A 56513-nucleotide genomic window follows, 5' to 3' on the forward strand; every position below is an offset into this window, starting at 1 on the left:
CACCGGCCCCGCACCGCCACCGGCCCGCTCCCCCCGCGCCACCTGCTCGGCAACCACCCGCGCGGTCAACGCCGGCGCCCCACACACGTCCAGCACCGCCAGCGCCAACTCCGCAGGCAGGTCAGCCGGCAGCACCGCCGCGATCGACCGCGCGAACAGCACCGCGTACCCGTCGCACGGCACCTGCTCGCTGCGCCCGTCCCAGCGCGTCAATCCGTCGAGGATCCGCAGCGGCGTCAACGTCAGCGACACCAGCGTCGCCACCCGGTCGCCGACGGCCAGCCCCAGCGGAGACCGCCGGCCGACCTCATCCACCGTGCCGATCAACATCCCGCCGGAGCCCGTCACCGGGTTCTGCATCTTGCCCCGAGTCGAGATGATCTTCAGCACCTCGGCGCGGACCTTCTCCCCGTCGCCGCCGTGTTTCTCCGACAACTGCCGGAAGCTCGCCGCGTCCAGGTTCAGCCGCTCCACCCGGATGCGCACCTCGTTCGGGGCGATCCGCAGGTCGGTGTCCAACCGCCACGCCGCCTGCGGCAGTACCCCCGCCGGTTCCACAACGCGGTGCAGACCCACCGGTGACGTCACGCCGACCTCCCCTGTCAGCCGCTCGAAGCCCCGGCCAGGGCTCGCATCGCGGGAAAACTTACGGCAGACTAATTTCTTCGCCGGATATTTTCCAGTAGCCTACGGGCCGCTGATCATCCGCACCCACGCACCGAGGAGGGGCCGTGACCCAGACCCAACCGGTTGAGACCATCCCTCAACCCCGTCACGCCCCGGTCGCCGCACCGACCGCCGGGCAGCCGTACGAATACCGCCGCAGCCCCCTGGTCGAACCCGACTGGACCCGCTTCCCCGGCTGGCGCCACATCACCCGCGAGCAGTGGGAGAACGCCCAGTGGCAGCGCGTCAACTGCGTCAAGAACATCAAGCAGCTGCGCGGCATCCTCGGTGACCTCGTCGACGAGACTTTCTACGCCGACCTGCAAGCCGACCAGAAGGCCCTGGCCACCATGTCCATGCTGGTCCCGCCGCAGATGCTCAACACCATGGTCCCGGTCGACCCCGTGACCACCGAGGCGTTCCTCGCCGACCCCATTCGGCGCTACATGATCCCCGTCGCCTCCGACCGGCGCACCGACTGGCCGTCCCACCCGTACGCCAGCCGCGACTCACTCCACGAACACGACATGTGGGTCGCCGAAGGCCTCACCCACCGCTACCCCACCAAGGTCCTCGCCGAACTGCTCTCGACCTGCCCGCAGTACTGCGGGCACTGCACCCGGATGGACCTGGTCGGCAACTCCACCCCCGCCGTCGACAAGCTCAAACTCACCCTCAAGCCCGTCGACCGCTACGACGCCCACATCAGCTACCTCAAGGCCCACCCCGGCGTCCGCGACGTGGTCGTCTCCGGCGGCGACGTCGCCAACGTCCCCTGGCGTAACCTCGAGTCCTACCTGATGCGGCTGCTCGAGATCGAAACCATCCGCGACATCCGCCTCGCCACCAAGGCCCTCATGGGCCTGCCCCAGCACTGGCTCCAGCCCGACGTCGTCGAGGGCCTGGAACGCGTCGCCCGCACCGCCGCCCGCCGCGGCGTGAACCTCGCCATCCACACCCACGTCAACCACGCCCAGTCGCTCACCCCACTGGTCGCCAAGGCCGCCCAGACCGCCCTCGACGTCGGCGTCCGCGACGTCCGCAACCAGGGCGTGCTCATGCGCGGCGTCAACGCCACCGCCTCCGACCTGCTCGACCTCTGCTTCGCCCTCCAGGGCGAGGCCGGCATTCTGCCGTACTACTTCTACCTGTGCGACATGATCCCCAATGCCGAGCACTGGCGCGTCCCCGTCTGGCACGCCCAGCAACTCCAGCACGACATCATGGGCTACCTGCCCGGCTACGCCACCCCGCGGATCGTCTGCGACGTCCCCTTCGTCGGCAAGCGCTGGGTGCACATGCTCACCGAGTACGACCGGGAGCACGGCATCTCGTACTGGACCAAGAACTACCGCACCTCCATCGAGTCGGCGGACCTGGAGGCGCTGAACAAGCGCTACGCCTACTACGACCCGATCGACACCCTGCCCGAGTCCGGGCAGACCTGGTGGGACATCCACCGCGACGACTGACCAACGCAGGCCGAGGCCCCGTCACCGGCGTGGTGACGGGGCCTCGGCACATCCGGCGGCGTGTCCGGTCAGCGCGTCGCGTCCCGAACGTCCTCGCCGCCCTCCTGCTTCCCGGCCTGCCCGGCGCGGGCGGCACTCTGCTGTTGAGCGCCCTCGGCACGCAACCGCTCGTTGTCGGTGACGTCGCCGATCCGCTCCCTTGCCACGCCGGCCAGCTCCTCTGCCTTGCTCTTCGCCCTGTCGGTGACCCTCATGTCGCCTCCTGCCGTTGCTGCCGGCCGTCCACGGGACCTCTGACCCCGTTCTCCTGTCGCGTGCCCGATCAGGCGTGGTCGAAACGGCGTTGTCGCCTGGCGTCTGAGGGCAGGGCCACGTGCTGTATCGCGTCCTAGGACGATAGGTTGGAACCTGCGCAGCGCGAAGCGGTCAGTCCATCAAAACGACCTCAAGTGACGGTAAGTAGCAGCGGCGAACGCACGCGAGCCGGGCCGTGCAGTCGGCGACGACCTCCGTAAGCCACCCGATCGCGTCACACGACCATGCGGCCAGTTCCCCACGCACACCACCCGTGGCGGGGCGGGCGAGCCGTGCCAGGAACTGTCGTGAAACGGCGATGGAAGGCCCGACCGGCGAACTCGGCGAACCACGCGACCGTTCGGATTGCCGGCACCGGCGCGTCGGCGGACGCCCTGAGGGGCCGAGGTGGTCTCGGCGCAGCGTCGACGGGTACTCGCCGCCGCTCACCCGCCACCGGGCGATCGGTTTCTCCGCCACGTCCGGGTTCACGTCCCGTACGGCTTCCTAGGACAATAGGTGGGTTGGTGGCTGCCGAGCCGGGACGGCGACGAACTGATTGACTGGGGGGATGAGCGAGATCCTCCTGGTCCGGCACGGTGAGACCACCTGGAGCGCCAACCGCCGACACACCTCGTACACCGACCTGGAGCTGACCCCCGACGGCGAGCGCCAGGCCCACGCGCTCGGCGGCGTGCTCGTCGGCCGGCGCTTCGCCCGGGTGCTGACCAGCCCGCGCCGGCGGGCCGTGCGCACCGCGCAACTCGCCGGGCTCATGGTCGACCGGACCGACGACGACCTCGTCGAGTGGAACTACGGCGAGTACGAGGGACGCACCACCGCCGACAACCACGCCGACCACCCGGACTGGAACCTCTGGACCGACGGCTGCCCGGGCGGCGAGTCCCCCACGCAGGTCGGCCAGCGGGTCGACCGGCTGCTCGCCCGGGTCACGCCCCTGCTGGACCGGGGTAGCGTCGCGCTCGTCGGGCACGCCCACTGCCTGCGCGTCGTCGGCGCCCGCTGGATCGGCCTGCCGCCCTCCGGCGGCGGAAAACTACGGCTGGACACCGCCACCGTCTCCGTCCTCGGATACGAGCACGGCCGGCCGGTCATCCTGCGCTGGAACGGTGGCTGAGCAGCTACCCTACCGGCCTGTCACGCAGCCTTGGCCGGGGCAATCGCGGCGCGCGCTGGCGGCCCGCCCACTGCACCTGCCCAGCGTCGCGGGGGGCGGTGAGCGGCCTGCCCCGGCCTGCCCCGGCGCCCAGCCTCTGGCCTCACCCAAGGTTCTCTGACTAAAGTCAGAGGATGGATGCGGCGCAGATTGACCAGGTGCGGCGGTTCAACCGCACCGTCACCGAACGCGTGGGCGTGCTCCACGACCGCTACCTGGGCCGCGACCGGCCGATCGGCGAGGCCCGGCTGCTCTGGGAGATCGGCGAGGCCGGCTTGGACGTGCGGCTCCTGCGTGAACGGCTCGGACTCGATTCCGGGTACGTCAGTCGGCTGCTGCGTTCCCTGGAAACCGACGGCCTGGCGACAGTGGAGCCGCAACTGCGGGACAGGCGTGTACGCACCGTCCGGCTCACCGAGAAAGGCCGAACGGAGCGCGCCCTGCTTGATGGCCGCAGTAACGAACTGGCCAGTTCCCTCCTCGAGCCACTCAATACCCCACAACGCGCCCGGCTGGTCGCGGCCATGGCCGAGGTCGACCGGTTGCTGACCGCCGCGACGGTCACTCTGGCCGTCGTCGACCCCGACCACCCCGACGCCCGGCACTGCCTGTTGTCCTACTTCGCTGAGCTTCGGCAGCTCTTCGAGACCGGCTTCGATCCCGCGCGCAGCCTGCTGCCCGACGCGGGCGAGCTCCGGCCGACTCGCGGCCTGTTTCTGGTCGCCCGGCTGCATGGCGAACCCATCGGTTGCGCCGGCGTGAAGCTGCCGCCCGGGGCGCCGGCAGAGATCAAGCGGATGTGGGTCGCCCCCCAGGCCCGCAGACTCGGCCTCGGCCGCCGGCTCCTGACCGAACTGGAGACCCGGGCCGCCCGGAACGGCTGTGACACGTTGCGCCTGGACACCAACAAGGCGCTAACCTCCGCGATCAACCTCTACCACTCCTTCGGCTTCCAGGAGGTCCCCGCCTTCAACAACGAGCCGTACGCCCACCACTGGTTCGAGAAACGGGTCACCGCACCGTCGTACCCGACCGAGGCGGCGTGACAAGCCGCTAGCCGGCGTCGCGCGCGCGGCGCCCCGACTCCCCCAGCGGGATCTTCGGCGGACGCCCCTCGTACGGGGTGGAGAGCACCACCGTCGTGCGGGTCGTGACGTTCGCGGCGGTGCGGATCTCCTGGAGCACCCGCTCCAGGTCCGCCGGACCGGCCACCCGCACCAGCAGCAGGTAGAAGTCCTCCCCCGCCACCGAGTAGCAGGAGTCGATCTCCGGCAGGTGGGCCAGCCGCTCCGGGGCGTCGTCGGGCTGCGACGGGTCGAACGGCCGGATCGCCACGAACGCCGTCAGTGGCAGGTCCAACGCCTCGAAGGAGACCTTCGCGGCGTACCCGTGGATCACGCCGCGCTGCTCCAGCCGGCGGACCCGCTGGTGCACGGCGGAGACCGACAGCCCCACCCTCTCGGCCAGGTCGGTGTACGACAGCCGGCCGTCAGCGGTCAGCGCGGCGACGATGGCACGGTCGATCTCCTCCACGGCGTGCAACCTACCGCGTGCGGTGGCCCCACGCGTGCCGGCCCCGCCGGAGGTGACGGTCGGCGCAGCGCGCGATCACCGAAGGTTGTGGTGCCGGGGTTGCCCTCCTCCGTCCATGTCGAGGGCCGGCGGGGTCGCGACGGCCGCCGGGGCAGGTCAGCCCTTCGCCAGGGCCCGCGAGATGACCAACCGCTGGATCTGGTTGGTGCCCTCGACGATCTGCAGCACCTTCGCCTCCCGCATGTACCGCTCGACCGGGTGGTCGGTGACGTATCCGGCGCCGCCGAGCACCTGCACCGCGTCGGTGGTCACCCGCATCGCCACGTCGGTGGCGAAGAGCTTCGCCTTCGCCGCTTCGATGGAGTACGGCCGGCCGGCGTCGCGTAGCCGGGCCGCGGCGAGCGTCAACGCCCGCGCGGCGGAGAGCTGCGTGGCGTGGTCGGCGAGGTTGAACCCGAGCCCCTGAAAGTCGACGATGGGCCGGCCGAACTGTTGGCGTTCCCTGGCGTAGCCGACGGCGTAGTCCAGCGCCGCCTGGGTCAGGCCCACCGCACAGGCGGCGATGCCGAGCCGGCCGGAGTCCAGCGCCGACATGGCGATGGTGAAGCCCATCCCCTCGCCGCCGACCAGCCGGTCGGCCGGCACCCGGGCGTCGTCGAAGGCGATCTGCGCCACCGGGGAGGCGTGCAGGCCCATGGTCCGCTCGGCGGCCTGCGGCAGGATCCCGGGGGTGCCCCGGTCGGCGAGCAGACAGGAGATGCCCTTCGGGCCGGGCCCGCCGGTACGGCAGAAGATGTTGTAGAAGTCGGCGGTTCCGGCGTGGGTGATCCACGACTTGGTGCCGGTCACGACGTACGAGTCACCGTCGCGTGCAGCCCTGGTGGTCAACGCGGCGGCGTCCGAGCCACCCTGTGGCTCGGACAGGCAGTACGCGCCGAGCAGCTCCCCGCCGAGCATGTCGGGCAGCAGCTCGCGCTGGGCGTCGCTGCCGAACTGGGCCACGGGGTGGCAGGACAGGGTGTGCACGCTGACCGCCTCGGCCACGGCGAGCCACCGGCTCGCCAGGATCTCCAGCACCTGGAGGTACACCTCGTACGGCTGGGCGGCGCCGCCGTGCTCCTCGGCGTACGGCAGGCCGAGCAGCCCGGCCCGGCCGAGGGTACGCAGCACCTCGCGGGGGAACTCGGCGCGCGCCTCGAAGTCGGCGGCCCGCGGGGCGAGTTCGCGGTCGGCGAGGTCGGTGGCGAGGTCGAGCAGGTCGTGGGCCTCGTCGGTGGGGAGGAGCCGGTCGATGGTCATGGCGCGGTGAGCTCCGTCAGGGGGTGGTGGTGGTGAGCCGCTGGACGCCGTCCGCATGGCAGACGACGGTCTCCTCGGTCCGGACGCCGTGTCGCCCGGACCGACGGGGCCACGACCGTGGGTACGGTCCGTCGCCGCCGGGGTGGTCGACGATCCACACCCCCGGCGGCCGGAGGCGCCTCGGCGGCTGGCCGGGCGTACGGGTGCGGCTGGTCGGATCCCACCCCGCTAGCTTAACGGTCGTTTGGTAGAGGGCGGAACCGACCGGCCGGTTCGCCCGTTGCCCGCCCGGATACGGTGTCCGGTGCGGTCAGGGACCTGGCTTTGCCCGGTCGCCGCCAGCACGGCGCGGGTGGGAAGGATCGGGTATGCGTCTTCACGTTGGGTGCGCGATGTGGACCCACCGATCGTGGCAGGGCCGACTGCTGGCGCACCCACTGCCGCCCACCGAGCGCCTGCGCCACTACGCCCGCTGGTGCACCGCGGTCGAGGGGAACACCACCTTCTACGCGACCCCCAGCAGGGACGCCGTGGCGTCGTGGGCGCAGCAGACCGACCCCGGCTTCCGGTTCCTCCCCAAGCTGCCCAAGCTGGTCACCCACGAACGCCGGCTCGCCGACGTCGACGAACCGCTACGCGCCTTCCTGGACGCGATCGAGCCACTCGGGCCACGGACGCACGCCCTCTGGATCCAGCTGCCGGGCTCGTTCGGCCCCGCCGACGTCCCCACGCTGGCCCGTTTCCTGCGCCGGCTCCCCACCTCCCACCGGTACGCCGTGGAGGTCCGTCATCCGGCGTTCTTCACCGACCCCCGCGCGACGCGACAGATCGAAGGCGTGCTCACCGACGCGCAGGCCGAATGGATCCCCTTCGACACCACCGCCTTCTTCGCCAGCCCGCCGACCAGCGACGCCGAACGGGACGCCTGGACCAGGAAACCGCGGCTGCCGCTGCGGTCACGCGCGCTGACCGACCGGCCGATCGTGCGCTACCTCGGCCGGGACGACCACGGCCGAACGGTCGAGGGCTGGCAGCACTGGATCGACGTCGTCGTCGGTTGGCTGCGCGAGGGTCGCTCCCCGACCATGTTCGTCCACACCCCGGACAACGCCGACGCGCCCCTGCTCGCCCGCCGCTTCCACGACGACGTGCGGGCGCGCGTACCGAGCCTCGAGGTCCTGCCACAACCGGTGCCGGTCGAGCCGGCGACCCTTTTCTGACGCGCTTCCCCCACGACCGGTCCCGACCGGTAATGCCGGCGCCTCGCGCCGACAAGTACTCCCGACGAACCGAGTTGTGGAGGTGCGATGCAGAGCCCTGAAGGACGGATGACCGACCTGTTCGGTCAACACGCGGACGATGTCCATGCGTACGCCCGGTGGCGGGTCGGCGACGACGAGGCCGGCGACGTGGTGGGTGAGGTCTTCCTGGCGGCGTGGCGGTCGCTGGCCTCCCTACGGCCGGGTGAGGAGCGCGCCTGGCTGTTCGGGACGGCGCGCAGAGTGGTTCTCTCCCGGCGCCGGCAGGGCGCGGCCCGGTCGGCGCTGACCCATCGGTTGACCGCGCTGCACGACCGTGCCCCCGCCGACGGGATGGCCGAGCAGGTGGCGCTGACCGACCGGGTACGCCAGGTGCTCGACCTGCTGAGCGACGCCGACCGTGAGGCGCTGGTCATCGCCTCCTGGTTCGACCTGAGCCCGGTGGAGGCGGCCAAGGCCCTCGGAGTGTCCCGGCCGACGTACGCGGTACGGCTGCATCGCGCGCGGAAGCGCTTCCGGGCGGCGTTCCACCGGATGTCCCCGGACCGACCCGCCGAACTCCCCGACGGCGCCTACCCGACGCCCGCACGAGAAGGAGCACGATGAACATCGACGAGATGATCAAGGCTGCTCGCCCTGCCCGGCACCCGAGCTGGTCGGAAGGGCCGCAGGCAGAGCGAGTGCTTCGCGGTGTCCTGGCGGATCCCGCGTCCCCGCGTACCGGGGCGCCGCGCTCCCGGTGGGCACGGCCCGCGCTGGTGGCCGTCGTCGGCCTGGCCGGGGTGACCGGGCTCGCCGGGGCGGCGGTGCTCGCTCTCGCCCCGGAACCGCCACCGGACTGGAAGGTTCCCGGCAACTCGATCGCCTGCGCCGCCGAACGCACCAAGGACGCCGACCTCTCGATCCGGGCCTGGCGGGCCGGCGACGACCCGGTGGACACCTGCCGCCAGGACTGGATCAGCCGTACCGGCGCGGCGCCGGAGACGCTCTACTCCTGCGTCTTCATGAAGGACGGCAGCGGCGGCGGGGTGATCGTGATCCCGGGTGACGGGATCGGCACCGCCGCGCAGGCGTGCGCGACGGTGGGGATGTTCGTCGCCCCGGCGAACCTCACCCCGGCACCGGCCAACACGAACATCCCCACTCGCCCGGCCCCGGGTGGTGGCGAGTGAGGCGCGTGTCGCGGCTCGGGCTGCTGACCGTCGCGGTACTGGTGGCGCCCGGCGCCGCCGTCGTGTCCGCCGCCGAACGCATCTCGGGCGACCGGCCGGCCGACTCGACCGGCGTGGGCTCCGTCGCCACCCGCCCGGCACCACCCTTCGCCGGCATCCGCCGCCTCGAGACCGACCCGAACGATCGGAGAACGGCCGACCTTGCTACGTCGGCGGAGCCGGATCCGAGCCCCCAGACCTGGGCGGTGTCGTTGCGCGGCGTGAACCGCGCCGGCCGGCCGGCTGTCGACGGGCAGTCCGGGTACGGCGTCTACGACCTGGACACCGCACGCCAGGTCGCGTTCGGGCAGCTCGGCCCGGACAGCGTGGTCGAGCTACCGGCTGGACGGTACGCGGTCCGGGCGACGATCCTGACGCCGGAAGCCCCGGACGGCTCCCCATCGCGGACCATGGCCGTCCAACCGGAGATCACCGTGGCGGGGCCGACGGAGGTGGTCCTCGACGCGCGCCCGGCCAAACGGGTCACCGTACGCCTCGACCACGCGCGAGCGGTGCCCGTCAGCGCCAGCGTCACCGTCCTGCAGCGGGCGTCCAACGGCCGGTTCGTCCGGCACGAGTTCGGCGATGTCAACCTCGACGACCGCCCCTTCTTCGTGACCCCGACTCCGCAGCGGGCCGACACCACCTCGTACGTGTACACCGTGTGGCGCAGCGCCGCCGACGTCTACAACCTGGTACACCGCACGGCGGGACGGGTCCCGGACCGGCTCGACCTCCGCGTCCGCGCCGGTGACCTGGCCGCCGTACGCACCACGTACGCGGCGCAGGGCGTTGGTGCGTGCGGCGGCACGTACATCGGGCCGATCTTCCGCAACGGCCCGGCCACCGTGGCGTTCGGCACCAACTTCGCGTTGCCGACCCGGCGCACGGAGTACTACCTGCCCGATCCGGAGGTCTCCTGGTACACCCAGTTCGCCCAGGCCGCGGACTGCACGTTCACAGAACTGGACGGGCAGACGGGCGCACCGCGCGCATACCAGCGCGCCGGGACGTTCCAGGAGATCTGGAACGCCGCGCCGCTGACCCCAGCGGTGTCCGGCCCCGCCGGTGAGCCGCTGGCGACGCGGGACGGTGACGTGGTGACCGTACGGCTGCCGCTCTACTCCGACACGCACCGCCGGCGCGTCGACTTCGGCGGCCCCTACCCGGGCGTGACGGGCGGGCTGACGCTGACCGCCACGGGCATGACCCCGTGCGTGACCGACACGGTCGAGCCGCTGACCTGCGTGGTGCCGCCAAATGCGCGCGACTTCCTGCTGACCGCCACGGCGACGCGTAAGGTCCCCTGGTCGGTTCTGAGCACCCGGACCCGAACGACGTGGACGTTCCGGTCCGCCACCAGCACGGGCCCGCTGCCGCTGACCGGAGTCCGCTACGACATGAAGCTCGACGACCGCAACCGGGCACCGGCCGGGAGACCCTTCGGGTTCACCGTGGCGACGGATCCACCGGCGCCGACCGCGACCCTGTCCGCCTCCACCGACGGCGGTGACACCTGGCGGAATATTCCGCTGACACCGAACGGTGACGGATGGCGTGCGCTGGTCACCAACCCGGTGCGCGGCGGCGTGTCACTGAGGTTCACCGCTACCGACCCGTTCGGGCGGACGGTGACCCAGCAGGTGGACGACGCCTACACGGTCGGCTGACCTGCTGATGCCGCTCGGCGATCCACCCCGGCGTGCCGCACCGGGGTGGATCGCCGAGCGGCCCGACCGGAACGTCCGCGGTGACGCCCGCCGGCCCGAGCATCGGCGGGGCCGGCGGCCACACCCCGGGACCAGCTCCCGCGCGTTCCACCAGCGGTCGCTGCTCGGCGTCGACGTCGACACGTCTGGGCGCGGCCGGCCAGCTGGCCACCCTGCCGTTGCGCTGGTAACCGGGCGGCCGGCCCGTTGTCGGCCCGCCGACCGGCCCGCGCCGATAGCCTGGCGCCAGGGCGACGAAGGGCGGACACGGTGGCACAGGACCGGGCAGCGGCACGCCGACGACGGCTGCTGTGGGCCGGCATCCTCGCCCTGGTCGGGCTGGTGCTGCTGGTCCTGGGGTTCACCGTCGCCGACGGTCCCATCGCCGGCCTGGAGGTGGCGCTGGCCATCGCGCTGCTGGTGACCAGCTACGCGGTGCAGCGCGTCGCCCGCCGCGAAACGCTCTACGCCGACGAGGAGCACGGTTGACGGGTTGCTGTGGATCACGCCGACGCGCGTCCCCCACGTCGTCGCACCGCTGTGCCAGGCTGTCGGCGTGGCACAGCTATCCCCGATCCTGCTGATCGACGCTCCCAGTCTCTACTTCCGGGCCTACTTCGGCGTCCCCGAGTCGGCGGCGAAGACCACGCACGGCCAGCCCGTCAACGCCGTCCGCGGCTTCCTCGACATGCTGGCCCAGCTGGTGCGTACCCGCCGGCCGGGCCGGATGGTCTGCGCGCTGGACCATGACTGGCGGCCGGCGTGGCGGGTGGAGCTGCTGCCGTCGTACAAGGCCCACCGGGTCGCCCCGGAGGGCGGCGAGGTGGTGCCCGACACCCTCTCCCCGCAGGTGCCGGTGATCCTCGACGTGCTGGCGGCGATCGGCATCTGCGCCGTCGGGGCCACCGGGTACGAGGCCGACGACGTGCTGGGCACGCTTGCGGTGACCGAGTCCGCCCCGGTGGAGGTGGTCTCCGGCGACCGGGACCTGTTCCAGTTGGTCGACGACGCCCGGCCGGTCCGGTTGCTCTACGTAGGCCGGGGCGTGGCAAAACTGGAGGCCTGCGACGAAGCGGCGGTCCGCGTCCGTTACGGCGTCCCGGCCAACCGGTACGCCGACTTCGCCGCCCTGCGGGGTGACCCCAGCGACGGGCTGCCCGGTGTGCCGGGGGTGGGTGAGAAGACGGCTGCCCGGCTGATCGAACGCTACGGCGGCCTGGACGGCATCCTCACCGCGCTCGACGAGCCGGGCTCCGGTTTCGCGCCGGGGCTGCGCACCAAGCTCGACTCCGCCCGCGACTACCTCGCGGTCGCGCCGAAGGTGGTCCGGGTCGCCACCGACATCCCGCTGCCGAAGTTGGCCACCGCGCTGCCGACGGCGCCCGCCGAGCCGGAGCGGCTGCTGGAACTGGCCCAGCGGTGGAACCTGGCGGGCTCCTGCCGTCGCCTGGTCGACGCTCTCGCCGCAAACGACTGACCCGACCAAAGGGCGTGGCCGGACCGACGACGCGGCCGGACCGACAACGTGTGCGGCGGACGGTGGTATCCCGGTGCCGGGATACCACCGTTTTGCGGCGACCGGCGAACGTACGGGCAGCGTCAGCGAGGCCCGGCGTCGTCGCGGCGGCGGAACGGGAACGGGGTGCCCGGCTGGCCGAGGGTCGTCCGGGGCCGGGCGCGCAGCCCGACCGGGTCCGGGGTGGGCTGCGGCGCCGGCGCGGCCACCGGCTGCTGCTGCGGCGTGTGCCGGGCGTCGAGATAGGCCAGCGCGGCGCGGTCGTCCTCGGTCGGCGCGGCGAGCAGCGCGTAGATGAGGCCGACCACGCCGAAGATCACCGCCAGGATGATCGGGATGAGCAGGCTGGTGACGTCCGCGCCGGTGACCTCGCCGCGCTCCTCGTGCAGGTGCACCGACAGGGCGCTCATGCCGGTGAAGTGCATCCCGTTGACGGCGACGCCCATCACCAGCGCCGAGGCGGCGATCGCCAGGCCACGGCGGACGGTCATCGCCAGCCAGAGCGCCACCGTGGCGGCGACGACGGCGATGAGCACGGAGAGGCCGACCCGGAGGGGGTCGTAGCTGAGGTCGCCGTGGAGCCGCATCGCGGCCATGCCGGTGTAGTGCATGGCGGCCACGCCCAGCCCGGTGAAGAGACCGCCGATGATCAGCCGGGCCGCGTTGAGGCGGCCGGTGCCGACGATGGACAGGCCGATGCCCACCGCGACCACGGCGATGATCGTGCTGGCGGCGGTGAGTGGCACGTCGTAGCGGATGCGGGTGCCGTCGACGGCGAACCCGAGCATCGCCATGAAGTGCATCGCCCAGATGGCGGTGCCGCCGATCGCCCAAGCCGCCAGCAGTCCCCACCACAAGCGCTGGCCACCGCTCCCCGCGGTCCGGATGCGGCTGGCGCAGATCAGGCCGAGGAACGAGCCGAGCACGGACAGGGCGTAACTCAGCGTGGGTGTGATCCACCCGTACTCAAAGTGATTGATCTCCGCCACGCGGTCTTCCCCCCAGTAGTTACCGGCGCGTAGGAAACGCCCGAGCAATGATCGGCGAGGTTCCCAGCGGGTGCAACACCGCCCCCCGAGCAATCCGCGGGGTGGTGCCACGGTCACCGTACGAAGCGTCGAACCCGGGCGGTTGGTGACCGAAAGTGATGATCAGGCGGAGGCGTGGTAGGCCAGCACACCACGGTTGACGGCCGCGATCGCCTGCCGTGCGGTGGCACGCAGCTCGGCAGAGGCGCCACCGGAGTCGGCGAGCTGACCGAGCAGGTCGACCACCTGCCGCGCCCAGCGGACGAAGTCGCCGGCAGGCATCTCGCCGTCGATCTGGTGGCCGCTGGCGAGCACCTTGGCCAGCGCCTCGCCCCGCGCCCAGCGGTAGATCGGCCAGGCGAAGCCGAGATCCGGCTCCCGGGTGACAGCCAGTCCGCGCTGCGCCTCGTCGGACTCGATCTCACTCCACAGCTTGAGCGTCTCGTCGACGGCGTCGGCGACCGGGCCGCGCGGCAACCCCGCCCGCTCGTCGACGTCCCGGCGAGCCTCGAAGACCACCACGGACACGGCCGCCGCCAACTCGGCCGGGGAGAGCCCATCCCAGACACCCCGACGCAGGCACTCGGCGACCAGCAGGTCCGCCTCGGTCCAGATCCGGCCGAGCATCCGGCCGGCGTCGGTGACGCCGCTGTCGGCGGAGAGGTAGCCGCGAGCGGTGAGCAACGCGACGATCCGGTCGAAGGTACGGGCCAGGGAACCGGTACGGCCGGCAACCCGCTGTCGCAGCTCCTCGGTGTCCTTCTCCAGCCGGCGACGCCGCTCGGCCCAGCGGGCGTGCTCCTCCCGCTCCGGGCAGGCGTGGCAGGGGTGACGGCGCAGCTCGGTACGGAGCTGGCTGACCCGGTGGTCCTCACCGGCGTCCTGCCGGGACCGGCCGCCGCGACGACCGCCGTGCCGGTCCAGCCCGGTGCCGCTCACCGCGGCGGCCAGGTCCCGCCGGGCCGCCGGGGAGCGGTGGTTGAAGTGCTTCGGCACCCGGATCCGGGCCAGGACCTCGGCCGGGGTGGTGAAGTCGCCGGGACTGACCCGGCCCGCCCAGCGGTCCTGGGTGAGCACCAGCGGACGCGGCTCGCCGAACCCACCGGTGGCCGGATCGAGCACCACTGCGAGCCCCGCCCGGCGCCCGGTGGGCACCCGGATCACGTCGCCGATCCGAAGCCGCTCCAGCGAGGCCACCGCCGCCGCCTTGCGCTGGACCTGTCCCTGCCGGGCCAGGGCGCGCTCGCGGTCGGCGATCGCGACCCGCAACGCGAAGTACTCGTCGAAGTCGCCGTGGTGGCAGGCGGCCTCCGCACCGTACGCCTCGATGGTCTCGGTGTTGCGCTGCACCTGCCGAGCCAGGCCGACCACCGACCGGTCCGCCTGGAACTGCGCGAACGACGACTCCAACAGCGCCCGGGCCGGCTCCGCGCCCACCGAGCCGACGAGGTTGACCGCCATGTTGTACGACGGCCGGAAGCTGGAGCGCAGCGGGTAGGTGCGGGTGGAGGCCAGCCCCGCGACGTGCCGCGGGTCCGTCTCCGGGGACCAGACCACGACGGCGTGCCCCTCCACGTCGATGCCGCGCCGACCGGCGCGGCCGGTGAGCTGCGTGTACTCCCCAGGGGTGAGGTCGACATGGGCCTCGCCGTTGAACTTCACCAGACGTTCCAGCACCACGCAGCGGGCTGGCATGTTGATGCCCAGGGCGAGGGTCTCGGTGGCGAAGACCGCCTTGACCAGGCCACGGACGAAGAGCTCCTCGACGACCTCCTTGAACACCGGCAGCATCCCCGCGTGGTGGGCGGCGAGCCCCCGCTCCAGCCCGTCGAGCCACTCCCAATAGCCGAGGACGGTCAGGTCCTCGCCGGGGATGGCGGTGACCCGGGACTCCACCACCCGGCGGATCTCGGCGCGCTCGTCCGGGGAGGTGAGCCGCAGCCCGGCGGCGAGGCACTGCTGCACGGCGGCGGCGCAGCCGGCCCGGCTGAAGATGAACAGGATCGCCGGGAGCAGCCCCTCCCGGTCGAGCCGGTCGACGATGTCCGGACGCAGCGGGCCGCGCCAGCGCGGGCCGCGCCGGCCGACGCCCGGGCCGGCGCTGCGCCCCTCCCCCAGCTCCAGGCGGCGCATCGTGTCCCGGGTGTAGCGCAGCAGCTCGGGGTGCACGTCGTGCTTGCGGGCGGCGTCGGCGTCGTGGAACAGGTCGAACATCCGCTTGCCGACCAGCATGTGCTGCCACAGCGGCACCGGGCGGTGCTCGCTGACCACCACGGCGGTCTCGCCGCGCACGGTGACCAGCCAGTCGGCGAACTCCTCGGCGTTGGAGACGGTGGCCGACAGGGAGACCAGGGTGACCGAGGCGGGCAGGTGGATGATCACTTCTTCCCAGACCCCGCCGCGGAACCGGTCGGCGAGGTAGTGCACCTCGTCCATCACCACGTACGCCAGGCCCTCCAGCGTGCTGGAACCGGCGTAGAGCATGTTGCGCAGCACCTCGGTGGTCATCACCACGACGGGCGCGTCGCCATTGATCGCGTTGTCGCCGGTGAGCAGGCCGACCTGTTCGGCGCCGTAGCGGTCGACCAGGTCGTGGTATTTCTGGTTGGACAGCGCCTTGATCGGGGTGGTGTAGAAGCACTTACGCCGGGCCCCGGCCGGGTCGGTCGACCCGGGCGTGCCGCGCAGGGCCAGGTGCACGGCGAACTCACCGACCACGGTCTTGCCCGCGCCGGTGGGCGCGCAGACCAACACGCCGCTGCCACGTTCGAGGGACTGGCACGCCTCGCGCTGGAAGTCGTCGAGATCAAACCCCAGCTCGAGGGCGAACTCTTCCAGGGCCGGGAACTGGGAGGCCTGCGCGGCCCGGCGGCGCGCCGCGGCGTACCGCTCGGCGGGGCTCGACATGCCTCCAAGATTAGTGCGTACGACCGACGGCCACCCGCCAAGGCATCCGGCCGGACAGTCGGCGGGGGTGGGTAGGGTGCACGACGTGCCGGATCATGCCGAACCGCCCCGAACGCCGGGTGCCCCCCGCGACGCCGCCCGTCCGGGTTCCGCCCGCCGAGACGTGGAAGCGGTCCTGTTCGACTTCCACGGCACCCTCGCCCAGGTGGAGGAGCCCCACGAGTGGGTGCGGCAGGCCGCCGCCGCGTGCGGGGTGACCCTGGAACGGATGCGCGCGACCGCGCTCGCCGACCGCCTGGTCACCGCCGGCCGGGCTGGCGGGCCGCTGCCGGCGCGGGTGCCGCCCCGGCTGGCCGAGCTCTGGGCCGACCGGGATCTGTACGAGCACGCGCACCGCGGGGCGTACACCGGGCTGGCCGAGACGGTGGACTCCGGCATCGAGGGCCTCGCCGACGCGCTCTACGAGCGGCTGCTCGTGCCGGACGGCTGGGTGCCGTACCCGGGCGCCGAGCCGACGCTTCGGGCGCTGCGTGAGGCCGGGGTCAAGGTGGCGGTGGTGAGCAACATCGGCTTCGACATCCGGCCGCTGCTCGCCGCCTGGGGTCTGGACGCGCTGGTCGACGCGTACGCGTTGTCGTACGAGGTCGGACGCTGCAAACCGGACCCGGGGATCTTCCTGCGGGCGTGCGGGATGCTCGGCGTGGACCCGGAACGCGCCCTGATGGTGGGTGACACCCCGGCTGACGCGGGCGCGGTGCACGCGGGCTGCGCGGTCCTGGTGCTGCCCTGCGCCGATCCGGGGCGGGACAACGGCCTCGGATCGGCGCTCGACCTTGCGCTGCCCCGCTGACCAGCGGTTAGCGCCGATAACTTGATCATGTTATCCGCGGTTGGGCACGGCGCTAACGCCGGTAGGTTATCGTCGCTGCCATGATCGAGACGTCGGCCCGGGAGCGGATCGTGCGCGCCGCCGCCGCATTGCTGGCCGACGGCGGCCGGGAGGCGGTCACCACCCGCGCGGTGAGCCGGGCCGCCGGGGTGCAGGCCCCCACCATCTACCGCCAGTTCGGGGACATGCGCGGTCTGCTCGACGCGGCGGCCAGCTACGGCTTCGCCGCCTTCCTGCACGCGCAGGCCGCCCCGGAACCCGCCGCCGACCCGGTGGACGACCTGCGGCGCGGCTGGGACCTGCACGTCCGGTTCGGGGTGACCAACCCCGCCTTCCACACCCTGATGTACGGCGAACCGCGCCCCGGCCAGCGCCCCACCGCCGCCCGGGTCGCCGCCGACATCTTCCGGCAACTGGTCGTCCGGGTCGCCGAGGCCGGTCGGCTGCGCGTCAACGTGGACCCCGCCGCGGAGATGATGCACGCGGCGAGCTGCGGTGTGACCCTCACCCTGATCCAGGGCGGTGACCCGGCGCTGTCCACCGCCACCCGGGAGGCGATGGTCGCGGCCGTCTGCGCCGACAGCCCCGCCGCCCGGGCCGTCCGTCCGCCCGACCGGCCGCTCCGGTACGCCGTCGCGCTGCGCGCGGCGCTGCCCGAGGTGGCCGACGACCTGACCGACGCCGAGCGGGCGTTGCTCGGCGAGTGGCTGGACCGGATCGCCCGCCACGACCGGTCCTCGACCACCGAGCCGCTGGCGTCGCGGGCATGAGCAGCACCAGCACGCCGGCAGGAGCCGGAACGCGCCGCCCCACCGGCGGGCGGCTGGGGGCGGTCGGGCTGGTGCTCGGCGGAGCGTTGTCGGTGCAGTTCGGCTCGGCGGTGGCCGCCCTGATCTTTCCGCGGGTCGGCGTGGCCGGCACGGTGACCCTGCGGCTGGCCATCGGCGCGCTGCTCATGCTGGCGGTGTGCCGGCCCCGGCTGCGCGGGCACGACCGGGGCGCCTGGGTCGCGGTGCTCGCCTTCGGGCTCGCCCTGGCCGGCATGAACTCGATCTTCTACCAGGCCATCGAGCGGATTCCGCTCGGGCCGGCGGTCACCCTGGAGGTGTTGGGGCCGCTCACCCTCTCCGTCCTCGCTGCCCGCCGGCTGGCCGCCTGGTGCTGGGCCGGGCTGGCGCTGGCCGGGGTGGCCCTGCTCGGCCAGGGCGGCTTCGACCGGCTCGACCCGGTCGGCGCCGCGCTGGCGCTCGCGGCGGGAGCGATGTGGGCGGCGTACATCGTCACCTCGGCCCGGGTCGGCGGCCGGTTCCCCCGCGCGGACGGGCTCGCCCTGGCCCTCGCGGTGGCCGCCCTGGTCACCCTGCCGCTCGGGCTGCAGGACGGCGGTGACCGGCTGTGGCACCCCGACGTGCTGGCGCTCGGCGCCGGGCTGGCGCTGCTCGCCTCGGTGCTGCCGTACACCCTGGAACTGCTGGCACTGCGTCGGCTGCCCACCGCCACCTTCGCGGTGCTGATGAGTTTGGGCCCGGCGGTCGCCGCGCTCGCCGGCTGGCTGGTGCTCGACCAGGCGTTGTACCTGATGGAGGTGCTCGCCATCGGCCTGGTGGTCGCCGCCAGCGTCGGCGCGGTCCGCGCCGCCGCCCCGGGCGGTACCGCGACAAGCGGGACGACCCGCACGTCGTCGGCGCCGGATCAGGGCGGCGGGTCGCCAGACCCGGCGCTCAGCGCAGCAACCGGACCGCCCCCGGCACGGCACTGATCCGAACCGGCAACTCCGACGCCCGCTCCCCGTCGGCGTACGTGGTGATTCCCTCGGCCGCCAGCTCCACCGTGCGGGCCCGGTACCGGCGCACCATTCGAATGTGTCACGTGGTTGCCGGCGTGGACGCACGGTGTGAGCCGGATCAGGGTGCGCCGGTCGAACCGGCCGCCGACCACCACGTCCAGCAGCCCGTCGGTGGCAACGGCGTCGGGACAGATCCGCATCCCGCCGCCGTAGCTGGCGCCGTTGCCCACCGCCACGAGCACCGCATCCACGGTGTGCTCCACCCCCGTCGAGGCGCAGCGCGTAGCGGCGCGGACGCAGCCGGGCCAGCTCGACCAGAATCGCCAGGTCGTACCGGTGGCGGCCATGGCCCCGAGAGGCTCGAACGCCTCGTGGCCGCAGCCGATCTCTCCTGCCTCGAATGTCACCAGCATGAGCCGGTAGCTGACCTGGTCAACTCCATCGAAAACACGTTCATCGACCTGGAGGCGTGCTTCGCCAATCTTGACCGGCCAGCACCGCCTTCCATTCGCGCCCAGCACGCCGCCGTCCTCGCGGACCAATCCATCCACCTCGTCGCGGCCCTGAAGACTGCGCATCCCGAACTATTTCGTCGATTCATGAAGACGTGGCATGCAAATTAAGTATCCTGCGCGCCTCTATAGCATGGTCAACGTTCAGGAAACCGCTTTTATGAATAGCGCCAGGGTCTCTGACCGTAACCAGACTCCCGCCTCGTTTTGGCCCACATCATCGCTTCTTGTCAAATGCCGCGTCCTACAAATCGATACGGTCGTTGGCCGCTGTCCGCTGCGCGACGATGAGCCCAGACCACATCAGAGGCGAAGATCATGAACAGTCAGGGTGTCATCGTCAAGCGGTGCCGGTGTACGGACCTGGTAACGGGTCGGCGACGGGGCACGTCGTGTCCCCGCCTGGCCGAGCGCGGTCACGGCAGCTGGTTCTTCCACTGCTCGACGCGGAGCCTGCTCGGGCAGACCGAGCGGATCCGTCGGGGTGGCTACCCACCAGAGGCAGCGGCACGCAGAGCGCGCGAGGTTGTCGGGCCAACTGCAGACGGCGGGCGCACTCCAGTAGGCCCACGCCCTGGTCAAGCAGGTTGTGGGCCTGGTGCCAGCGTTCCAGAGTCGTCCGCGCGCGGGGCCCGTCATACAGGGGCGCCTCCAGCACGCCGGCCCAGCAGGTGCTGTGCGCCTTCACCTCACTCAGGGCGGCTTCGCACAGGTTGTGCCACAGATGCCATCGGTCCGCGACCTGCACCGCGGCGGGCAGGGCACGGCGGATGGCCTCGGCATAGGTAGCGGAGCCGGCGCGGCACACGACCTCGACGCCCGGATGCTCACGCAGCCACGCTTCCAGCGTGTCGGCGGTGCGGTCGGGCAATACGTCGATCCGCTCATGGGTCTCGGCGTCGATCACCACCGTGGCATAGCGGTGCCGCCGGCGCAGAGCAAAATCGTCAACGCCGATCACACGAGGCGTCCGCCCCGGCGGGCAACGGGATGCGCAGCAGAGCGCGCAAAGCCGTGTGACGGGACAAGCCCATGGCCAGTATCGCCAGCAGACGCGCCCCTGCCCGGCCCGCCAACTCCTTGACCACAGCCTTGACCTGCTGGGCCTGACCCGATTTGACGGACATCCGAGATCGGGAGCCGGACGGCTCCGGAAGGATGTCCACCATCATGGAGAGCATGGGTAAGAAGCGGTAACGGCCGCGTCGAGCATTCACGGCGGAGTTCAAGGCCGAGATCGTCGAGTTGTGCCAGCGCGGCGACCGCATTGTCGGTCAGGTCGCGAAGGACTTCGACCGGGTCCGGGGTTCGCCCGGACGTGAGCTCAGGCCCAGATCTGGGCGCGGAACTCTGTCGGCGTCAGCCCGTACGCCGACTTGAACGTCCGGGAGAAGTGGGCTGCGTCGGCGAACGACCAGCGCGAGGAGATTGCTGTCACGGTCTCACTGGCGTGTGTGGGGTCTGCCAAATCTGTGCGGCATCGTTCGAGGCGGCGCGTGCGGACAAAGGCGGACACCGACGTCCCGGTGTTCTGGAACAGCGTGTGCAGGTAGCGCACGGAGATGTAGTGGGCGGCGGCGATCGCTGAGGGAGACAAATCAGGGTCGGCGAGGTGCTCCTCGATGTAGGCGTAGATCGCGTCGAGCAGACGTGCCGCGGGCAGCGTCGGGTCCTCGTGGAGGGAGTCCCGCAGCAGGATGTTGACCAGGTCGATGGCGTTGCGAGCCAACCGCCAGCCGGTGGTGGCGTTGACGAGCTCGAGGCGCCCGGCGAGCTGGGAGAGGACGGTTCCGACCATCCCGCCGAGCTGGTCGTCCTTGCTCAGGGCGGTCGCAGTCAGCTGTGCCACACGATCGGTGGAGAGCTCGACCAGGCGCTTGGGGAGGACCGCGACGACCGACCGGATGCTGGAGTCGTCGAACGCGAGGGTGTAGGGACGAGAGGTGTCGTAGACGACGAGGTCGCCTGGACCGAGCACCGCGTCGCGCCCGTCCTGGCAGATGTAGCCGCTGCCCTCCAGCATCAAGCTGAGCTTGTAACAGGGCTCCTTCGCCGCGTCGTCGATCAGCCGCCGAGTGCGCTCGACGACGTGTTCATCGGCGACGATCTCGATGATTTTGAAGTCGTGCGCGGTGGTGGCCCGCGTCGCCGCGTGAAAGTGGTGGGGCCGCCGTGTCGACACCTGGAGGGGCACGAAGGTCTGGCTTACCAGGTCGCGGAAGTCCGCGACGGACTGCCATCGCTGCAGGGGAGTGAGAGCCCGCCGCGCGGGCGTGGTGACCGAGTCGGCATTCAAGGGCATTTCAACCTCCATCAAACGGTGAGTGCCTCGCAGTGTTCCGTCGAAAATGCCGGTGCCGTCAGTGGTACAGGGTCCTCATCTTGTCCGCCGCCGTGTTCCGGGGCACGGCGGCCCAGCCGTGACAACTCCTCACCCACGGCGAACGACCCGTCGGCAGCTCGGGCGACGAACTGGCCGCGTTCGAACTCGCCGAGCACCCGGTGTGTCGTGGAGAGGGGGAGGCCGGCGCGTCGGGCGACGTCGCTGAGGTTCACCGCGGTGTGGTTCTCGTCGAAGGCGGACAACACCGTCATCACACGAGGGACGAGCCCCGGGCCCGAGGGGGGCTCGGCGAGAACGGACATGTCCACCCTCCCTGCTCGGGGCGAACCGTCCTCGCGTGGCGAACGCCCGGCCGACTGTGGTGCTTGTCATCCAGCATCCCGAGGTGTGCTGGGCGCCAAGACTATACCGAATCATATATGATTCAGGAAGGGCCTTAAGTGAAATGAGACGGACCGAATGGTGATTGGCCAGAGCAAGGTGACTCGCGCTCGCCGCTGGATCCGTGGCCACATCGACTCCGGCGACTTCGCGCCGGGCGCCCGTCTGGTTTTGGACCAGATCCGCCCGCGATCTGGCCGTCAGTCCGGTTCCCGTGCGCGAGGCACTCCGGATGCTGGAGGCCGAGGGTCTGGTTGAGTTCGAGCGCAACGTCGGGGCACGCGTGAGAATGGTGGAGACGGCCGAGTACGAGCACACGATGCAAGCCCTCGCGATCGTGGAGGGCGCGGCAACCGGCCTGTCGGCACCGTCGGTGCGAGCCGAAGACCTGAGGCGGGCGCGGAGCGCGAACCAGAAGCTGCGCCAGTGCCTCGACGACTTCGATCTGGCGGCCTTCACCCGAAAGAACCGTGAGTTCCACGAGGCGCTGTTCTGCAGGTGCCCCAACCCACAGATCCTCGATCTGGTGGTCCGCGGATGGCAGCGTCTGCAGATGCCGCGCCAGTCGACCTTCAGCTCCGTCCCGGAGCGGGCGCGTCAGTCCATCGACGAGCATGATGCTCTGCTGGAGCTCATCGAGTCTCATGCGGATCCGCTCGACATCGAGGTGGCGACTCGCCGACACCGGCTCAACACTCTGCAGGCCATGCGCGAATACCAGCTCGCGCACCTTGGCCTGACCGAGAGATCGGCGGTGGAGCGGACGGGGTCAGACAGTACGGCAGCGCTGTATTTCAGTCAGTGTCAACGGTCATCGGTTTCCGTGGCCGCCGGCGAGTCAGATCGGGCCCCTCAGTAGGAGGCCCGTTCGACACTTTCGTCGGCCGTCACCCAGCGTCCGGCGAGTGCCTCCGAGGCACGAGCGAGCAGGGTGACGTCGGCACCGACGAGCGCGAACGACGCACCCGCGTCCAGGTAGGACTGGGCCACCCGCGCGTCAAAGGCGTTGACGCCCACCGGCTTGGCCGTGGCGCTTACCGCCTCGAACGTGCGATGGACTGCCGCGACGACATCGGGGTGGCCTTGCTGACCCAGCAGACCCATGGATGCTGCGAGGTCGCTCGGGCCGACGAACACGCCGTCGATCCCGTCGACCGCAGCGATCTCGGAAGCGACCTCGACGCCCGCGAGCGTCTCGATCTGGACGAACAGGGATACCTGAGCATCGGCCGTGGCCAGGTAGTCCTCGACTCGGCTCCAGCGCGCCGAGCGCGCCAGCGCCGATCCGACGCCGCGTCGACCGAGCGGCGGGTACCGGACGGCTTCGGCGGCTCGTTGGGCCTCATCAACTGACGAGACCATGGGCACGAGCAGGTTCTGGGCGCCGAGATCGAGAACCTGTTTGATGATCACGGCGTCGACTGACGGTACCCGGACAACCGGCGTGATCGGGTACGGTGCCACTGCCTGGAGCTGTGAGAGCACCGACTCGGGACCGTTGGGGGAGTGCTCCATATCGATGAGTGCCCAGTCCATGCCCGAGCCGGCGCAGATTTCGGCGATCAGTGGCGACCCGGAGCACACCCAGATGCCGGCCAGCGGCCGGTTGGCGCGCGCGAGGCGGTCGCGGAACGTCAGTGGAAGCTGCATGTGATCGTCCCCATCGGTCCGTAGTCGCAGAACACGGTGTCGCCTCGCGACACCCACATGGGCCTGGTGAAGGAACCGGCAAGGATGATCTCGCCGGCATCCAGCTTCGCTCCGTGCTGGTGCAGCTTGTTCGCCAACCACGCGACTCCGGTAGCCGGGTGGCTGAGCACACCAGCGGCGATTCCGGTCTCCTCGATCGTCTCGTTGCGGTAGAGCAGCGCCCCGACCCAGCGCAGGTCGATCGTGTCGGGATGCCTCGGTGTCCCGCCGAGCACCATGCCGCCGTACGCCGCGTTGTCGCTGATGGTGTCGACGATGGTTCGTCCCTCCAGCTCGATGTGGGAGTTGAGGACCTCGAGCGCGGGCATGACGTACTCGGTGGCCCGAAGCACCTCCAGCCAGGAGCAGTGCGGGCCGGTCAGCGGCTCCTTGAGGACGAAGGCGAGCTCGACCTCGATGCGTACGTTCGAGAATTTGTCGAACGGGATCACCGACCCGTTGGGCCACACCGTGTCGTCGAACATGACGCCGTAGTCGGGCTCGGTGATCCCGGTTGCCTGTTGCATCGCCCTGGAAGTCAGCCCGATCTTGCGACCCACCATGCGACGCCCGGCAGCGACCTGCGAGTCGCGCCAGACGCCCTGAATGGCGTAAGCGTCCTCGACCGTCGCCTCGGGGTACCGGGCTGTGATCCGCTGGATCACGCGATGTGTCCGCTCGGCTTCCGCGAGCTCCGTCGCGATGGCGCTGATGGAGGCAGGGTCGAGCATTCCGGCATGCACCTTCGTCTCAGCGGCGACCGACGGAGGCAGCCGCCTGGTCCTGTGGGGGGTGGGTGTAGGAGAAGCCGTCCGCGCCGACGGTGACGGCGTGCTCCGAGGATTCGGTACGGCTCACCAGAGGCTGCGGGTTGCCGTCGAGGTCGAGGACGACGGACGCCTCGGAGTACCACGACTGGACGACCTGGTTGCCCCACCAGTCCCGCCGTTGGTTGTCGTGCACGTCCCAGGTGATGACCGGGTTGTCCGGATCGCCGGTGTAGTAGTCCTGCGTGTAGACCTCTGTGCGGTGGCCGTCGGGGTCGCGAAGGTAGAGGTAGAACGCGTTGGAGACGCCGTGACGGCCCGGCCCTCGCTCGATGCAGTCCGACAAGCGGAGAGCACCGATCTTGTCGCACAGGGCAAGGATGTTGCTGCTCTCGTGGGTGGCGAACGCCATGTGGTGCATGCGCGGGCCGTCACCGCCGGTCAGTGCGGTGTCGTGCACGGTGGCCGAGCGGCGTACCCAGGAGGCGTAGACGGTGCCCTCGTCGTCCTGGATGTCCTCGGAGAGCCGAAATCCGAGGTCCTGCAGGAAGCGAGTGGCACGAGGCACGTCCGGGGTGACCTGGTTGAAGTGATCAAGGCGCATCAGCGCGCCGGTGGGGAACAGGTCGTACCGCCAGCCGAGCCGTTCGACGTGCTCGACGTCGTGGAAGAACTCGTAGGGGAACCCGAGGGGGTCCACGACGCGCACGGAATCGCCCACGCCCTTGGAAAACCCCTCCTTGCACCGCTGGACGCTGCACCCGAGCTCGGTGTAGAAGGCCACGGCCTTGTCGAGGTCCTCAGGCGCGCGCACCCGGAAGCACGCAGCGGCCACCGCGGCGACCGGCCCCTGTCGGAGCACGACGTTGTGGTGCAGGAAGTCCTCCAGAGTGCGGAGGTACACCGCGTTCTCGTCCTCCTCGGTCACGATCAGGCCGAGCACGTCCGCGTAGAACTCGCGCGAGCGCTCGAGGTCGGTCACGACGAGGTCCATGTAGGCGCACCGCAGGATGTCGGGTGGCGCAGCCTTGGGCGTCGGGATCGGATTGTCGCAGCGAACGGGTGCCTCCGGCGAGATGTAGTAGCCGGACGAGGTGAGCGTCTTGCCAGCGTGTTTTCCCATGGTTCAGGTCCTTACTTCTCGGAACGGGCGTCCGGCACCTTGCCGAAGCTCGGGTTGTGCACGGCCCCGAGCGTGATGTGTACCGCTTGCTGGTCGGTGTAGAAGTCGATGGAGCGGTAGCCGCCCTCGTGACCGAGCCCAGAGGCCTTGACACCGCCGAAAGGGGTTCGCAGGTCCCGGACGTTGTTGGAGTTGAGCCAGACCATGCCGGCCTCGATCGCGTGCGCGACGTTGTGCGCACGTTTGAGGTCGTTGGTCCACACGTACGCCGCCAAGCCGTACCGGGTGTCGTTCGCGAGCGTGACGGCTTCCGCGTCGGAGTCGAAGGGCGTGATCGCCACCACGGGCCCGAAGATCTCTTCCTGGAAGATGCGCGCGTCGGGCGCGACATCGGTGAAGACAGTTGGTGCGACGAAGTTGCCGAAGGCGAACCGCTCGGGCTGACCGCCGCCGACGACGAGGCGCCCCTCGGTCTTGCCGACCTCGATGTACTCCATGACCTTGGCGAAGTGCTCCGGATGGACCAGCGCGCCGACCTCGGTGCTCGGGTCGTGAGGGTAACCGACGACGATGCGCTCGGCCTGCGCTGCGTAACGCTCGACGAACTCGTCGTAAATCCCGCGCTGCACGAGGATGCGGCTTCCGGCTGTGCAGCGCTCGCCGTTCAACGAAAAGACCCCGAAGATCGTGGCGTCGACCGCGGCGTCCAGGTCGGCGTCGTCGAAGACGATGGCCGGGGACTTCCCGCCCAGCTCCATCGAGAGACCCTTCAGGTACGGTGCCGCGTTAGCGAAGATCAGCTGTCCCGTGCGGCTCTCCCCGGTGAACGAGATCAGCGGGACGTCCGGATGCTTGACCAGCGCATCACCGGCTTCTTCCCCGAGACCGTTCACGAGGTTGAAGACCCCAGGGGGCAGACCGGCCTCCTCGAAGATGCCCGCCCACAAGGACGCCGAGAGCGGCGTGAACTCCGCAGGCTTGAGCACCACGGTGTTGCCGGTGGCCAGCGCGGGAGCCAGCTTCCACGACTCGAGCATGAACGGGGTGTTCCAGGGCGTGATCAGGCCGGCCACTCCGATCGGCTTGCGGTTGACGTAGTTCACCTGCCGACCGGGCACCTTGGAGGTGTCGTCGGTCTGGGCGACGATCAGGTCGGCGAAGAAGCGGAAGTTCTCGGCAGCACGTCGTGCCTGTCCGAGGGCCTGGCTGATCGGCAGGCCCGAGTCGAATGACTCGAGCTCCGCGAGCCGCGCGTCGCGTGACTCGACGATGTCGGCGATGCGGTGCAGGACGCGGGAGCGCTCTCGGGGCAGCAGACGAGGCCACGGCCCGTCGGAGAAGGCACGCTTCGCCGAGTCCACCGCGCGGTCGACGTCGGCGGACTTCCCGGCTGCCGCACGGGCATAGACTCCATTGAAGACCGGTTCGAGGACGTCGAAGGTGTCACCGTCCAGCGAGTCCACGAACGAGCTGTCGATGTAGTGCCGAATGCGCTTTGGCAGGTCTGCGGGGATGTACTGGCGATCGAGCGGAAGCGTGAGTTCAGCCACGGGCGTTTCCTGGTTCCTCTGCTGTTGTCGGGTCGGCCTGCCAGGCGCGGTACTTCGCCTGCCACTCGGCATTCATCGGGAACAGACCGTCGATGGGATGCCCTTGGGCGATCCGCTCGGCGACCCACGCGTCCTGCTCCTCCTGTCTCATGGCTGCCTCGACGACCTCGACGGCGAGGTCGGGTGGAATGACGATGACTCCGTCGCTGTCTCCGACCACGATGTCGCCCGGTTGGACCGTGGTGCCGCCGCAGGCGATCGTGACGTCGACCTCCCACGGGACGTGACGGCGACCGAGGACGGCGGGGTGCGCGCCAGCGGCGTACACGGGGATGCCGACGGCGGCGATGGCGTCGTAGTCACGCACCCCTCCGTCGGTCACGACCCCCGCGGCGCCGCGTGCGTGCGCGCGGATCGCGAGGATGTCGCCGAGTGTGCCGGAGCCGGTCTCGCCACGTGCTTCGATCACGATGACCTCGCCCTGCCCGACGCTGTCGAAGGCCTTCTTCTGTGCGTTGAAGCCGCCACCGTGGGAGGCGAAGAGGTCCTCACGGCCGGGAACGAAGCGGAGGGTCTTCGCGACGCCGACCAGCTTGTCCCCCCGGCGCATCGGTCGCACACCGTCGATGGTCACCGTGTTGAGGCCTTGTCTGCGAAGCTGCTGCGCCAGTGCGGCCACAGGGACCCGCTCGAGCCGTGCGCGCAGGTCGGGCGAGAGCGCCGAGGCGCCGGGTGCTGGCGCCCCGGGGGCCTCGCGGGTGCCCCAGGCCTCGGCACGCTGAATGTCGTCCACCTCGGGAAGCGATCCGAGCGCAGGGTCGAAATGGCGAGCACCTGCGACGACCGACGTCCGAAGCCGCCCGCTGCGCGGTGAACCGATTGCGTAGGGTGCGTCGACCTCGACTTCGACGACGTCTCCGGGAAGGACGACCGACGAGCCCGCCGGTGTCCCCGTCAGGATCACGTCGCCGACCTCGAGGGTGAAGTGCTGGGACAGATCGGCAACGATCTGCGCGAGGGGGAACAACAGCTCGGAGGTCGTTCCCTCTTGCACCAGGCCTCCGTTGACCCAGGTGCGGACTCGCAAGGAACTCGGGTCGACGCTGCTGGCGTCGATGAGGTCGGGGCCGATCGGGGTGAATCCGTCGCCACCCTTGGAGCGCAGGTTCGAGCCGCGGTCGTTCGCCCGCAGGTCGTAGAGCCCGAAGTCGTTGGCGGCGGTGACCCAGCCGACGTACGACCACGCATTTTGCAGCTGGACCCGGCGCGCCTCCGTGCCAATCACCAGCGCGATCTCGCCCTCAAAGGCGAGCAGTTCGGTCCCGGCCGGCCGCTCGATGTCCGACCCCGAAGCCGCAACCGAGCTCGACGGCTTCAGGAAGTACGACGGCGCGGCGGGCCGGCGTCCGCGCTGATCTGCGCGGGATGTGTAGCTGAGGTGGACCGCGACGATCTTGCCCGGCCGGTCAGGGAGGCCGGCGAAGCGAGGATCCGTCGGGGAGGTCGTCAATGCATGCACCGGTCCACCATCAGCGTGTCGGTGATCTGCTCGAAGCTGATGACCTTGCCGTCAGCCAGGCGCCAGATGTGGGCGACCCGGGCACGGAACGCCTTGCCCGTGGCGCGGTAGGTGCCCGTGTAGGTCCCGATCCCGATCTGCACCTCACCCGCGTCGACCACTTCATCGACGCGCAACGTGAAGCCGTCGAACATCTTCTGCAGGGCGTCGAACACGTTTTCGGCCACCGCGTCGGGACCGACGTAGGTGCCCGCGCAAGGAAAGCCCGCCGCTTCGGTCCAGCGCGTCTCCTGCGTGAGCGGTGCGAGCATGCCGGCGAGGTCCCCGGCATCGGAGGCCGCGTAGTGCTCGGTGATGATCTCGTGGTTCGTGGCCATTGGTTCTTCTCCTCATACCGGCTGGACGTCGGGGTACTTGATCGTCCCCAGCGGATAAATGTGACCGCCGGCTCGGCGGTGGTCTGCCTTCCCGTCGGCTCCGACTCCAATGAAGACGCCAGTGGTGCGGAGCGCGTAGCCGAGGTCGTGGAGCCAGACGCTCGCCACGGGAATGACGAATTCGCGGAAGGTGAACAGGTACAGGCCGGTCTCGTCGAACTTCCAGGTCGTTGCCATGTCGACGTCGCCGTGCCCGCGCTGCTCGCCCTGCAGGCACTGCCAGCAGTACCGCTCCGTGGAGAGGAAGACGTGGTCGTAGAGGTGACTCGGGCTGTAGCGGACGACTTCGCGGAAGCCTACGAGATCGCGGGTCGGGCCGGGTTTGGCGCCGGTCACGACCACGCCCTCCACCTCGCCGGCCGAGAAGCTTTGTCGCACATGGGGTACGCCGGGGGTGGGGTCGCCGATGACCGAGTGCACCAGCAGGGCGCGCCCCGTGGTGTCCGACCAGAAGACGGTGACGGCGTCCTCGGTTCGCGTGGTCAGGGGGATGTTCAGGAAGATGACGTCGTCGCGGACCCGGACGGCGTCGTACGGGTCGAGGCTGCCATCGGTCGCCGAGAGCAGTTCTGCGGAGGTCCACCGGACACTGTCGCCGTCGACGAAGTCCAGGCTGAGTCGAGTGGCGCAGTCGAAGGTGAACGCGATCCGGCGCCCGCTGAGGTCGGCGCCGGGCATCCGGTACGTGTCGATCCCGGCAGCGAAGTCGTCATAGGTCTTCCAATGGTCTTGGTTCGCGTCCTTGGTCCGATCCGAGACGCTGACCTGCTCGGTGTGGGTCATCGGTACTCCTGGTGGGTGGTGGGATCAGTCCGCGGGCGGGACCAGGACGGCCTTGATGAGTCCCTCGCTGCGTGCATTGACGGCGGCGAAGGCCTTTTCGACTTCGTCGAGGGCGTAGACGTGGGTGACCAGCGACGCGTACGGGAACCGCGCTTGGTCGAGCAACTTGAGAGCGCGCTCGTAGCCGCCAGCCGCGAGGAAGGACGGCAGCAGGTCGATCTCCCGGGTCAGCAGGAGGTCGTCCGAGGGGATGCAGAGGGTCAGCCCGGAGCCGCAGGCGCCCGCGAGGACGACCCGCCCACCGCGGCGTACCATCCGGATGGCGTCCAGCTGTGCACGGGTGTTGCCCGCGCACTCGATGACCACGTCGGGTCCGCCGGGGATGATCTGGCGGACCTCGGCGAATGCCGCTTCGCCGCTCCCGGCGACCGTGTGGGTGGCGCCGAAGGAGTGAGCGAGCATGCGTCTCGCGGTCCGACCGCCGACGACCACGATCTCGGTGGCTCCGGCGCTGACGGCTGCCGCCGCGGCGAGGAGGCCGATCGGCCCCGGGCCGATGATCGCCACCGTGTCCCCGACGCTGATCCTGCCCCGTTCGACCGCCCGGACCGAGACGGCGAGCGGCTCGACGAGCACGGCCGTCTCGAGCGGAACGCCATCGGGGATGCGGTGTACGACAGCGTCGCGCGGAGCCACCAGGTGGGTGGCATAGCCACCGGCGAACGGCCTGACCGAGCGCGGGATGTTGACGCCCATCTGGCGGCCCGCGCCTGGGTGTGTCGCCGGATCGTCGCGTACGCACAGGTTGCGCCGGCCTTCGCGGCAGCGGTCACACCGCCCGCAGACCACGAGCATCTCGACCGCCACCCGGTCGCCGGCAGCCAGCCCGCGCTCGTCACCGGGACCGACCTCCGCCACGACGCCGACGAACTCGTGGCCGGGAACCAGCGGAAACGGGTCCCCGATGTGGCCGTCGAGGAGGTGCAGGTCGGTCCCGCAGACGCCGACCCGGTCGATACGGACGACCAGTTCGCCGGTGCCTGCGACCGGTACCTCGGACCGCTCCACGGCGACGACTCCCTTGGATGTGAAGACGACCTGGACGGCTTCCTTCGGCATCGCGCCTCCTGCCTGTCGAATACCTCCGATCCTTCAAGGACCGAGCGTGCGGCGGCTTGCGCGAGCGTGCGGAGCCGTTGCTCCGCAGTGCAGAAATACTCAGCGTGATTTCCGGGCCGGTCGACTGACGTACCCGGTCGAGCGTGACGGTCGGTGCGAGGTCGATCAGCTTGAGGCCATCGGGCGTGATGTCGAGGACGGTTTTGAGCCCCGTCGATCGGGGCAAGCCCGGCGGCGAAGGAGAGACACGTCGAAGCGACGGCACCAGCCGAACATCGCGAGGGCGACGAAGCCGTCGCACCTCAAGCCGGCCGCGAAATGGACGAAACCCCGGTCGAAGACCGGGGCCTGTCCCACTTGCGCGGGGTGGACCGCAGGAACTCCCCTCGATCAGGCGCAAACCCCGTCCTGAGCGTGAAATCGGTATCCCGTTGCCTCCGGTTGGCTCCCCTCTTGCCGGAGGCGTGTACCCGGGGGTGCACCAGCCAGTGTTGAGTGGAGCCAGCATCGGCAGCTGGAAGCACACCGTAATTGATGAGCAGTGGACGCTCTGCTGCCTACCGCTAAAGGCGTCGGGCCGGGTTGAACAGCATTGTCGACATCCCCGGGGGTCGATCAGGGGTTTCCGGTCTGAGTGGTCAGGACCAGTCTATCGAGAAGTATTGGACCTCGGTAAAGGCACGGATGCCCTCACGTGCGCCTTCTCGGCCGATCCCGCTCTGCTTGACACCACCGAAGGGTGCGGACGGGTCACTGACGATCCCGCGGTTGATACCGACCATCCCGGCCTCGAGCCGTTCGGCGAACTGCATGGCCCACTTCAGGTCGCCGGAGTAGACGTACGAAGCCAGACCGAGCGCCGTGCCGTTGACCTGCGCAAGCAACTCAGCCTCGTCCGTCCAGGTGACGACAGGCGCGACGGGTCCGAACGATTCGTTCTGCACGACGGCAGCGTCTGGCGGTACTTCGATCAGAAGCGTCGGCGGGAAGAAGTGGCCTTCGCGTGTCCCTGCCTCCGCTCGGTACGCGACCTTTGCGCCCTGCTGGATCGCCTCATCGACGACGGCGCTCAGGCCGGCGACCGCCTTGGCGCTGATCATCGGGCCGACCGTCGTGCCCTCCTCGAACGCGCTGCCGACCCGGAGCTCCTTCATCGCGGTGCCGAGCCTCGTCGCGAAGTCGTCCACGACGTCGGCGTGTACGTAGAACCGGTTGGCGGCCGTGCAGGCTTGGCCGCCGTTGCGGAACTTGGCGATCATGGCGCCCGCGACCGCAGCTTGGATGTCTGCGTCCGGTGCGATCACGAACGGTGCGTTTCCGCCCAGCTCCATGGATGAGTTCACGATCCGCGCCGCAGCCTGGGTCAGCAACAGCCGGCCCACGCCCGTGGAGCCGGTGAACGAGATCTTCCTAACGCGGGGGTCTGCAAGCCACGTGCTCACGATCGCGTCCGAGCTGCTGCCGACCACGAGGTTGACGACGCCTGCCGGAGCGCCGGCTTCTTCGAGGATCTGCGTCACGGCAAGGGCTGTCAGAGGAGTTTCGGAAGCCGGTTTCAGGACGACGGAGCAACCAGCGGCGAGGGCGGGCCCGATTTTGCGGGTAGCCATGGCTGCCGGGAAGTTCCATGGCGTGGCGAGCGCCGCGATGCCGACCGGCCGCTCGGTGACGACGGTGCGTACGCCGCCGGTCGGGGAGGAGCCGTAGCCACCCTCCGGGCGCACCGCCTCCTCCGAGAACCAACGGAAGAACTCCGCGGCGTAGGAAACCTCTGCTCGCGCGTCGGCGAGCGCTTTGCCGTTCTCTGCGCTGATCAGCCCGGCAAGCTCTTCACGTCGGGCGATCATGCGCTCGAACGCCCTGCGCAGGATCTCGCCACGGTCTCGTGGCGCCGTCGCTGCCCAGCCGGCGAAGGCCGCCTCGGCGGCGTCGACAGCCGCGGTCGCTTCCGCAGCACCACCACTGGCAAACGTCGCGAGCAGGGTCTCGGTGGCCGGGTTCCAGACGTCGAAGGTTTCACCCGAGGCAGCGGCACGACCGATGCCCGCGATGTGGACGCCGTGCTCCGGGTCGAGGGCCTCGACGGTGGTGAGGACAGACTCGGGAATCATGAGGACAGCTCCTGGGGTGGTGGGTTTCGTCAGCGCGACGTGATGACGACGGGGACGCCGGTGGCCTTCAGGCCCTCGAATCCGAACTCGAGTCCGTAACCGCTGCCCTTGATTCCTCCGAATGGGACCAACGGATGGATGCCGCCGTGCTTGTTGATCCAGACGGTTCCGGCCTCGAGTCGGAGTGCGACCTCCCGCGCTCGCTGCGCGTCGTCGGACCAGACCGAAGCGCCCAGCGCCGCGTCGAGACGATTTGCCCGGGCGATGGCGTCCTCCAGGTCGGCGTACCTGATCACCGGAAGCACGGGACCGAACTGTTCCTCGTCGACAAGGGGATCGCCGTCCTCGGCGTCGGCGACGATCGTCGCCCGGAAGAAGTTCGGCCCGAGCTCGGGCGCCGGGTCACCGCCGGTGACGATGCGCCGGCCACGCGCCTTGGCATCCTCGACGAGCCGCTCGACGACGGCGAACTGCATGCGGTTCTGGAGCGGACCGAGCAGGCTCTCCTCGTCGACACCGCGGCCCATCGGCGTGGCGTTGGCGATCTCGGCAAGAGCGGCGACGGTCTCGTCGTACTGGGACTCGTGCACGTAGAGGCGCTTCAAGGCCGCGCAGGTCTGGCCGGTGTTGATGAATGCGCCCCAGAAGAGGTTCTCAGCGTGCTTGCGGACATCAGTGCCGGGGAGCACGATCCCTGCGTCGTTGCCCCCGAGCTCCAGCGTCAGCCGGGTCACGTTCTGGGCGGACGCCTTGATGATCGCCTTGCCGGTCCTGGTCGACCCCGTGAACATGATCTTCCCGAAAGCGGGATGCGCGGGCAGCGCAGCACCGACCTCGGGGCCGCCGACGACGACCTGAAGCACCCCGTCTGGCAGCACCTCGTTGAGGACCGAGACGAGCGCCTGCACCGACAACGGCGTGTACTCCGAGGGCTTCACGATGACCGCGTTGCCGATCTTCAGCGCCGGAGCGATCTGCCAGATCATGATCATGAGAGGCCAGTTCCACGGCCCGATCGCCCCGACCAGGCCGACCGGCCTGTAGATGAGCTCGGAGTAGTTCTCGGCATCGTCGACGAGCACCTCGGGGGCGAGTTCCAGGTCGGCGTTCGTGTGCAGCCATCTCTGGCATGCCTCCACCTCGAGGCGGGCGCCCGGGCCGTTCAAGGGCTTTCCCTGCTCACGCGAGACCGCATCGGCGAGCTCTTCGGCGTACTCGGCCACCTTCGCGGCCGCTGCGTGAAGCGTCATTCCCCGTGCGTGCGGAGACAGCGCCGCCCATGACCTCTGAGCGGCCACACCCCTGCTGATCATCGCCTCGAGGGCAGCGGCGCTGTCCTCACGGGTGTGGCCGATGATCTCGCCGGTAGCGGCATCCGGGATCGGGCGCCCGCCGGCATGGCTGACGCGCTCGATCAACCGATTCGTCATGTCGAACTCCTTCACTGCGCCGACGGCGCGATCGGTGCGGGAACCAGGGTTCAGGCGAGGAGGAGGTCCGCGACTCGCTCGCCGATGACCGCGCAGGGTGCATTGGTGTTGCCGGTCGTGATGGTCGGCATCACCGAGGCATCGGCAACCCGCAGACCTTCGATCCCTCGCACCCGGAGCTCCGGGTCGACGACCGCGCGCTCGTCGCGGCCCATCCGGCAGGTGCCGACCTGGTGGTGGTAGGTGACGATCAGTTGCCGGATGTACGCGACGAGCTCGTCGTCGGACGACTCGTGCCGCGGGTAGTGCGGTGACGCGCCCCACCCGTCAACGAGCGCCGGCTGCGCACCCACCTCGAGACACTGCCTGACCGACGCGAGCATCGCGGCGACGTCACGCTCGTCCTCGAGGACGTGGGGATCGATGTGCAGCCCTGCATCGGGGTCGACGTCGGCGAGCCGAAGTGTGCCGCGCGACTTCGTGGACACGATCCCCGCCATCAGCGAAAAGCCCCAGGGGATCTGCTCCATGCCGGGCTCGAGCAATGGCACGGAGAAGGCGATCGGTTGCGTGTCGGGCACCGTCAACGACGGGTCGGAGCGCCAGAACCAATGAGTCTGGGTGGTACTGCGGAACGGGGTCGGACCCTCCACCTCACGGGCGGTCGCGAAGACGACAGGAACAAGGTAGTGGTCGTGCAGGTTCTCACCCACAGGAAGATCCGCGATCAGCGGGATCCGGAGCGCGGCCAGGTGGCCGGCGGGCCCGACACCGCTGCGCAGCAGGATCTCGGCACTGCCCAAGGCGCCGGCGGACAGCACCACGTGATTGGCGGAGATGCACTCGCCCGAAGAGAGCACGACACCCGTCGCACGATCGGCGGTGATAGCTACCCGGGTCACGGCCTCGTCGGTGCGCACGGCGAGCCGGCCTGCTTCGGCGGCCGGCCGGGCGTAGGCATCCCATGTGGTGACGCGTTCCTTGTTCTCGACCGTGACCTGCTGCACCGAGACCCCGTCGAGATCGCCCACGTTGTAGTCGGTGTTGAGCTCGAGGCCTGCTTGGACGGCGGCGTCCATGATCGATTGCTGTACGGGATGGAGAGGCGTGTTGGCCCCCACGGGCAGCGGGCCCGCACGACCACGTCTCTCGTCGTCGCCGCTGAGCCAGCGCTCGATGCGCCGGTAGACGGGCTCCACGTCCTCCCACGACCACCCGTCCGCCCCCTGTGCGGCCCAGCCATCGAAGTCGGCCGGCGCACAGCGCACCCAGATCGCGGCGTTGAGGGAGTGGGAGCCGCCCAGAACGCGGCCTCGTGGCAGGTGGAGTCGCCGCCCCGCGGCGTGCTCCTGCGGCACGGTGTGGAAGTCCCAGTCGACCGCCGAGTGCCACAGTGTGTTTAGCCTGCTGACGTCCTGGATGGCGGCGATGCGGTTCGACCCACCCGCTTCGAGTAACAGGGTTCGGCGACCCGCATCCGCAAGACGCCCTGCGACGATGCTGCCGCTGGTCCCTCCCCCGACGACGATCACGTCCCAATCGCTCACCTGTTCATGCCTCCGTCAGGTTGTAGGCGACGCTCAGGCGGTCCGGATGCTCTCGCAGTTCCGCCGCTCTCGACTGCAGCGTGACGACACCCTGCGCGAGCACGGTCACTCGGGCCGCGAGTTCCAGGGCGACGCGCGTGAACTGCTCGATCAGAAGAATGCCGACGCCGCGTGCGGCGACATCGCGAAGTGCGGGTACGAGCCGCGCCACCACGACAGGCGCCAGGCCGAGCGACATCTCGTCGATCACGAGGAAGTCCGGCCGGGCGACCATCGCCGTGGCGAGCGCGAGCATCTGCTGCTGCCCACCGGAGAGCGAGCCGGCAGGGCGGTCCGCGAACTTGTGCATCTCCGGAAAGAGATCGAGCATCGCGTCGACTGCCGCTGACCGTTCGCTGCGCGGCAGCAGGAGCGAGGCGACCCGGAGGTTGTCGGCGACGGACATGTCGGTGAGCACCCGGTGCCCTTCCTGCATCGTCGCCACGCCGGCGCGCCGTACCTGATTGGGTCGGAGTCCGCGGATCGACTTCGTGCCGACGGCGACCTGGCCACTGGTCTCGCGGGCCAGACCGGCGATCGCTAGCACGACGGACGACTTGCCGGCGCCGTTCGCACCGAGGAGCGCGACCACTTCGCCGGGACCAACCTCGAGGTGTACACCGTGCACCACCTCGCGCCCACCCCGCTTGACCTTGAGGTCGTGGATGGTCAGCACGCTGATTCCTCGTCATCCTCGACACCCAGGTACGCCCTGCGAACCTGCGCAGATGCCAACACCTCGTGGGTCGACCCGAAGGCGATGAGCTTGCCGAAGTCGAGGACGGCGACCGTCCCGCACGCCGCCCTCACCAGATCCATGTCGTGGTCGACGAGCAGCACGAGTGCCCCCACTTCGTCGGGGATGCCGGTGATGAGCTTCAGCAGCCGCTCGGACTCGGTCGGGTCCAGGCCGGCGGCCGGCTCGTCGAGCAGCACCAGCCGCGGCTGCCCGACGATGCAGCGTGCGATCTCGACCAGACGTCGCTCGAGCAGGGTCAGCTCGCTCCCGAGACGTTCGGCGCGCGCCAGTCCGACGTAGTCGAGGGCGCGGCCGACGCTAGTGAGCGCGGAGCGCGTGTGCTCGGCAACAAGCCGCACGTTGTCGTACGCAGACAGTGCCCGGATCACCTGCTCCTGCTGGAAGGAGCGACGCAGACCCAGCCGAGCGCGCCGGTGCGGCGCGACCCGCAGCAAGTCCATGCCGTCCAGTTCGGCGCTGCCCGTCGCCGCGACTGTGAAGCCGGACAACACGTTGAACGTGGTTGTCTTGCCTGCGCCGTTGGGCCCGATCAGACCGCAGACACCGCGCTCGAAGGCCATTGAGACATCGTCGAGCGATCGGACCCCGCCATAACGGACGGTGACGTTGGATAGGGTCAGGCCAGCCATCAACTTTCCTCCACCCGGCGTCCGGTGCGGCTTCTCAGCGCGCTCGACAGGTTTTCCAGCTGGCCCGCGATGCCGTGGGGCGCCGTGGTGATGGCCTGGACGGTGCCGAGACCCAGGATGACGAACACAAGATTGCCGTCGACGCCCCAGGTGTTCAACAGCTGCGGAACCCAGTAGAAGAACAGGCCACCGATCACAGCGCCGGCCAGCGAGAACGCCCCCGCGATCAGAACAGTGGCGAACAACAGCACCGACTGCTGTGCCTTGAACGACACCGGGTCGAGCACGCCTGAGTTGGCCGCGAGAAGGGCGCCCGCGACTCCCGTCACCGCACTGGTCACTGCGAGGGCCAGCACCCGGTACGCCGTGGTGTTGATGCCCGAGGCCATCGCGCCGGCATCCCCCTGTCTGATCGCGGCCCAGGCGCGCCCGGGCCGCGAGGCCAGAAGCCACCACAGCAGCACCAAGACCACGATCACCACCACCGCGACGTAGCGGAAGTACGTCTGGTCGTCCTGCCCGAGCGACGGGCGCGGCATGGTGCTGCCAGAGCCTGTGGCGTCTCGTCCGACGAAACCGGGGCCGCCGTTGGGAAACCCGGTGTACCGGACGATCACTTCGAGGGCACCGGCGATCATCAGGGTGGTGATTGCCAGCGACAACCCCGAGAGTCGCAGCGCCGGCAGGCTCACGACGGTCCCGACGACTGCGGTGACCAGCGCTGCCAGGAGCAGCACCACCTCGAACGGCAGCCCGGTGGCGTAGTGCAGCCGGAGTGTGGTCCAGCCGCCCACCGCGACGAGGCCGACCTGCATGATGGAGACGAGGCCGAGGCGCCCGTACAGCACTCCGGCCGAGGCCGCAGCCAGTGAGTAGATCACCGCGACGGTCAGGGTCCGAAGGCCCAGTCCGGCCCCGATGCCAGGCAGCGACGGAACCAGGACAACGGCGAGCACAGCCAGTGCGACACCGGTGATCAGTCCGCGTGTCCGATTGCTCGCCACGGATTGCGGGCTCATGCGCGCACCACTCCGATCGTGACGGTCCGGCGCCGCGTGCCAGCCAAGATGACCACGGTGGCGATCACGAACGGAACCGCGGTCGAGAACGCTGTGATTGATGGCTGGGACGACACCAGCGACTGCACCAGCCCGATCACCAAACCGGCCACCATCGTCATTCCCAGTGAACGGAAGCGCCCGACCACGACGGCAGCCAGCTCAGGGATCACCAGGAAGGTGAGAAACGCGGGCTCGAGCCGGGTCTGGTCCGCGACCAGGACGCCGGAGATCCCCGCAATGGCACCGGAGACCGCCCAGGCGGCGTTCTCCACCAGCCGCACGCTGGTGCCGAGGACGGCAGCCAGCTCACGGTCACTCGCGAGCGCCCGCATCGCGGTACCGATCGCGGTGTAGCGAAGGGCGAGGGCGGCGCCCGTGACGACCACGATGGCCAGCGTCAGACAGATGAGCTGGGTCAGGTTCACGCGGGCGTGGGCCTCGCCGTTACCCACGGAAAACCCTGTCAGGCTGGTCGGGAGCAGCAACCTGCGGGCCTTGTCGTTCCAGAGGTAGAGCATCAGCCCGAGAAGCGCGAGGGAGAACCCCAGGGTGGCAACGGCCTTTCGCAGCTCATCGATGCGACCCAGATAGGGACCTGCCACGACGCCGAAGACGAGGGAGACTGCCGCCCCAATCGTGACGCACAAAGCGATCGCGGCCGAGGCTGGCAGCCCGTTCTCGATGAACTGCCATGCGAGCATCGCGGCAAGACCCCCGATGGCGCCGTGAGCGAAGTTGAGGACACCCGTGGTGCGGTAGAGCACGAGGACGCCGACTCCGGACAGGGCGTACACCGATCCGATGACGAGTCCGGCGACTACGAACGGCAGCAGGTTCATCGAAGTCCCTACGCGCTCGGCTTCAGCAGGCCCTGGGACTGTTCGGCGGCCTTGATGTTGTCGGTCTCCGGGTCGTCGACATCCTGGCAATCCTCGAGCGAGACCCACTTGCCGTCCTTGACCTGAGCCATCCGGGTCGCGTGGTTGGCGTGGTGCTCGTCCGCCTCTCCGTAGTACCACGGCGCGCACAGCAGGTCGGAGGCATAGCCGGTGATTCCCACCAGGGCCTTGGACACCGTCTCTCGGTTGATGGTCGACGGGTCAGAGATCTTCAGCAACGTGTCCACGAAGATTTTGCCGGCAAGGTAGCCGGCCTGGCTGAACGTGTCCCGGGGCGCGCCCTTGGCGGCGTACTTCGCCATCACGGCCCGCCACTGGTTCAGGTCCTTGCCGTCGGCCGCGTTGACCAGCTGCAGCTCCGAGTTGGCGATGAAGCCGTTCCAGTACGAGCCGATCTGTTGCCCGAACTGGGCGTCGTAGCACGACGCCGTGCACGCCCACCGTATTTCGCCCTTCGCATCCTGCTGCTCGGCGGCCTGCAGGATCGAGGCCGCGATCGGCGCGGGGTCGGCGATCACCAGGCTCGTCGCCTTGCTCGAGGCGATCTGACTGATCAGCGGGAGCCAGTTGCTCTCGGCCGGGTCGCTGAGGACGTTGCCGACCAGCTCGATGCCCTTCTCCGCTGCGTACGCATTGATTCCGGCCGACACCCAATCACCGTTTCCCACCGTCTTCAGGCCCGCAGCGAAGAACTTCGACGCCTCTCCCTTGCGTTCGAAGTACTGGAGGGTCGCGAGCGCCGAGGTTCGCGGACCGGCGTTGACGGGCGCGATGTTGGAGGACTGGAAGCACGCCTGCGGGACGCCCACACCCGTGATGGAGTACAGGTTGGCCTTCTTGTACTCGGAGTTGGCTTGCTGGCAGCCGACGAACGTAGCGTCGCCGACCATGGCGACCACGCTGGTGTCCGCCGCGTAGCCCGCGGCGAGCTGTGCGGTCTTCGTCGGGTCCAGGGCGTCGTCGCCGATGGCGTACTGGATCGGCCGACCGTTGATGCCCCCGTTGTCGTTGACGCAGTCGAAGTAGGCCTTGGCCGACTTGGGCGAGGAGGAGAAGTCGACACCGCCCGACTCGGTCGCGATCGCCGCAACCTTGATCGGGGCGCCGGTTGCCTTATTGCCGTTGCCCAGGCCGCACTTGAGGTCGGCTGCGCTCTGGGTGCCCGAGGCGCCGGGGATCGCGTCCGAGTCCGCCGCCGAGCCGCAACCGGCGAGCGCGAGGACGGCCACGCCGGCCATGAGGGCTGAGCTGGCCTTTCCGATTCGGTTCATGCAGGTGCTCCTTGGTGCTAGAAGCGTGCCGGACGCAGGGGCCGTGGGCAATTTCACTCAGCGTGCTCGCCGCAGCCGAGCAGGCATTGAACAAGGGCGAAGACCGCTTGCTTGTCCGCGCACAAGCGCGCTCTGGTTGAGTCGGCCTTGGGCGCGGTGTCGGATTGCTCCCGGTCCGTTTCGCCAGAGTGCGCCGATCGCCGTCTCGTCGACCACGTACAACGTCGTCAACGGCAGTATCAGTGTGCCGGCGAACAGCATGAACGCGCTGGAGGCCTATCAGCTGCTCATCACCCCCGCGGCGGGGGCCGCCACGGGGCAGCAGCGGTACGAGGCGGAGAACGCCACGGTCGTGAACGCCGGCCGGTTCTCATCGGGCTCGGCGTCCGACGGCGGCTACGTCGGCCAGATCGACGGTTCGGCGAACATGCGCGACCAGTCCTTCGTCGACTTCCTCGTCAACGTCCCTCAGGCAAGGGCTTACACGATGAACATCCGGTACGCAAACGCAACCGGCGCCAACGCGACGCACGGCTTGGCGTCCAACGGCGGCGGATGGTCGACGGTGACATATCCTCCCACCGGAGCCTGGGGTTCCTTCGGTGCGTCAGTGAACGTGTCGGTGAACCTCAACGCCGGATGGAACATGATCCGGCTGGCGAAGGGCGCGCCAAACTTCGCCGGCGGCGTCGGCTTCGCCGAGTTGGACGCAATCACCCTGTCGTGAGTTTCGGTGTGGCGCTCCGGTTGTCGTGGCAGCCGGAGTGCCACACCGCTCAGGACTCCGCGAGCACCGCGGTGGACGCGCGCGGAACCAGACGACACAGCTGGGCTCGCTGACCCTGTACCGGTTCCCCGTTGATGGCCGCGAGCAGCAATTCGGCGGCGCTGCGCCCAATACCTTCGAGGTCCATGTCGATGCTGGTCAGCTGTGGGCGGCAGCCCTCGACCATGACGTCCCAGTTGTCGAAGCCGACCAGCGCGACGTCGCGGGGAACGTCCCGGTCGGCCTCGCGCAACGCCTCGGCCACACCGCGGGCAATCTGGTCGCTGCCGCAGAAGACGGCGTCGACATCGGCTCCCGTGGACAGCAGCATGCCGACCGCCTGGCGGCCCCAAGCCTCGCTCCACTCGCCGTACATGGTGTCGGTAGCGGGCCGCAGACCCTCCGCGCCGAGCGCCTCGATGGCCGCAGCGGCCCGGACCTGCGCCGAATGATGGTGCTCGGGGCCGGTGATGTGGGCGATGCGGCGCCGGCCGATGGCCAGCAGGTGGCGCACCGCCTTGCGGGCTCCGTCCGACTCGTCGGGCACGACCGAGCAGTCGCGCGGGTCGGAGGAGCTGATGAACGCGTAAACAACGGGCACCGGCAGATCGGTGGCTATCGGGGTGCGGGCCTGGTTGCGGCGGCCGGTGACGATGATGCCGTCGACCTTGCGGCTGAGCAACGTTCGCAGGTAGTACTTCTCGCGGATGGGGTCGTCACGCGCGTCACACAGCAGTACGGAGACCTGGCCGGCTCCGAGGGCATCCTCAGCACCGATCATCAGCGGGATACTGAACCGGCCGATGCTGTCGGTGGTGATCATGCCGACCGTGTACGTCCGGCCGGTCTGCAGGCTGCGCGCCGCGCCGTTGACGACGAAGCCGAGTTGCTCCGCGGCCTGCTGAACCCGCAACCGCGTCTCCGGCCGTAGCGATCCTCGGCCGTTGAGGGCTTTGGAAGCCGTGCCGGTGGAGACGCCCGCGAGTGCCGCGACCTCACTGATCGTGGCGGCACGAACCGTCTTGCGCAGCGTTTCCTCCAGAGTTTCCGGCATGGGCTTTGTGAAGTGACTGTAACGCCCTCTTGACAGCTGCGCAAGGGCTCCCTAGCGTCAAGGCAATCGTTTGCCGAACGTTTCCTCTGGCAGCGATGACCGCAGCGTATCGCAACACCCCCGAAGACGCAGAGGATGCAATCGCTATGACACCTCCCCACCCGGCACGGCGTCGCCTACGTGCCGCGGCAGCCGTCGCGTTGTCGGCATGCCTGCTCGCCGCCTGCTCAAGCACCGACAACTCCGGTAGCGGCTCCTCCGGCGCAGCCGGCGGCACCTACACGATCTGGGACACCTACCCGCAGTTCGACGACAGCGCCGACTGGGTCCAGCTACTGCAGAGGTGCGGCACCGCTGCCGGCGTCACGGTCAAGCGCACCGCCTACGACACCACCGACCTGACCAACAAGGCCCTGCTCGCCGCCCAGCAGGGCAACTCGCCCGATGTACTCATCGTCGACAACCCGGTGGTGTCCACCCTCGCCGACGCCGGTGTGCTGACCACCACCGAGGAAGTGAAGATCGACACCTCCGCCGTAGCGCCAAATCTCCTCGCCGCCGGACAGATCGGTGGCAAGACCTACGGCATCCCGATCGGGGCCAACACCCTGGCCCTCTATTACAACAAGGCCATCCTGCAGGCCGCAGACGTCGATCCGGCGTCCATCAGGGACTGGGCATCGCTCACCGCCGCGCTGCAGAAAGTCAAGGCCACCGGCAAGAAGGGCATCACCTTTTCGGCGATCGGCACCGAAGAAGGGAGCTTCCAGTTCCTGCCCTGGTTTTGGGGTGCCGGGGCCAATCTCACCAAACTGGACTCGGCCGAAGGCGTCTCGGCGCTACAGCTGTGGACCGACTGGCTGAAGAACGAGTACGCACCCAATTCGGTCATCAACAACACCCAGACCACCAGTTGGCAGGAGTTCGCCACCGGTCAGTTCGCGTTCGCCGAGAATGGCACCTGGCAGTTGGCCAACGCGAAGAAGACCGGCTTCGAGTACGGCATCATCCCCATCCCGTCGAAGGCGGGCGGTACCGCGCCGGCGCCCACCGGCGGCGAGTTCGTCGCCGCTCCCGTGCAGAAGGACACCGGCCGCTACGACACCTCGCAAAAGATCATCAATTGCCTCACCAGCGCCGACAACGCCTACACCACCGACACGACGCTGTCCTACATTGCCGCGACCGAGGCGGTGCAGGCCAAGCAGGTGCAGAACAACGCCGAGCTGAAGGTCTGGGTTGAGGCGGTCTCGGCGGCGAAGGGCCGAACCAGCGACAACCTTGGTACCAAGTACCCGAGGATTTCCCAGCCCATGTGGACCGGATTCCAGGCAGCCCTGAGCGGATCCAAGTCCCCGCAGGAAGCGCTCACCGCTGCCCAGGCCGCCGCCGCGGCGGCCACCAAGTGACCATGACGCACCACTCGACGACCCGAATCCCCGCCCCGGCCGCCGTGCCGAGGGCGGGGGGCCGGCGCCGGAGGAGCGGGCAGTGGACGGCATGGGCCTTCCTCGCCCCCGTCGTCGTCTACCTCGTCGCGTTCTACGCCTACCCGCTGTACCGCAACCTCGATCTGAGCCTGCGTCACTACACGGTCCGTTCGTTCGTTCAAGGCGACGCGCCGTTCACCGGCCTGGACAACTACCGCACCGTCCTCGACGACCCGGCCTTCTGGCCCGCGGCCTGGCACACGGCGGTGTTCACCGGCGTCTCCCTGCTGTTCCAGTTCTCCATCGGCATGGCCCTGGCAGTGTTCTTCCACCAGCACTTCCGGCTCGCGGCCACGCTGCGCGCCCTGTTCCTCGTACCGTGGCTGTTGCCGCTGATCGTGTCGGCCTCCACCTGGTCGTGGATGCTCAACAGCGACTCCGGCATCGTCAACGCCGCGCTGCGGCTGCTGGGCTTGGACCCGGTCAACTGGTTGACGTCACCCACCTGGTCCCTTGCCTCCGTGACGATCGCCAACATCTGGATCGGCATCCCGTTCAACCTCGTCGTGCTCTACAGCGGCCTGCAGGCCGTGCCGTCGGAGCTCTACGAGGCCGCGGCGCTGGATGGCGCCACCCCGTGGGACGCCTTCTGGCGAGTGACCTTCCCACTGCTGCGCCCGGTCTCGGCGGTCACCCTGCTGCTCGGGCTGATCTACACCGTCAAGGTGTTCGACATCATCTGGATCATGACGAAGGGCGGCCCCGCGGACGCGTCAACCACCCTGGCCACCTGGTCGTACCGGCTCGGATTCGGCAACCTGTTGCCGGAGTTCGGCCCAGGCGCGGCGGTCGGCAACCTGCTCATCATCGTGGCGATGGCCTTCGGCCTGCTCTACATCCGCACCCAGCGGAAGGCACTGCGATGAACCGTTCGGTGAAAACCGCCGTCGGCGTCGTGCTGACCGCGATCATGTTGTTCCCGGTGTACTGGATGATCAACGTGTCCTTCACCAGGGACGCCGACATGCGCGACGACCCGCCCCATCTGTTCCCCATGGACGGCACCCTCGAGGGCTACCGCGCCGTTATCGACCAGCAGTTGCCGTACCTCGGCACCAGCATGTTCGTTGGGCTCGGCACCGTCCTGCTCACGGTGGTGCTGTCCGCGCCGGCCGGCTACGCGCTGGCCAAACTCCGTCCACGCGGCGGCGGCGTGTTGAGCTTCATGCTGCTCGTCGCGCAGATGATCCCGGGCGTCATCATGGCGATGGGCTTCTACGCCATCTACCTCAAGCTCGGCATGCTCAACACCGCCGCCGGACTGATCCTGGCCGACTCCACCATCGCCGTGCCGTTCGGCGTCCTCATCTTCACCGCGTTCATGTCCGGTATCCCGCAGGAGCTGACCGCGGCTGCCCAGATCGACGGAGCGCGGGCGTTCCGTACGTTCTGGTCGGTGATCCTGCCGCTCAGCCGCAACGCCATCGTGACAGTCAGCCTCTTCGCCTTCCTGTGGGCCTGGTCGGACTTCGTCTTCGCCACCACCCTCGACGGCGGCGGCACCGCCCAACCCATCACGCTCGGCATCTACCACTACATCGGCAACAACAACCAGCAATGGAACGCCATCATGGCCACCGCCGTGGTCGCGTCCATCCCCGCGACGCTGCTGCTCATCGTGGCCCAGCGTTACGTGGCCGCCGGCGTCACCGCCGGCGCCGTCAAGGACTGAGGAAATCCGCATGACTAACCGTGTCCACCACGGCCCCACCGCGCCCACATCCCAGGCAATCGCCGCCCTGCGACCCCTGCCCGCGGACGCTGTACGCCTCGACCGCGAGGGGCTGCTCGGTGCGTGGCAGGACCGCAACACCGCCGCGACCCTGCCACACTGCGTCGACCAGCTCGACGCGCGGGGCAACCTGAACAACCTGCGCCGAGTCACCGGAGACTACGACGGCGCCTTCGCCGGCTACTGGTTCGCCGACACCGACATCTACAAGACCCTCGAAGCGGCGTGGTGGGCCGGCGGCTTCGCGTCGTTCGTCGCCGAGATCGCCCATCTGCTGGAGAAGGCGCAGGACGCCGACGGCTACCTGATGTCCTACTTCCAGGTCGAGCACCGTGACCGGCAATGGAAGGAGCTGCCGTCCAGCCACGAGATGTACAGCGCCGGCCACCTTATCCAAGCCGGCGTCGCCGCTGCCCGCAGCGCCCCGGACGACCCAGCCGCGCAGCAACTGCTCGCGGTCGCGCGCCACTTCGCCGACCTGCTGGTCGAACGATTCAGCGAAGGTACGGAGGAAGCACTCGACGGACACCCGCAGGTCGAGACCGCGTTGGTCGAGCTGTATCGGGTCACCGGACACCGCCCGTACCTGGACCTCGCCGCCCGCTTCATCGACCTGCGCGGGCATGGTTTGCTCGGTCCGGAGAGCCGGTTCCACACGCGCCACTACTACCAGGACCACGCGCCGTTCCGCGCGGCCGATGAAGTCACCGGCCACGCCGTGCGTCAGGTGTACCTGGCGGCCGGTGCCGTTGACGTGGCCGTCGAAACCGGCGACACCGAACTGCTGCTGGCCGCCGAGCGGCTGTGGGAGTCGGCGATCGCGACCAAGACGTACCTGACCGGAGGGCAGGGCTCGCGCCACCGCGATGAGGCGTTCGGCGACCCGTACGAACTGCCGCCCGACCGCGCCTATGCCGAGACCTGCGCCGCGATCGGCAGCTTTCATTGGTCGTGGCGGCTGCTGCTGGCCACCGGGAAGGTGCGCTACGCCGACGAGATGGAACGATTGCTGTACAACGGCATCGCCGCCAGCACCAGCCTCGACGGCACCGCGTTCTTCTACTCCAATCCGCTGCAGGTGCGCACCGGCCACGACGGATCCGACGAGGACGCACCCGGACAGCGCCTGAACTGGTACTCCTGCGCCTGCTGCCCGCCGAACCTCGCCCGCCTGATGGCGTCGCTGCACACGTACGCGGCCACCGGCGGCCCCGAGGGCTTGCAACTGCATCTGTACACCGCCGGGACATTCAGCGCTGGCGGCCGGACCGTCCGCATCGAGACCGCATACCCGTGGGACGAGACCGTGACCGTCACGGTGACCGAAACGACGGCGGAGCCCTGGACTCTCGCACTGCGCGTGCCCAACTGGTGCGTCGACGCCCGGCTGACCCTCGACGGCATGCCGGTACCAGCCGCCGCGCACGACGGATACGTACACCTGAGCCGCACCTGGCTACCCGGCGATCGGGTCGAGCTCGTCCTGGCCATGCCGGTACGGCTGGTCACCGCCCACCCCCGCGTCGACGCCGTCCGCGGCACCGCCGCAGTAACCCGCGGACCGGTGGTCTACTGCCTGGAGCACGCCGACATGCCCGACGAACTCGACGGTTTCGCCTTCGAGGACGTGGAACTCGACTCTGCCAGACCCGCCACGGTTGTCCACAACAGACACTCGATCGCCCCAGTGGCCCTTCACACCCCGGTACGCGCACGGGACGCCGCCGGCGACGCGCCCTACCAACCACTGAACGCCGCCGCACCGCCGGCCACGCTCACCGCCACCGTCCCGGCCATCCCCTACTTCCTGTGGGCAAACAGGGCGCCTGGTCCCATGCGCGTGTGGATCCCCCTCGCGCCACAGGTACGACAGGCCTGATCGTCGCGGGTGACGACGGGCTGCGCGGGCCCCGGTCACCGCAGACCAGTTCGTGCACCGCCGCGACCCTGCGTGGCGGCGTGGGCGGCAGGTCGCGGCTCAGGCAGAAACCGTTACCTCGCAGGCGCGTCACGGGCGGCTTGCGGCGCCTCAGGGCAGGCGCGCGGCGCGGAGGTTTCGAAAGGCCGCGCCGGCCGAGGTACATCTTTGGTTTTGGTGTTGACGCCTTCGGTGCCGCCGTTGTGGAAGGGGTGGGTCAGGGCGGCGTTGACGGCGGCGCGGTCGAGGCCGAAGCCGCGGTTGAAGGTGTGCAGGTGGGGTAGGTCGGTGGCCTTGGCCTCGGTGATCCAAGAGTTAAGACGGTTGTCGTTACCGGCCGCGGGCGCGAGGAGCGCGGCGAACGAGTTGATGAAGCCGGTCAGCGCGGTCATCTGTGGGCAGGCGGCGGTGAGGGCGGTGACGAGGCTGACTTACTGCCCCTGTCGTATGGATGATCCGGGGGGTGTTGTCGCCGGGTCGGGTGGCGTCGGCGGACCGCTGATGGGGACACGGCCACTCTTGGGATAGGTCTCTTCGCAACGTGGCTGCCGGCAGTCCGACGCCCAGACCAGCGGCCGAGGCGGCGAGAACAAGGGTGAGGAGGCGTGGGGGCACGGCGACCACGGCGTGTTCCTCGGGTTGGACGTCGGCAAGGACGGTCACCACGCGGTCGGGCTGGCCCCGGACGGCAAGCGGCTGCACGACGGGCCGCTGCCCAACACCGAGGCCAGGCTGGGGCAGCTGTTCGACAAACTCGCCCGCCACGGCCGGCACTCCACGACGTCACGTGGCTTCGACGTTCGGCGCCATGAGCACGGCCAACGCGTGGATCGATGGTCGAGAGGACAACCGAAGATCGTGCGGTGGCCGCGTGCCACGCCGTGGATGCGGTCGGGTGGCGGGTCATCCCCTCACGACCGTCGAGGGCGCGCTTCGGACACCAGGTCCGAGGCGGGCTGGTCGTGGCGACCCGGAGCAGGGGCGGTGGTGGCAGCACCTCTGCTCCGGGTCGGTCACGGAGACGGCGTGCGGTCAGTAAACCTCTACGCCGTACCAGGCGAGAGCGGGGTTTACCCGCTGGTGGTAGGAGACACATCCGCTCGAACGAGACCCGGAGTGGATGCCGAGGGCCGCGGTGTTGCGCCACACCGGGCCGCCGCTGTCGCCGCTTCCCGAGCAGATGTCGGTGCGGAACAGCCCGTGAACGGCCCCGTCGGGATAGTTCACCGTCATGTTCAACTCGTGCACCGTTCCACACTGGACGCCAGTCTTGTAGCCGCCGCGACACACGGCCTCGCCCAGCTCGGGATCGCGGGAGTGGGTGATGTCCTGGGCGCCGCTGGCGATGTAGACGTTGCCGGGCTTGCTGACGCTGGCGTTGTTGTGCCTGATCAGCCCGTAGTCGGTGCCGGGAAAGCGTCCACCGGCGTCGTAACCGAAGTACTCGTTGGCGCCGTTGTACCAGTCGGAGACGCCGGGGTCGTGTGTCGTGCAGTGCCCGGCGGTGAGCAGGAACTTCTGCGAGTTGTCGCTCTTCTTCTGGACGTTGAAGCCGGCCGAGCACTGGTAGCCGTGCTCCGAGCGGATGTACTTGCCGCCGTTCACGGTGCCGTTGAGCACGAGCTCGCCGGGCACCCGGGTGAGCACCGCCGCGTCGCCGTACGGCGCGAGCACCGCCCGCATCTCGGCGAAGTCGGCGTCGGAGACCGTGCTGTCCGCCGTCACGTTGATCCGGTTGTCGTCGACCTCCGTGCCCCACGTGGTGCCGCGCGTGTCGATCCGGGAGTTCAGCGCGTCGGTCACCGCGGTCAACTCCTCGGTGCTGTACCGCACGCGCTTGGCCAGCCCGCCCGCTGCCGTGACTGCTCGCTCGCCATCGGCGTCGGTGACGGTCACGACCATGCGCCCGGTCCGCTGGTCGAAGTAGGCACCCGCGGTACGCTCCGGGCCGAGCTCGCCGGCGAGCTGCTCGGCCCGGACGCTGCCGATCCCGGCGCGCACCGGGATTCCGTTGAGCTCGGGCCCCACCTGACTGGTGCCGTCCGGCGCGGGTGCGGCGTGCGCGGCGGTCGGACCCACCATCACGGTGACGAGGGCGGTGGTGACCGCCGCGGCCAGCAGGGCGCGACGTGACGTCGGTCTACAGTGCGTCATTGATCGTTCAACCTCTCCAACGGGGCCGGTTGGTGGTAAGGCTGGCAGCCACCGGTGAAATCGCGCTGATCGCACGCTGACACGAGCCGCCACTGGTGGGTTCGGTCGGTGGCGAGCGCGTCGCCCAGCGGCGTACGGCGGAAGATCACGGATCGGCCGGCGGGTGCCCCCGGTCGTGCAGACCCGCCTTGCAAAGCACGGGCAGGTGGTTGCCGACCGCCCCGAGCGCGATGCCCGGGGTGTGTGCCGTCTGGCTGGTGCTGGCCGGCTCGGCGAGCGCGATCAGTAACCGGTACGGGACTGGCCGAGCAGCTTGACCAACGCCTCCGGTGGCGTCCGGAGCTAACGGCACCTACGCCGGCCAGCTCTTGCTCACGCCGAGGTCGGCGGCCAGCCGGCCGATCGACGGGCCTTCCAACCCGTCCTGTGGCGCGACGTGCGCGGCCCGGCGCAGAATGGCCTGCCGAGCCCGATCGTCTCGTGTCCGTCCTGCCATCATCGCTCTCTCAGCACGGACGTTCGGTCGACCATATCGCCCCCGTTACCTTTTTGATCGTCCCGCCCTCGCCGATCCCGTCAGCCGCGCCTACTACGACCGCGAACGAGCCCGAGGCAAACGCCACAACGCCGCCCTCATCTGCCTCGCCCGACGCCGCTGCGACGTCCTTTACGCCATGCTCCGCGACAAGATCCCCTACCAACCACGCCCGACAACCCCCGTCCCCGCTTGACGAAACCCATAGGGACACCCCCCGAGGAACCAACGCCAATCAGGACTTTGCCACCGTGCGGACAACGGCATTATGGCCAGATTCTAGTGACCGAGTGGCCAATACCGCACTACATCGGTCTGCTCGAAGATTGATTTCGATCAATCTGCGATCCGCGAAGGAGAAGCATGCGAAAAAGCACTTGGCTCCGCCGACTCGGCCTCGTCTCAGCAGCGGTGGCGCTCGGCCTGGCATCCACACCCGTGGCCGCGCACGCCGACGGCTATGACACCCCCCGCAGCGCCACTGCCGTGGGAGCGGGCAACACCTATGCGGCGGGATTGGCGGCGGCCGAACAGCGGGCCCGGGCGGCCGTCCTCGCCGTCGGCCACGACTGCGCCCCTGGGCGGTACTATACTCTTCTGACCTATATGTCCCCAGGTGGCGGCACGTGGGTTTTCCGGTCCACCCACGACACGATGTGCGTCGACTGATCAAGGTCGGCCTGATCGGCCTCCGCCGGGGTTTGCCGGCGGCAGGGTAGTCCCGTTGCCCGCAGCGGAGGCCGCTCGGCAGTAGGTGGGATATGCCACTGCATCGCACGAACTACTGAATTTCCTCTTTCGTACGGGCGACTTGACACGGGGCGGGGCGCTACTGTGGCCGCAGCAGCGAGCACGTCGCGTTCAGTTCCGCGACCACGGCGGTGGCCAGCTTGTGGACGCTAACGTTCACGAGCAGTTCGACGACGGGGCCGACCTCCCAACGGCCCAGGCGCGGATGCAGCGCCGACCGCGGCAGCCGCGGCCAGACCGACCGCCGGCTGCCCCTCCCCCTGCGCTGACCCGCCATCCTGGGCGAGGACGTGGACCAGGTGCCCCCCTGCGCATCCGTGACCGGCTCGCCTCCCTGCGCCGTGTCCCGGGCGCCCAGGATCGCCTGCACCGCCACGAGGTTGAAGCCCTCGCGTTGCAGGGCCTTGACGGCCTTCAGGCGCCGGACGTGTTCCGCGTGGTAGTCGCCGTACGACCCCGCCGCACCGGCGGTGGCAGCAGCTGCCGCGCCTGGTGTGCCCGGATAGCGCGAGGCGTACCGGGGCGTCAACCGTTCCCACTCGGGTCGGCGCTACTGGTGCCGAGTGGACCCGGCGAGGGCGAGTTGGGCCAGCCGACCGCCCTCAGGCCGCGAGGTCCGCCCCGGCGAGCCGTCCACAGCAGCACCGCCCGCCGGGTCAGTTCGGGCATCCGTTCACTCCAGCCGTACTCGAACCAGGGACCGCGGCTCCCGCCCGGCGAGCAGCCAGCCAAGAGCCGCGGCGGTCAACGGGACGCCAACAGCGATCACGAGTAGATCCACGACCGGCACGCGCGCCAGCTCGCTGAACTGGTCGCGGGATGAGCCGGCCAGGATGACGGTGTACGCGGCGCCGATGCCCAGGATCCCGCCCAGCAGCGCGAGCCCGCCGGCCGTTGCCGAGGTGAGCGTGCGGCGGATGCGACCCGTCGCGCCAGTCGCGGTCAGCGTGCGCAGGTCGCCCGCTGCCTCGGTCCGGATCAGCCCGACGGTCATGGCGAGGATCGCGAGCGCGAGTACGGCTCCGGCCGCTGTCGCGGTCGCGCGCAGTGCCAGGAGCCCGTCGCGCTTGTCGCGGTCCTCGACGACCAGCCCTGCGTCGAGCGCGAATTCCCGCGCCCCGGTGAGCTGCTCGTCGGTCAACGGCCGGGGGGACTCGACCAACCAGCCGGTCCGCAACAGTTTCCAGTTGTTGCGTCGCAGCGCAGCCGGAGTGAGAAACGTCGTCGGGAGTGAGTCGAACTGCGGGTTCGGCAGCCGCTCGGTGGTTGCCCGTGGGAAGGACCGCGCCGTCCCGCCAGACTCGGAAACCAGCAGTAGGTCGGAGCGGGGCTGGGTGGTCAGCACGTCCGTTGCCTGGCCGATGCTGGTGGGATCGACGCCGTAGTAACGCAGCAGTTCGGGCGTGGCGACCGGTGCCGTCTCCGGATCGGTGAACGAATCCGGGCTGGTCTGCTGGCCGACACCGATCGGAACCCGCCCGATCCGAACGCCGTCGGCATCCGCGTGCGGTGTCTCGTCCGGATCTATCGCGATTTCGAGCGGGATGACGGTCGGATCGGCAAGCGTGGCCGTGTATTGCCGAACCCGGGCCTCTATCGCCTCGAGCTGGGCCGGTGTGCGGTCGGGAACGCGCATGCCTGGGGAATTGATCCAGATGAGGAGCTGGCGGTCGGAAAGGTTGCCCTCGGCGGCGGTCTGCTCGAGAACTCTCGCCACGACCACGGTCGCGGTCGGGATCGCGAGCGCCACGCTGATGGCGGCTAGCGCGGCGCTCGACCGTGCCTGATGGCGGGCGAGGTCACGCAAGGCCAGCCGGGGAGCAACGGGAAGCCGGGTTCCGATGGCGGCAAGCACCCGGATCGCCAGCGGGCCGACGAACAGTAGGGCGAACCCGATCGCCAGCGTGCCACCGACGACCAACGCCACGTCGGCGAGCTCCAACGCGTCGCGATCTGCCGCGCCGTTACGTAGCACGAGCCGCAGCGACACGATGCCCAGCACGACGAGCACGGCCGCGGCCGCAGCCGACCGGCGCACCCGCTTGGGCCGTGGCGGGCGCGAAGACAGGGCAAGCGTTATCGGTACCCGGGCAGCGGCGCGCGCCGGCCGCCACGCCGCCGCGGTCGCCGCCAGGACAGCCAGCAGCAAGGCGGCGGTGATCTGCCACCACGGCAGGTCCAGCCAGTCGATGCGGTGCCCCGCCGCCGTCTCGAACCGTGGCGTCACGGCGAACCACACCAGGACACCCGCGACCGCTCCGACCGCCGACGCCGCGACACCGACCGCGGCGCCGTGGGCCAGCAACACGAGACGGAGGTGTCGTGGAGTCGCCCCGACCGCGGCGAGCAGGCCGAGCTGGCGCAGCCGGCGCTGCGCGATGACGGCGAAGCCGGCCGCCGCGATGAGGCAGACGAGCAGCATGCTCACCGCGAAGACGCTGAACACGCCGGCGGCCGCCTCGACCCACTCGTATGAAGGGCGCAGCTCGTACACCGGCTGGCCGTGCTGCGCGCGGTACTCCGCGAACCGTGCCGGATCGGCGGCTGTGAGCACGGTGACCTCCTCCGGCGGTTCGGGCTGTGCCGGCGCGACGAGGGCGAACTCCGCGCGTAGATCGCCGGGGTTCTCGACAAGGCCGACAACGGTCCAGGTGCGTCCGTCGAGCGTCAGCACACCGCCGACGCGGACCCGCAGGTCCGCCGCGACCTCGTCGGTGACTGCCGCCTCGCCGGGTGCGGCCGGGTAGCGACCCGTCAGGAGCCGTAGCATCGGCCCGCTGTACGGACCGCGTGGATCCTGCGCCCGCAGCTCGATGGTCTCCGCCGAAGCCGGGACCGGCAGATACCAGTGCCCGACCACGTCGATCGTGCCGAACCACTCGCGCGCCTGAGCGATCCGTGGATCCAGCGGCCGATCTTCCTCGGCGTACAACTTGAACCATTGGCTGGCGTCGCCGAACCTGGCGGTGCCCGACGGCGTCGAGTGGTAGCCGGCCGACACGCCCACGACGGCCGCCGTGACGGCGACGGTCAGGAGCGTCAGCACCATGACCTGCTGGCGCCACTCGCGGCGGAAAAGCCGCCACGCCCAACGCACCACCGCGCGCCGGGCCGGCAGGCCGCCGTTACGGCTCATGCGTTCGCTCCTGGTGTCAGGAGGGAGTCCGGGCCAGAGCCCGGTACCGTCTGGTCGACCATACGGCCGTCACGCAGGAACACCACGCGGTCGGCCCAGGAAGCCATCTGGGCGTCGTGGGTCACTACCACGCCGGCCACGCCATCGTTGCTGGCCAGGCGAAGCATGCGCATCACCGTCTCGCCGCTCAACGAGTCGAGCGCGCCGGTGGGTTCGTCAGCCAGCAGTAACCGCCGTTCACCGACGACGGCCCGCGCGATCGCCACCCGTTGGCTCTCGCCGCCGGACAACTCGTCCGGGTAGCGGGCGGCCCGCTCGGCCAGGTCGAGCTTTGCGAGTACCTCCATCGCGGCTGCCCGGGCAACCTTGGCCTTCACGCCGTCCAGCTCCAGCGGAAGCGCCACGTTCTCGACAGCGGTCAGCCCGGCGAGGAGATTGTAGTTCTGGAAGACATACCCGATCGACCGCCGCCGCAGCCGCGCGCGGTCATGGCGGGACAGTCGCGCCAACTGCTGACCGGCGATGAAGACGTCGCCGCTGGTTGGTTCCTCCAACGTTCCGGCGATCGTGAGCAGGGTGCTCTTGCCCGAGCCGCTCGGGCCCATCACCGCCACCAGCTCGCCGCTCCGAACGGACAGGTCGACCTCGCGCAACGCGTGCACTTCTGTGGGACCCGATCCGTAGACCTTGGATACGTGGCGCAGTTCGACGGCCGTACTCATCGCCGTACCCCCGCGATGCTGCGGCCGACACGTGGCGCGGACGTCGGGGCCCCGCTCGCGGTGCGAGCCGGCAGGCGCTTGAGCCGGGCGTCCGTGGTGTCGAGCCACCGGACGATCGCTTCTATCCGGAACAGCTCCGAATCCACGACGAGCGACACCTCCACCTCGCCCTCGGTGATTTCACTCTTCAGACGGGTGTACTCCTGCATCACCTGCACAAGGTGCCGTCGGTGCGCCTGGAGGAGTTCGGGCAGATCCACACCTGGTACACGCATCGCCACCAGAACCTTGATGACGAGTTCGTCGCGCGGTGGTGGAACCACGTCCGGTGGCATGCGCAGCCACTTCTTCAACTCGTCGGAGCCCGTCGGCGTGATCGTGAAGACGTTCTGGGGCCCCGCGCCGCCGGCGTCCTCCGACTCGACCAGACCGTCGCGCTCCAGGCGCTGGAGAGTGGTGTAGACCTGCCCGACGTTGAGCGGCCACACCTCCCCGGTTCTGGACTCAAACTCCTGCCTCAGCTGAAGGCCGTACTTCGGGCCCTCGCTGAGCAGGGCCAACAGGGCATGTCGGATGCTCATACCGAGTATAATACTCAGTATAATGATCTCGCCGTCAAGGGTTCGGGCGAACATGTCCGGAAGGGACGCACCGCCGTCAGGCGTCGCCTGTCCAAGAGCGCGGTTCGGGCAATCCTGACCAACGCCCGGCTACACCGGACACCAGCTCTGGAACCGGCGACGCGAGCACGAGGTTCTCCTCTACGTCGACGACGTCGCCCTCGGTCACAAAACCGGGATGCGCTGGAACCACCAGCAGGCGTGGCTGCGCTCGATCACGCCCAGCCACCCGGCCGTCGTCACGTAGAGACCTTCCAACTCGCCCAGGACGTCCTCACCACCGCCGGCCGCAGAAGCGAACTTGGCGGCCGCTCGCGAGCAGCACACCGCGGCGATCGAAGCGGCCAAGCAGCTCGGCGAACCGCTGCTGACCGCCCGGGTCGCCGGTCATCCGGTGGATTCCGTTCGTCGGCTCCCAGTCGTAACTCCACACTGGCACACGCAATCCGTCGACCAGCTTGCCGTGAGTCCACTCGGCGGGGGTGTTGCCCGGATGGTCGGCGAGGGCCTTCTCCCAGCTGGGGAGCGCCGACTCGCAGTCCGGGCAGCAGCCGTGCGGCACGAGTTCTGCGATGGTGCCGAGCAACACCTCCCGCAGCTGGCCGATGTCCCCGCCCGTCCGCTCAATCGCGTCGACCATGGCCAGGACACCCGACACGCCGACGCCCCAACTCGGCTGGCGACTCGACCTGCACCGGTCCCCCGCCGCGCCGGTAGCGGATCGTTGGGATCAGGTCCCAGGTCAGCGCGAGGCCTGTGACTCGGACATCGTTGATCACCACGTCCATGCCGAACACCTGGCCCATACCGCGTCAAGGGTCGGGCCAGTCATGGCCGGTCGGGAACACCGGCGTCTCCCACCACAGGTCGCCGTCGACGTCCTACGACGAGGTACGCCACGAGCCACGGCAGGATCGTC

53 protein-coding genes and 5 pseudogenes (1 of these 58 running past the window's edge) are annotated in these 56513 nt (G+C 69.6%); 22 read left to right on the forward strand and 36 right to left on the reverse strand.

The window, feature by feature from the left end; translation table 11 throughout:
- Positions 1 to 588, reverse strand: a pseudogene (locus E1193_RS07580) (zinc-binding alcohol dehydrogenase); the annotation flags it as partial.
- A 143-nt stretch (positions 589 to 731) separates the two neighbouring features.
- On the opposite strand from E1193_RS07580, the gene E1193_RS07585 reads away from it, so the two are divergent.
- Positions 732 to 2138 (forward strand): lysine 2,3-aminomutase, encoded by a 1407-nt coding sequence (locus E1193_RS07585; RefSeq protein ID WP_132181578.1) that lies wholly within the window; start codon positions 732 to 734, stop codon positions 2136 to 2138.
- 68 nt (positions 2139 to 2206) lie between these two features.
- On the opposite strand, the gene E1193_RS07590 is transcribed toward E1193_RS07585, so the two are convergent.
- Positions 2207 to 2392: a CsbD family protein gene (locus E1193_RS07590; protein ID WP_132181580.1), complete on the reverse strand. Its 186-nt coding sequence runs from the start codon at positions 2390 to 2392 to the stop codon at positions 2207 to 2209.
- 611 nt (positions 2393 to 3003) lie between these two features.
- Here E1193_RS07590 and E1193_RS07595 point away from each other — a divergent pair.
- A complete protein-coding gene (locus E1193_RS07595; RefSeq protein WP_132181583.1) occupies positions 3004 to 3570 on the forward strand; it encodes a histidine phosphatase family protein in 567 nt (188 codons plus the stop codon).
- A 173-nt stretch (positions 3571 to 3743) separates the two neighbouring features.
- Positions 3744 to 4655 carry a helix-turn-helix domain-containing GNAT family N-acetyltransferase gene (locus E1193_RS07600; protein ID WP_132181585.1) on the forward strand — a complete coding sequence of 304 codons (912 nt, stop codon included), beginning with the start codon at positions 3744 to 3746 and terminating at the stop codon, positions 4653 to 4655.
- A 7-nt stretch (positions 4656 to 4662) separates the two neighbouring features.
- On the opposite strand, the gene E1193_RS07605 is transcribed toward E1193_RS07600, so the two are convergent.
- Together E1193_RS07605 and E1193_RS07610 are read right to left on the reverse strand one after the other, a co-directional pair.
- Positions 4663 to 5142: an Lrp/AsnC family transcriptional regulator gene (locus E1193_RS07605; protein ID WP_132181587.1), complete on the reverse strand. Its 480-nt coding sequence runs from the start codon at positions 5140 to 5142 to the stop codon at positions 4663 to 4665.
- Positions 5143 to 5298: 156 nt separating this feature from the next.
- Complete coding sequence (locus E1193_RS07610) at positions 5299 to 6441, reverse strand: acyl-CoA dehydrogenase family protein (RefSeq protein ID WP_132181589.1); 1143 nt, start codon at positions 6439 to 6441, stop codon at positions 5299 to 5301.
- 392 nt (positions 6442 to 6833) lie between these two features.
- Here E1193_RS07610 and E1193_RS07615 point away from each other — a divergent pair, with 392 nt between their 5' ends.
- The 6 genes from E1193_RS07615 (at position 6834) to E1193_RS07640 (ending at position 12097) form a co-directional block, all read left to right on the forward strand.
- Positions 6834 to 7661 carry a DUF72 domain-containing protein gene (locus tag E1193_RS07615; protein ID WP_207922619.1) on the forward strand — a complete coding sequence of 276 codons (828 nt, stop codon included), beginning with the start codon at positions 6834 to 6836 and terminating at the stop codon, positions 7659 to 7661.
- Positions 7662 to 7748: 87 nt separating this feature from the next.
- Entirely contained in the window at positions 7749 to 8306 is a 558-nt protein-coding gene (locus tag E1193_RS07620) for a sigma-70 family RNA polymerase sigma factor (RefSeq protein ID WP_132181593.1), read from the forward strand.
- Positions 8303 to 8872, forward strand: a complete 570-nt coding sequence (locus tag E1193_RS07625) for a hypothetical protein (protein ID WP_132181595.1) — start codon at positions 8303 to 8305, stop codon at positions 8870 to 8872. Before E1193_RS07620 ends, E1193_RS07625 begins: the two co-directional genes overlap by 4 nt.
- Positions 8869 to 10581, forward strand: coding sequence for a hypothetical protein (locus E1193_RS07630; protein WP_132181597.1), 1713 nt, complete (start codon positions 8869 to 8871; stop codon positions 10579 to 10581). Before E1193_RS07625 ends, E1193_RS07630 begins: the two co-directional genes overlap by 4 nt.
- Positions 10582 to 10890: 309 nt before the next feature.
- The gene (locus tag E1193_RS07635) at positions 10891 to 11109 is read left to right on the forward strand and encodes a hypothetical protein (RefSeq protein ID WP_132181599.1); all 219 of its coding nucleotides are present in this window, start codon (positions 10891 to 10893) and stop codon (positions 11107 to 11109) included.
- A gap of 67 nt (positions 11110 to 11176) precedes the next feature.
- Positions 11177 to 12097 carry a 5'-3' exonuclease gene (locus E1193_RS07640; RefSeq protein ID WP_132181601.1) on the forward strand — a complete coding sequence of 307 codons (921 nt, stop codon included), beginning with the start codon at positions 11177 to 11179 and terminating at the stop codon, positions 12095 to 12097.
- A 122-nt stretch (positions 12098 to 12219) separates the two neighbouring features.
- On the opposite strand, the gene E1193_RS07645 is transcribed toward E1193_RS07640, so the two are convergent.
- A complete protein-coding gene (locus E1193_RS07645; protein WP_132181603.1) occupies positions 12220 to 13125 on the reverse strand; it encodes an MHYT domain-containing protein in 906 nt (301 codons plus the stop codon).
- A 162-nt stretch (positions 13126 to 13287) separates the two neighbouring features.
- Positions 13288 to 16071, reverse strand: coding sequence for a DEAD/DEAH box helicase (locus E1193_RS07650; RefSeq protein WP_132181605.1), 2784 nt, complete (start codon positions 16069 to 16071; stop codon positions 13288 to 13290).
- A gap of 85 nt (positions 16072 to 16156) precedes the next feature.
- Between E1193_RS07650 and E1193_RS07655 the strand changes: the two genes are divergently transcribed.
- The 3 genes from E1193_RS07655 (at position 16157) to E1193_RS07665 (ending at position 18719) form a co-directional block, all read left to right on the forward strand.
- Positions 16157 to 16921, forward strand: a complete 765-nt coding sequence (locus tag E1193_RS07655; RefSeq protein WP_207922620.1) for an HAD-IA family hydrolase — start codon at positions 16157 to 16159, stop codon at positions 16919 to 16921.
- An 80-nt stretch (positions 16922 to 17001) separates the two neighbouring features.
- Positions 17002 to 17730 carry a TetR/AcrR family transcriptional regulator gene (locus E1193_RS07660; protein WP_132181609.1) on the forward strand — a complete coding sequence of 243 codons (729 nt, stop codon included), beginning with the start codon at positions 17002 to 17004 and terminating at the stop codon, positions 17728 to 17730.
- Complete coding sequence (locus E1193_RS07665) at positions 17727 to 18719, forward strand: EamA family transporter (RefSeq protein WP_132181611.1); 993 nt, start codon at positions 17727 to 17729, stop codon at positions 18717 to 18719. Before E1193_RS07660 ends, E1193_RS07665 begins: the two co-directional genes overlap by 4 nt.
- Here E1193_RS07665 and E1193_RS07670 read toward each other — a convergent pair.
- Positions 18682 to 19082, reverse strand: a pseudogene (locus E1193_RS07670) (sphingosine kinase); the annotation flags it as partial. The gene E1193_RS07665 and the pseudogene E1193_RS07670 overlap by 38 nt on opposite strands.
- Before the next feature lie 35 nt (positions 19083 to 19117).
- Between E1193_RS07670 and E1193_RS07675 the strand changes: the two are divergent.
- Entirely contained in the window at positions 19118 to 19369 is a 252-nt protein-coding gene (locus E1193_RS07675; RefSeq protein ID WP_132181613.1) for a hypothetical protein, read from the forward strand.
- A 421-nt stretch (positions 19370 to 19790) separates the two neighbouring features.
- On the opposite strand, the pseudogene E1193_RS07685 reads toward E1193_RS07675, so the two are convergent.
- From E1193_RS07685 to E1193_RS07695, 3 genes and pseudogenes are all read right to left on the reverse strand, one after another.
- Positions 19791 to 20361 (reverse strand): annotated as a pseudogene (locus E1193_RS07685) (transposase); the annotation flags it as partial.
- Between the two features lie 221 nt (positions 20362 to 20582).
- Positions 20583 to 21560: a helix-turn-helix domain-containing protein gene (locus tag E1193_RS07690; protein ID WP_132181615.1), complete on the reverse strand. Its 978-nt coding sequence runs from the start codon at positions 21558 to 21560 to the stop codon at positions 20583 to 20585.
- Positions 21561 to 21571: 11 nt separating this feature from the next.
- Positions 21572 to 21853, reverse strand: a complete 282-nt coding sequence (locus tag E1193_RS07695; RefSeq protein ID WP_165945675.1) for a helix-turn-helix domain-containing protein — start codon at positions 21851 to 21853, stop codon at positions 21572 to 21574.
- Positions 21854 to 22107: 254 nt separating this feature from the next.
- On the opposite strand from E1193_RS07695, the gene E1193_RS07700 reads away from it, so the two are divergent.
- Entirely contained in the window at positions 22108 to 22842 is a 735-nt protein-coding gene (locus tag E1193_RS07700; RefSeq protein WP_279433308.1) for a GntR family transcriptional regulator, read from the forward strand.
- On the opposite strand, the gene E1193_RS07705 is transcribed toward E1193_RS07700, so the two are convergent.
- From E1193_RS07705 to E1193_RS07785, 16 genes are all read right to left on the reverse strand, one after another.
- Complete coding sequence (locus tag E1193_RS07705; protein WP_132181619.1) at positions 22836 to 23633, reverse strand: HpcH/HpaI aldolase/citrate lyase family protein; 798 nt, start codon at positions 23631 to 23633, stop codon at positions 22836 to 22838. The two genes, E1193_RS07700 and E1193_RS07705, sit on opposite strands and share 7 nt — an antisense overlap.
- Entirely contained in the window at positions 23618 to 24403 is a 786-nt protein-coding gene (hpaH, locus tag E1193_RS07710; RefSeq protein WP_132181621.1) for a 2-oxo-hept-4-ene-1,7-dioate hydratase, read from the reverse strand. The genes E1193_RS07705 and hpaH overlap by 16 nt, the downstream gene beginning before the upstream one ends.
- A 19-nt stretch (positions 24404 to 24422) precedes the next feature.
- Positions 24423 to 25562 (reverse strand): 3,4-dihydroxyphenylacetate 2,3-dioxygenase, encoded by a 1140-nt coding sequence (hpaD, locus tag E1193_RS07715; protein ID WP_132181623.1) that lies wholly within the window; start codon positions 25560 to 25562, stop codon positions 24423 to 24425.
- 11 nt (positions 25563 to 25573) lie between these two features.
- Positions 25574 to 27112, reverse strand: a complete 1539-nt coding sequence (gene hpaE, locus E1193_RS07720) for a 5-carboxymethyl-2-hydroxymuconate semialdehyde dehydrogenase (protein ID WP_243707375.1) — start codon at positions 27110 to 27112, stop codon at positions 25574 to 25576.
- On the reverse strand, positions 27105 to 28631 hold the full coding sequence (locus E1193_RS07725) for a fumarylacetoacetate hydrolase family protein (protein ID WP_132181627.1): 1527 nt from the start codon (positions 28629 to 28631) through the stop codon (positions 27105 to 27107). The genes hpaE and E1193_RS07725 overlap by 8 nt, the downstream gene beginning before the upstream one ends.
- Positions 28619 to 29008 (reverse strand): nuclear transport factor 2 family protein, encoded by a 390-nt coding sequence (locus tag E1193_RS07730; RefSeq protein WP_132181629.1) that lies wholly within the window; start codon positions 29006 to 29008, stop codon positions 28619 to 28621. The genes E1193_RS07725 and E1193_RS07730 overlap by 13 nt, the downstream gene beginning before the upstream one ends.
- A gap of 12 nt (positions 29009 to 29020) precedes the next feature.
- Entirely contained in the window at positions 29021 to 29851 is an 831-nt protein-coding gene (locus E1193_RS07735; RefSeq protein WP_132181631.1) for a MoaF C-terminal domain-containing protein, read from the reverse strand.
- A 24-nt stretch (positions 29852 to 29875) separates the two neighbouring features.
- Positions 29876 to 30970, reverse strand: a complete 1095-nt coding sequence (locus E1193_RS07740; RefSeq protein ID WP_132181633.1) for an alcohol dehydrogenase catalytic domain-containing protein — start codon at positions 30968 to 30970, stop codon at positions 29876 to 29878.
- A gap of 638 nt (positions 30971 to 31608) precedes the next feature.
- Complete coding sequence (locus E1193_RS07750) at positions 31609 to 33081, reverse strand: NAD-dependent succinate-semialdehyde dehydrogenase (protein ID WP_132181635.1); 1473 nt, start codon at positions 33079 to 33081, stop codon at positions 31609 to 31611.
- Positions 33082 to 33110: 29 nt separating this feature from the next.
- Positions 33111 to 34511, reverse strand: coding sequence for an aldehyde dehydrogenase family protein (locus E1193_RS07755; protein ID WP_132181637.1), 1401 nt, complete (start codon positions 34509 to 34511; stop codon positions 33111 to 33113).
- A 50-nt stretch (positions 34512 to 34561) separates the two neighbouring features.
- Positions 34562 to 36058: a GMC family oxidoreductase gene (locus tag E1193_RS07760; protein ID WP_132181639.1), complete on the reverse strand. Its 1497-nt coding sequence runs from the start codon at positions 36056 to 36058 to the stop codon at positions 34562 to 34564.
- Between the two features lie 4 nt (positions 36059 to 36062).
- Complete coding sequence (locus E1193_RS07765) at positions 36063 to 36773, reverse strand: ATP-binding cassette domain-containing protein (protein WP_207922617.1); 711 nt, start codon at positions 36771 to 36773, stop codon at positions 36063 to 36065.
- Positions 36767 to 37486, reverse strand: coding sequence for an ATP-binding cassette domain-containing protein (locus E1193_RS07770; RefSeq protein ID WP_132181643.1), 720 nt, complete (start codon positions 37484 to 37486; stop codon positions 36767 to 36769). The genes E1193_RS07765 and E1193_RS07770 overlap by 7 nt, the downstream gene beginning before the upstream one ends.
- The gene (locus tag E1193_RS07775; protein ID WP_132181645.1) at positions 37486 to 38505 is read right to left on the reverse strand and encodes a branched-chain amino acid ABC transporter permease; all 1020 of its coding nucleotides are present in this window, start codon (positions 38503 to 38505) and stop codon (positions 37486 to 37488) included. Before E1193_RS07775 ends, E1193_RS07770 begins: the two co-directional genes overlap by 1 nt.
- Entirely contained in the window at positions 38502 to 39386 is an 885-nt protein-coding gene (locus E1193_RS07780) for a branched-chain amino acid ABC transporter permease (RefSeq protein WP_132181647.1), read from the reverse strand. The genes E1193_RS07775 and E1193_RS07780 overlap by 4 nt, the downstream gene beginning before the upstream one ends.
- Before the next feature lie 8 nt (positions 39387 to 39394).
- Entirely contained in the window at positions 39395 to 40675 is a 1281-nt protein-coding gene (locus E1193_RS07785) for an ABC transporter substrate-binding protein (protein ID WP_165945676.1), read from the reverse strand.
- A gap of 40 nt (positions 40676 to 40715) precedes the next feature.
- Between E1193_RS07785 and E1193_RS07790 the strand changes: the two genes are divergently transcribed.
- On the forward strand, positions 40716 to 41444 hold the full coding sequence (locus E1193_RS07790) for a CBM35 domain-containing protein (RefSeq protein WP_207922618.1): 729 nt from the start codon (positions 40716 to 40718) through the stop codon (positions 41442 to 41444).
- A gap of 49 nt (positions 41445 to 41493) precedes the next feature.
- Here E1193_RS07790 and E1193_RS07795 read toward each other — a convergent pair whose 3' ends face one another.
- A complete protein-coding gene (locus tag E1193_RS07795) occupies positions 41494 to 42537 on the reverse strand; it encodes a LacI family DNA-binding transcriptional regulator (RefSeq protein WP_132181651.1) in 1044 nt (347 codons plus the stop codon).
- A 146-nt stretch (positions 42538 to 42683) separates the two neighbouring features.
- Between E1193_RS07795 and E1193_RS07800 the strand changes: the two genes are divergently transcribed.
- The 4 genes from E1193_RS07800 to E1193_RS07815 are packed head-to-tail and all read left to right on the forward strand — an operon-like array spanning position 42684 to position 47638.
- Positions 42684 to 43946, forward strand: coding sequence for an extracellular solute-binding protein (locus E1193_RS07800; RefSeq protein WP_132181675.1), 1263 nt, complete (start codon positions 42684 to 42686; stop codon positions 43944 to 43946).
- A gap of 2 nt (positions 43947 to 43948) precedes the next feature.
- Positions 43949 to 44893 carry a sugar ABC transporter permease gene (locus E1193_RS07805; RefSeq protein WP_132181653.1) on the forward strand — a complete coding sequence of 315 codons (945 nt, stop codon included), beginning with the start codon at positions 43949 to 43951 and terminating at the stop codon, positions 44891 to 44893.
- Positions 44890 to 45699, forward strand: coding sequence for a carbohydrate ABC transporter permease (locus E1193_RS07810; RefSeq protein WP_132181655.1), 810 nt, complete (start codon positions 44890 to 44892; stop codon positions 45697 to 45699). The genes E1193_RS07805 and E1193_RS07810 overlap by 4 nt, the downstream gene beginning before the upstream one ends.
- Before the next feature lie 10 nt (positions 45700 to 45709).
- On the forward strand, positions 45710 to 47638 hold the full coding sequence (locus E1193_RS07815) for a beta-L-arabinofuranosidase domain-containing protein (RefSeq protein WP_132181657.1): 1929 nt from the start codon (positions 45710 to 45712) through the stop codon (positions 47636 to 47638).
- A gap of 113 nt (positions 47639 to 47751) precedes the next feature.
- On the opposite strand, the gene E1193_RS07820 is transcribed toward E1193_RS07815, so the two are convergent.
- Complete coding sequence (locus tag E1193_RS07820; protein ID WP_243707377.1) at positions 47752 to 48069, reverse strand: transposase; 318 nt, start codon at positions 48067 to 48069, stop codon at positions 47752 to 47754.
- A 235-nt stretch (positions 48070 to 48304) separates the two neighbouring features.
- Here E1193_RS07820 and E1193_RS33005 point away from each other — a divergent pair.
- Positions 48305 to 48433 (forward strand): annotated as a pseudogene (locus tag E1193_RS33005) (transposase); the annotation flags it as partial.
- A gap of 276 nt (positions 48434 to 48709) precedes the next feature.
- On the opposite strand, the gene E1193_RS07830 reads toward E1193_RS33005, so the two are convergent.
- Positions 48710 to 49831, reverse strand: coding sequence for a S1 family peptidase (locus E1193_RS07830; RefSeq protein WP_132181659.1), 1122 nt, complete (start codon positions 49829 to 49831; stop codon positions 48710 to 48712).
- Positions 49832 to 50183: 352 nt separating this feature from the next.
- Positions 50184 to 50327 carry a hypothetical protein gene (locus E1193_RS07835; RefSeq protein ID WP_207922622.1) on the reverse strand — a complete coding sequence of 48 codons (144 nt, stop codon included), beginning with the start codon at positions 50325 to 50327 and terminating at the stop codon, positions 50184 to 50186.
- Between the two features lie 64 nt (positions 50328 to 50391).
- Between E1193_RS07835 and E1193_RS07840 the strand changes: the two are divergent.
- A pseudogene (locus E1193_RS07840) lies at positions 50392 to 50562 on the forward strand (IS110 family transposase); the annotation flags it as partial.
- Positions 50563 to 50729: 167 nt separating this feature from the next.
- Entirely contained in the window at positions 50730 to 51035 is a 306-nt protein-coding gene (locus tag E1193_RS07845; RefSeq protein ID WP_132181661.1) for a hypothetical protein, read from the forward strand.
- Positions 51036 to 51195: 160 nt separating this feature from the next.
- Here E1193_RS07845 and E1193_RS07850 read toward each other — a convergent pair whose 3' ends face one another.
- The 6 genes from E1193_RS07850 to E1193_RS07880 form a co-directional block, all read right to left on the reverse strand.
- Positions 51196 to 51645, reverse strand: a complete 450-nt coding sequence (locus tag E1193_RS07850; protein ID WP_132181663.1) for a MerR family transcriptional regulator — start codon at positions 51643 to 51645, stop codon at positions 51196 to 51198.
- Positions 51646 to 51789: 144 nt separating this feature from the next.
- Positions 51790 to 54252: an FtsX-like permease family protein gene (locus E1193_RS07855; RefSeq protein ID WP_132181665.1), complete on the reverse strand. Its 2463-nt coding sequence runs from the start codon at positions 54250 to 54252 to the stop codon at positions 51790 to 51792.
- Positions 54249 to 54974, reverse strand: a complete 726-nt coding sequence (locus tag E1193_RS07860) for an ABC transporter ATP-binding protein (RefSeq protein ID WP_132181667.1) — start codon at positions 54972 to 54974, stop codon at positions 54249 to 54251. Before E1193_RS07860 ends, E1193_RS07855 begins: the two co-directional genes overlap by 4 nt.
- Positions 54971 to 55609: a PadR family transcriptional regulator gene (locus tag E1193_RS07865; protein WP_243707379.1), complete on the reverse strand. Its 639-nt coding sequence runs from the start codon at positions 55607 to 55609 to the stop codon at positions 54971 to 54973. The genes E1193_RS07860 and E1193_RS07865 overlap by 4 nt, the downstream gene beginning before the upstream one ends.
- A gap of 259 nt (positions 55610 to 55868) precedes the next feature.
- The gene (locus E1193_RS07875) at positions 55869 to 56234 is read right to left on the reverse strand and encodes a hypothetical protein (RefSeq protein ID WP_132181671.1); all 366 of its coding nucleotides are present in this window, start codon (positions 56232 to 56234) and stop codon (positions 55869 to 55871) included.
- 188 nt (positions 56235 to 56422) lie between these two features.
- On the reverse strand, positions 56423 to 56513 hold the final stretch of the coding sequence (locus tag E1193_RS07880) for a hypothetical protein (protein WP_132181673.1). 260 nt of this gene lie beyond the right edge of the window; the window shows 91 of its 351 coding nt (coding positions 261-351); the start codon falls outside the window, past its right edge; the stop codon is at positions 56423 to 56425.

It is taken from the genome of Micromonospora sp. KC606, assembly GCF_004348675.1.
Taxonomy (GTDB): domain Bacteria; phylum Actinomycetota; class Actinomycetes; order Mycobacteriales; family Micromonosporaceae; genus Micromonospora.

Bases quoted from the DNA above. Each gene is read 5' to 3' on its own strand.
- E1193_RS07590 (WP_132181580.1), bottom strand. From the start codon at position 2,392: ATGAGGGTCACCGACAGGGCGAAGAGCAAGGCAGAGGAGCTGGCCGGC.
- E1193_RS07595 (WP_132181583.1), top strand. From the start codon at position 3,004: ATGAGCGAGATCCTCCTGGTCCGGCACGGTGAGACCACCTGGAGCGCC.
- E1193_RS07600 (WP_132181585.1), top strand. From the start codon at position 3,744: ATGGATGCGGCGCAGATTGACCAGGTGCGGCGGTTCAACCGCACCGTC.
- E1193_RS07610 (WP_132181589.1), bottom strand. From the start codon at position 6,441: ATGACCATCGACCGGCTCCTCCCCACCGACGAGGCCCACGACCTGCTC.
- E1193_RS07615 (WP_207922619.1), top strand. From the start codon at position 6,834: ATGTGGACCCACCGATCGTGGCAGGGCCGACTGCTGGCGCACCCACTG.
- E1193_RS07620 (WP_132181593.1), top strand. From the start codon at position 7,749: ATGCAGAGCCCTGAAGGACGGATGACCGACCTGTTCGGTCAACACGCG.
- E1193_RS07625 (WP_132181595.1), top strand. From the start codon at position 8,303: ATGAACATCGACGAGATGATCAAGGCTGCTCGCCCTGCCCGGCACCCG.
- E1193_RS07650 (WP_132181605.1), bottom strand. From the start codon at position 16,071: ATGTCGAGCCCCGCCGAGCGGTACGCCGCGGCGCGCCGCCGGGCCGCG.
- E1193_RS07660 (WP_132181609.1), top strand. From the start codon at position 17,002: ATGATCGAGACGTCGGCCCGGGAGCGGATCGTGCGCGCCGCCGCCGCA.
- E1193_RS07665 (WP_132181611.1), top strand. From the start codon at position 17,727: ATGAGCAGCACCAGCACGCCGGCAGGAGCCGGAACGCGCCGCCCCACC.
- E1193_RS07690 (WP_132181615.1), bottom strand. From the start codon at position 21,560: ATGCCCTTGAATGCCGACTCGGTCACCACGCCCGCGCGGCGGGCTCTC.
- E1193_RS07695 (WP_165945675.1), bottom strand. From the start codon at position 21,853: ATGACGGTGTTGTCCGCCTTCGACGAGAACCACACCGCGGTGAACCTC.
- E1193_RS07705 (WP_132181619.1), bottom strand. From the start codon at position 23,633: ATGCAGCTTCCACTGACGTTCCGCGACCGCCTCGCGCGCGCCAACCGG.
- hpaH (WP_132181621.1), bottom strand. From the start codon at position 24,403: ATGCTCGACCCTGCCTCCATCAGCGCCATCGCGACGGAGCTCGCGGAA.
- hpaD (WP_132181623.1), bottom strand. From the start codon at position 25,562: ATGGGAAAACACGCTGGCAAGACGCTCACCTCGTCCGGCTACTACATC.
- E1193_RS07730 (WP_132181629.1), bottom strand. From the start codon at position 29,008: ATGGCCACGAACCACGAGATCATCACCGAGCACTACGCGGCCTCCGAT.
- E1193_RS07735 (WP_132181631.1), bottom strand. From the start codon at position 29,851: ATGACCCACACCGAGCAGGTCAGCGTCTCGGATCGGACCAAGGACGCG.
- E1193_RS07740 (WP_132181633.1), bottom strand. From the start codon at position 30,970: ATGCCGAAGGAAGCCGTCCAGGTCGTCTTCACATCCAAGGGAGTCGTC.
- E1193_RS07750 (WP_132181635.1), bottom strand. From the start codon at position 33,081: ATGATTCCCGAGTCTGTCCTCACCACCGTCGAGGCCCTCGACCCGGAG.
- E1193_RS07755 (WP_132181637.1), bottom strand. From the start codon at position 34,511: ATGACGAATCGGTTGATCGAGCGCGTCAGCCATGCCGGCGGGCGCCCG.
- E1193_RS07770 (WP_132181643.1), bottom strand. From the start codon at position 37,486: ATGGCTGGCCTGACCCTATCCAACGTCACCGTCCGTTATGGCGGGGTC.
- E1193_RS07775 (WP_132181645.1), bottom strand. From the start codon at position 38,505: ATGAGCCCGCAATCCGTGGCGAGCAATCGGACACGCGGACTGATCACC.
- E1193_RS07780 (WP_132181647.1), bottom strand. From the start codon at position 39,386: ATGAACCTGCTGCCGTTCGTAGTCGCCGGACTCGTCATCGGATCGGTG.
- E1193_RS07790 (WP_207922618.1), top strand. From the start codon at position 40,716: ATGCAGGTGCTCCTTGGTGCTAGAAGCGTGCCGGACGCAGGGGCCGTG.
- E1193_RS07795 (WP_132181651.1), bottom strand. From the start codon at position 42,537: ATGCCGGAAACTCTGGAGGAAACGCTGCGCAAGACGGTTCGTGCCGCC.
- E1193_RS07800 (WP_132181675.1), top strand. From the start codon at position 42,684: ATGACACCTCCCCACCCGGCACGGCGTCGCCTACGTGCCGCGGCAGCC.
- E1193_RS07805 (WP_132181653.1), top strand. From the start codon at position 43,949: ATGACGCACCACTCGACGACCCGAATCCCCGCCCCGGCCGCCGTGCCG.
- E1193_RS07810 (WP_132181655.1), top strand. From the start codon at position 44,890: ATGAACCGTTCGGTGAAAACCGCCGTCGGCGTCGTGCTGACCGCGATC.
- E1193_RS07815 (WP_132181657.1), top strand. From the start codon at position 45,710: ATGACTAACCGTGTCCACCACGGCCCCACCGCGCCCACATCCCAGGCA.
- E1193_RS07820 (WP_243707377.1), bottom strand. From the start codon at position 48,069: ATGACCGCGCTGACCGGCTTCATCAACTCGTTCGCCGCGCTCCTCGCG.
- E1193_RS07830 (WP_132181659.1), bottom strand. From the start codon at position 49,831: ATGACGCACTGTAGACCGACGTCACGTCGCGCCCTGCTGGCCGCGGCG.
- E1193_RS07835 (WP_207922622.1), bottom strand. From the start codon at position 50,327: ATGGCAGGACGGACACGAGACGATCGGGCTCGGCAGGCCATTCTGCGC.
- E1193_RS07845 (WP_132181661.1), top strand. From the start codon at position 50,730: ATGCGAAAAAGCACTTGGCTCCGCCGACTCGGCCTCGTCTCAGCAGCG.
- E1193_RS07855 (WP_132181665.1), bottom strand. From the start codon at position 54,252: ATGAGCCGTAACGGCGGCCTGCCGGCCCGGCGCGCGGTGGTGCGTTGG.
- E1193_RS07860 (WP_132181667.1), bottom strand. From the start codon at position 54,974: ATGAGTACGGCCGTCGAACTGCGCCACGTATCCAAGGTCTACGGATCG.
- E1193_RS07865 (WP_243707379.1), bottom strand. From the start codon at position 55,609: ATGTTCGCCCGAACCCTTGACGGCGAGATCATTATACTGAGTATTATA.
- E1193_RS07875 (WP_132181671.1), bottom strand. From the start codon at position 56,234: ATGGTCGACGCGATTGAGCGGACGGGCGGGGACATCGGCCAGCTGCGG.